Origin of the sequence: Allomuricauda sp. CAU 1633 (assembly GCF_017313225.1) — a bacterium.
In the GTDB taxonomy this organism is placed as follows: Bacteria; Bacteroidota; Bacteroidia; order Flavobacteriales; family Flavobacteriaceae; genus Flagellimonas.
This window is the reverse complement of record NZ_JAFLNE010000001.1, coordinates 115,344-173,014: the sequence shown is the minus strand read 5'-3', so window position 1 is coordinate 173,014 and position 57,671 is coordinate 115,344. Positions and strand designations below refer to the sequence as shown.

General features: G+C 42.1%; 53 protein-coding genes (2 of these 53 cut by a window edge). 18 read left to right on the top strand and 35 right to left on the bottom strand.

What is annotated here, in order from left to right; all coding sequences use genetic code 11:
- Window positions 1-1,040, top strand: partial view of an MFS transporter gene (locus J0X14_RS00745; protein WP_207095855.1) — the 3' portion only. It extends 199 nt beyond the left edge of the window; 1,040 of the gene's 1,239 nt are visible here — the last part of the coding sequence; its start codon lies beyond the left edge, outside the window; the stop codon is at window positions 1,038-1,040.
- Between the two features lie 34 nt (window positions 1,041-1,074).
- Window positions 1,075-2,211: a Gfo/Idh/MocA family protein gene (locus tag J0X14_RS00740; RefSeq protein ID WP_207095854.1), complete on the top strand. Its 1,137-nt coding sequence runs from the start codon at window positions 1,075-1,077 to the stop codon at window positions 2,209-2,211.
- Between the two features lie 45 nt (window positions 2,212-2,256).
- Here the strand turns inward: J0X14_RS00740 and J0X14_RS00735 are convergent, their stop codons facing one another.
- The gene (locus tag J0X14_RS00735) at window positions 2,257-2,721 is read right to left on the bottom strand and encodes an ASCH domain-containing protein (protein WP_207095853.1); all 465 of its coding nucleotides are present in this window, start codon (window positions 2,719-2,721) and stop codon (window positions 2,257-2,259) included.
- 157 nt (window positions 2,722-2,878) lie between these two features.
- Between J0X14_RS00735 and J0X14_RS00730 the strand changes: the two genes are divergently transcribed.
- The 6 genes from J0X14_RS00730 (at window position 2,879) to nadD (ending at window position 7,558) form a co-directional block, all read left to right on the top strand.
- The gene (locus tag J0X14_RS00730; protein WP_207095852.1) at window positions 2,879-3,931 is read left to right on the top strand and encodes a sugar phosphate isomerase/epimerase family protein; all 1,053 of its coding nucleotides are present in this window, start codon (window positions 2,879-2,881) and stop codon (window positions 3,929-3,931) included.
- Window positions 3,928-4,677, top strand: a complete 750-nt coding sequence (locus tag J0X14_RS00725) for a DUF1080 domain-containing protein (RefSeq protein WP_207095851.1) — start codon at window positions 3,928-3,930, stop codon at window positions 4,675-4,677. Before J0X14_RS00730 ends, J0X14_RS00725 begins: the two co-directional genes overlap by 4 nt.
- Window position 4,678: 1 nt before the next feature.
- Window positions 4,679-5,437, top strand: a complete 759-nt coding sequence (locus J0X14_RS00720; RefSeq protein ID WP_207095850.1) for a DUF1080 domain-containing protein — start codon at window positions 4,679-4,681, stop codon at window positions 5,435-5,437.
- An 84-nt stretch (window positions 5,438-5,521) separates the two neighbouring features.
- Entirely contained in the window at window positions 5,522-6,379 is an 858-nt protein-coding gene (locus J0X14_RS00715) for a YicC/YloC family endoribonuclease (protein ID WP_207095849.1), read from the top strand.
- On the top strand, window positions 6,376-6,969 hold the full coding sequence (gene gmk, locus J0X14_RS00710) for a guanylate kinase (RefSeq protein ID WP_207095848.1): 594 nt from the start codon (window positions 6,376-6,378) through the stop codon (window positions 6,967-6,969). Before J0X14_RS00715 ends, gmk begins: the two co-directional genes overlap by 4 nt.
- Window positions 6,970-6,973: 4 nt before the next feature.
- The gene (gene nadD, locus J0X14_RS00705) at window positions 6,974-7,558 is read left to right on the top strand and encodes a nicotinate (nicotinamide) nucleotide adenylyltransferase (protein ID WP_207095847.1); all 585 of its coding nucleotides are present in this window, start codon (window positions 6,974-6,976) and stop codon (window positions 7,556-7,558) included.
- 14 nt (window positions 7,559-7,572) lie between these two features.
- Here the strand turns inward: nadD and J0X14_RS00700 are convergent, their stop codons facing one another.
- The 3 genes from J0X14_RS00700 to J0X14_RS00690 form a co-directional block, all read right to left on the bottom strand.
- Entirely contained in the window at window positions 7,573-8,280 is a 708-nt protein-coding gene (locus tag J0X14_RS00700) for a DUF6503 family protein (protein WP_207095846.1), read from the bottom strand.
- A gap of 30 nt (window positions 8,281-8,310) precedes the next feature.
- On the bottom strand, window positions 8,311-10,581 hold the full coding sequence (locus J0X14_RS00695) for an inorganic phosphate transporter (protein ID WP_207095845.1): 2,271 nt from the start codon (window positions 10,579-10,581) through the stop codon (window positions 8,311-8,313).
- A 73-nt stretch (window positions 10,582-10,654) separates the two neighbouring features.
- On the bottom strand, window positions 10,655-11,866 hold the full coding sequence (locus J0X14_RS00690) for a porin (protein ID WP_207095844.1): 1,212 nt from the start codon (window positions 11,864-11,866) through the stop codon (window positions 10,655-10,657).
- Window positions 11,867-12,192: 326 nt separating this feature from the next.
- Between J0X14_RS00690 and dgt the strand changes: the two genes are divergently transcribed.
- On the top strand, window positions 12,193-13,551 hold the full coding sequence (dgt, locus tag J0X14_RS00685) for a dGTP triphosphohydrolase (RefSeq protein ID WP_207095843.1): 1,359 nt from the start codon (window positions 12,193-12,195) through the stop codon (window positions 13,549-13,551).
- Here dgt and J0X14_RS00680 read toward each other — a convergent pair.
- Window positions 13,548-14,612 (bottom strand): DUF3078 domain-containing protein, encoded by a 1,065-nt coding sequence (locus J0X14_RS00680; RefSeq protein ID WP_207095842.1) that lies wholly within the window; start codon window positions 14,610-14,612, stop codon window positions 13,548-13,550. The two genes, dgt and J0X14_RS00680, sit on opposite strands and share 4 nt — an antisense overlap.
- Complete coding sequence (locus J0X14_RS00675; protein WP_207095841.1) at window positions 14,603-16,381, bottom strand: 1-deoxy-D-xylulose-5-phosphate synthase; 1,779 nt, start codon at window positions 16,379-16,381, stop codon at window positions 14,603-14,605. The genes J0X14_RS00680 and J0X14_RS00675 overlap by 10 nt, the downstream gene beginning before the upstream one ends.
- Before the next feature lie 83 nt (window positions 16,382-16,464).
- Here J0X14_RS00675 and J0X14_RS00670 point away from each other — a divergent pair, with 83 nt between their 5' ends.
- Window positions 16,465-16,914 (top strand): nucleoside deaminase, encoded by a 450-nt coding sequence (locus J0X14_RS00670; protein ID WP_207095840.1) that lies wholly within the window; start codon window positions 16,465-16,467, stop codon window positions 16,912-16,914.
- 55 nt (window positions 16,915-16,969) lie between these two features.
- On the opposite strand, the gene J0X14_RS00665 is transcribed toward J0X14_RS00670, so the two are convergent.
- The 4 genes from J0X14_RS00665 to aspS form a co-directional block, all read right to left on the bottom strand.
- Window positions 16,970-17,164: a cold-shock protein gene (locus J0X14_RS00665; protein ID WP_036381438.1), complete on the bottom strand. Its 195-nt coding sequence runs from the start codon at window positions 17,162-17,164 to the stop codon at window positions 16,970-16,972.
- Between the two features lie 79 nt (window positions 17,165-17,243).
- On the bottom strand, window positions 17,244-17,507 hold the full coding sequence (locus J0X14_RS00660) for a hypothetical protein (RefSeq protein WP_207095839.1): 264 nt from the start codon (window positions 17,505-17,507) through the stop codon (window positions 17,244-17,246).
- A complete protein-coding gene (locus J0X14_RS00655; RefSeq protein ID WP_207096632.1) occupies window positions 17,504-19,288 on the bottom strand; it encodes a chloride channel protein in 1,785 nt (594 codons plus the stop codon). The genes J0X14_RS00660 and J0X14_RS00655 overlap by 4 nt, the downstream gene beginning before the upstream one ends.
- A gap of 61 nt (window positions 19,289-19,349) precedes the next feature.
- Complete coding sequence (aspS, locus tag J0X14_RS00650; RefSeq protein ID WP_207095838.1) at window positions 19,350-21,098, bottom strand: aspartate--tRNA ligase; 1,749 nt, start codon at window positions 21,096-21,098, stop codon at window positions 19,350-19,352.
- 377 nt (window positions 21,099-21,475) lie between these two features.
- On the opposite strand from aspS, the gene J0X14_RS00645 reads away from it, so the two are divergent.
- On the top strand, window positions 21,476-21,826 hold the full coding sequence (locus J0X14_RS00645) for a toxin-antitoxin system YwqK family antitoxin (RefSeq protein ID WP_207095837.1): 351 nt from the start codon (window positions 21,476-21,478) through the stop codon (window positions 21,824-21,826).
- Window positions 21,827-21,894: 68 nt separating this feature from the next.
- Here J0X14_RS00645 and J0X14_RS00640 read toward each other — a convergent pair whose 3' ends face one another.
- From J0X14_RS00640 to J0X14_RS00610, 7 genes are all read right to left on the bottom strand, one after another.
- On the bottom strand, window positions 21,895-25,389 hold the full coding sequence (locus J0X14_RS00640) for an efflux RND transporter permease subunit (protein WP_207095836.1): 3,495 nt from the start codon (window positions 25,387-25,389) through the stop codon (window positions 21,895-21,897).
- Window positions 25,390-25,398: 9 nt separating this feature from the next.
- Window positions 25,399-26,583, bottom strand: coding sequence for an efflux RND transporter periplasmic adaptor subunit (locus tag J0X14_RS00635; RefSeq protein ID WP_207095835.1), 1,185 nt, complete (start codon window positions 26,581-26,583; stop codon window positions 25,399-25,401).
- Between the two features lie 36 nt (window positions 26,584-26,619).
- Entirely contained in the window at window positions 26,620-26,982 is a 363-nt protein-coding gene (locus tag J0X14_RS00630; protein ID WP_207095834.1) for a four helix bundle protein, read from the bottom strand.
- Between the two features lie 35 nt (window positions 26,983-27,017).
- Window positions 27,018-28,349, bottom strand: coding sequence for a TolC family protein (locus J0X14_RS00625; RefSeq protein ID WP_207095833.1), 1,332 nt, complete (start codon window positions 28,347-28,349; stop codon window positions 27,018-27,020).
- Window positions 28,350-28,955: a TetR/AcrR family transcriptional regulator gene (locus J0X14_RS00620; RefSeq protein WP_207095832.1), complete on the bottom strand. Its 606-nt coding sequence runs from the start codon at window positions 28,953-28,955 to the stop codon at window positions 28,350-28,352.
- 221 nt (window positions 28,956-29,176) lie between these two features.
- Window positions 29,177-29,602 (bottom strand): hypothetical protein, encoded by a 426-nt coding sequence (locus J0X14_RS00615; RefSeq protein ID WP_207095831.1) that lies wholly within the window; start codon window positions 29,600-29,602, stop codon window positions 29,177-29,179.
- Window positions 29,603-29,604: 2 nt separating this feature from the next.
- Entirely contained in the window at window positions 29,605-30,150 is a 546-nt protein-coding gene (locus J0X14_RS00610; RefSeq protein ID WP_207095830.1) for an RNA polymerase sigma factor, read from the bottom strand.
- Window positions 30,151-30,322: 172 nt separating this feature from the next.
- Here J0X14_RS00610 and J0X14_RS00605 point away from each other — a divergent pair, with 172 nt between their 5' ends.
- The gene (locus J0X14_RS00605) at window positions 30,323-31,306 is read left to right on the top strand and encodes a polyprenyl synthetase family protein (protein ID WP_207095829.1); all 984 of its coding nucleotides are present in this window, start codon (window positions 30,323-30,325) and stop codon (window positions 31,304-31,306) included.
- Here J0X14_RS00605 and J0X14_RS00600 read toward each other — a convergent pair.
- The 6 genes from J0X14_RS00600 to J0X14_RS00575 form a co-directional block, all read right to left on the bottom strand.
- Complete coding sequence (locus J0X14_RS00600; protein ID WP_207095828.1) at window positions 31,303-32,445, bottom strand: lycopene cyclase family protein; 1,143 nt, start codon at window positions 32,443-32,445, stop codon at window positions 31,303-31,305. The genes J0X14_RS00605 and J0X14_RS00600 overlap by 4 nt on opposite strands.
- 33 nt (window positions 32,446-32,478) lie before the next feature.
- A complete protein-coding gene (locus J0X14_RS00595; RefSeq protein WP_207095827.1) occupies window positions 32,479-32,784 on the bottom strand; it encodes an antibiotic biosynthesis monooxygenase family protein in 306 nt (101 codons plus the stop codon).
- A 54-nt stretch (window positions 32,785-32,838) separates the two neighbouring features.
- Window positions 32,839-34,443, bottom strand: a complete 1,605-nt coding sequence (locus J0X14_RS00590) for a solute:sodium symporter family transporter (protein WP_207095826.1) — start codon at window positions 34,441-34,443, stop codon at window positions 32,839-32,841.
- A gap of 3 nt (window positions 34,444-34,446) precedes the next feature.
- Window positions 34,447-35,313: an inositol oxygenase family protein gene (locus J0X14_RS00585; RefSeq protein WP_207095825.1), complete on the bottom strand. Its 867-nt coding sequence runs from the start codon at window positions 35,311-35,313 to the stop codon at window positions 34,447-34,449.
- A gap of 95 nt (window positions 35,314-35,408) precedes the next feature.
- A complete protein-coding gene (locus tag J0X14_RS00580; protein WP_207095824.1) occupies window positions 35,409-36,353 on the bottom strand; it encodes an alpha/beta hydrolase in 945 nt (314 codons plus the stop codon).
- An 85-nt stretch (window positions 36,354-36,438) separates the two neighbouring features.
- Window positions 36,439-38,709, bottom strand: coding sequence for a TonB-dependent receptor (locus J0X14_RS00575; protein WP_207095823.1), 2,271 nt, complete (start codon window positions 38,707-38,709; stop codon window positions 36,439-36,441).
- Window positions 38,710-38,788: 79 nt separating this feature from the next.
- Here J0X14_RS00575 and J0X14_RS00570 point away from each other — a divergent pair, with 79 nt between their 5' ends.
- Complete coding sequence (locus J0X14_RS00570; protein ID WP_207095822.1) at window positions 38,789-39,445, top strand: metal-dependent transcriptional regulator; 657 nt, start codon at window positions 38,789-38,791, stop codon at window positions 39,443-39,445.
- Window positions 39,445-40,266, top strand: a complete 822-nt coding sequence (locus J0X14_RS00565; protein WP_207095821.1) for a ZIP family metal transporter — start codon at window positions 39,445-39,447, stop codon at window positions 40,264-40,266. Before J0X14_RS00570 ends, J0X14_RS00565 begins: the two co-directional genes overlap by 1 nt.
- Window positions 40,267-40,270: 4 nt before the next feature.
- Here the strand turns inward: J0X14_RS00565 and J0X14_RS00560 are convergent, their stop codons facing one another.
- From J0X14_RS00560 to J0X14_RS00535, 6 genes are all read right to left on the bottom strand, one after another.
- The gene (locus J0X14_RS00560) at window positions 40,271-41,395 is read right to left on the bottom strand and encodes an efflux RND transporter periplasmic adaptor subunit (protein WP_207095820.1); all 1,125 of its coding nucleotides are present in this window, start codon (window positions 41,393-41,395) and stop codon (window positions 40,271-40,273) included.
- A gap of 2 nt (window positions 41,396-41,397) precedes the next feature.
- On the bottom strand, window positions 41,398-45,747 hold the full coding sequence (locus tag J0X14_RS00555) for a CusA/CzcA family heavy metal efflux RND transporter (RefSeq protein ID WP_207095819.1): 4,350 nt from the start codon (window positions 45,745-45,747) through the stop codon (window positions 41,398-41,400).
- 79 nt (window positions 45,748-45,826) lie between these two features.
- Complete coding sequence (locus tag J0X14_RS00550) at window positions 45,827-46,234, bottom strand: hypothetical protein (protein ID WP_207095818.1); 408 nt, start codon at window positions 46,232-46,234, stop codon at window positions 45,827-45,829.
- A gap of 81 nt (window positions 46,235-46,315) precedes the next feature.
- Entirely contained in the window at window positions 46,316-49,414 is a 3,099-nt protein-coding gene (locus tag J0X14_RS00545; protein WP_242527876.1) for a VPS10 domain-containing protein, read from the bottom strand.
- Between the two features lie 114 nt (window positions 49,415-49,528).
- Entirely contained in the window at window positions 49,529-49,999 is a 471-nt protein-coding gene (locus tag J0X14_RS00540; protein ID WP_207095817.1) for a hypothetical protein, read from the bottom strand.
- Between the two features lie 3 nt (window positions 50,000-50,002).
- On the bottom strand, window positions 50,003-50,761 hold the full coding sequence (locus tag J0X14_RS00535; RefSeq protein WP_207095816.1) for an SDR family NAD(P)-dependent oxidoreductase: 759 nt from the start codon (window positions 50,759-50,761) through the stop codon (window positions 50,003-50,005).
- Between the two features lie 94 nt (window positions 50,762-50,855).
- Between J0X14_RS00535 and J0X14_RS00530 the strand changes: the two genes are divergently transcribed.
- From J0X14_RS00530 to J0X14_RS00515, 4 genes are read left to right on the top strand one after another with little or no spacing between them, the layout of a single operon-like run.
- Window positions 50,856-52,895 carry a S9 family peptidase gene (locus J0X14_RS00530; RefSeq protein ID WP_207095815.1) on the top strand — a complete coding sequence of 680 codons (2,040 nt, stop codon included), beginning with the start codon at window positions 50,856-50,858 and terminating at the stop codon, window positions 52,893-52,895.
- Entirely contained in the window at window positions 52,888-53,319 is a 432-nt protein-coding gene (locus tag J0X14_RS00525) for a hypothetical protein (protein WP_207095814.1), read from the top strand. The genes J0X14_RS00530 and J0X14_RS00525 overlap by 8 nt, the downstream gene beginning before the upstream one ends.
- A gap of 25 nt (window positions 53,320-53,344) precedes the next feature.
- Entirely contained in the window at window positions 53,345-53,752 is a 408-nt protein-coding gene (locus tag J0X14_RS00520) for a DUF2141 domain-containing protein (protein WP_207095813.1), read from the top strand.
- Window positions 53,753-53,767: 15 nt separating this feature from the next.
- Window positions 53,768-54,160, top strand: coding sequence for a DUF423 domain-containing protein (locus J0X14_RS00515; protein WP_207095812.1), 393 nt, complete (start codon window positions 53,768-53,770; stop codon window positions 54,158-54,160).
- Window positions 54,161-54,163: 3 nt separating this feature from the next.
- Here J0X14_RS00515 and J0X14_RS00510 read toward each other — a convergent pair whose 3' ends face one another.
- The 6 genes from J0X14_RS00510 to J0X14_RS00485 form a co-directional block, all read right to left on the bottom strand.
- A complete protein-coding gene (locus J0X14_RS00510; protein ID WP_207095811.1) occupies window positions 54,164-54,688 on the bottom strand; it encodes a nuclear transport factor 2 family protein in 525 nt (174 codons plus the stop codon).
- A 4-nt stretch (window positions 54,689-54,692) separates the two neighbouring features.
- The gene (locus J0X14_RS00505; RefSeq protein WP_207095810.1) at window positions 54,693-55,406 is read right to left on the bottom strand and encodes a hypothetical protein; all 714 of its coding nucleotides are present in this window, start codon (window positions 55,404-55,406) and stop codon (window positions 54,693-54,695) included.
- A 25-nt stretch (window positions 55,407-55,431) separates the two neighbouring features.
- Complete coding sequence (locus J0X14_RS00500) at window positions 55,432-56,184, bottom strand: DUF4097 family beta strand repeat-containing protein (protein WP_207095809.1); 753 nt, start codon at window positions 56,182-56,184, stop codon at window positions 55,432-55,434.
- Between the two features lie 19 nt (window positions 56,185-56,203).
- Window positions 56,204-56,992, bottom strand: coding sequence for a HEAT repeat domain-containing protein (locus tag J0X14_RS00495; RefSeq protein WP_207095808.1), 789 nt, complete (start codon window positions 56,990-56,992; stop codon window positions 56,204-56,206).
- A gap of 2 nt (window positions 56,993-56,994) precedes the next feature.
- Window positions 56,995-57,519 (bottom strand): RNA polymerase sigma factor, encoded by a 525-nt coding sequence (locus tag J0X14_RS00490; protein WP_207095807.1) that lies wholly within the window; start codon window positions 57,517-57,519, stop codon window positions 56,995-56,997.
- Between the two features lie 103 nt (window positions 57,520-57,622).
- Window positions 57,623-57,671, bottom strand: the 3' portion of a protein-coding gene (locus J0X14_RS00485; RefSeq protein ID WP_207095806.1) for a TonB-dependent receptor plug domain-containing protein. It continues 353 nt past the right edge of the window; only the last 49 of its 402 coding nucleotides appear in the window; its start codon lies off the right edge, out of view; the stop codon is at window positions 57,623-57,625.

The following is a 57,671-nucleotide window of genomic DNA, read 5'->3' as shown; positions in this document are numbered from 1 at the left end:
ATAACAAATTGGGCCCCAAAAAAATTATGGTGGCCGCTTTCTTTTCGCACCTTTTGGGGTTACTATTGACCATTTTCGCAGGAGGCTTTTGGACCCTTATCATTTCCACGTTCTTTATAGGGTTTGCCAACGGTGCCGTTGAGGCCGCTTGTAATCCATTGATTGCGGATATGTATACCAAAAACCGTACAGCTATGCTGAATAAGTTTCATGTGTGGTTTCCCGGAGGGATTGTGATCGGTTCCTTGATTTCCAAGTTTATGACCGATTTTGGTATGGGATGGCAATTGCAGATTGGTGTTATGCTTATCCCAACACTTATCTATGGATACATGTTCTTTAAACAAGAACTTCCTGAAAGTGAACATATCGAAAAAGACACTGCTACAAACATCAAGTCATTGGTAGATCCCCTTTTCATTTTCATATTGATATGTATGACCTTGACTGCAATTTCTGAATTTGGTCCGCAACAATGGGTAGAAACTATTTTGGGTAATTCAGGGGCTAGTCCTATGTTGGTGTTGGCTATGGTAACTGGTATTATGGCCCTAGGTCGATATTTTGCTGGGCCTATTGTACACCGATTGAACCCGATAGGTGTGCTACTCATGTCAGCCATTATTACCACGGCAGCAGTATATAGCATGAGTATTGCAGAAGGATCCATGATTTATTTGGCTGCAGTTCTTTTTGCACTGGGAGTTTGTTATTTTTGGCCTACCATGATTGGGTTTACCTCAGAGTATTTGCCCAAAACAGGGGCCTTGGGAATGTCCTTGGTAGGAGGTGCTGGAATGTTTTCCACATCCATATGGCAACCTGTGATCGGTACTTGGTTGGATGATGCCAAAGAGGCTGCAATTTCCACAGGTTTAGCAGAAGAGATTGCAGAGCTTACCGCAGGTAAGGCAACCCTGGGAAAAATGATGTTCTTCCCCCTAACTGTTGGTGTGTTGTTCCTTATCCTATTTATGTTCCGGAAAAAACTGGAAGAAAGACGGGTGCCCCAGGGCCATGCATCAGAAGAGATTGTATAACAAATTGAATTGATAAGAATAAAATAAGATAAAAATGCCAAAAAAAATCAGACTTGGAATTCTTGGAGGAGGTGGAGACTCCCTTATTGGAGTATTGCACAGAGTAGCCTCTTTCATCAATGACAACTATGAAATTGTAGGGGCGGTCTTCAACCCAAATTTTGAGGACAATGTAAACTTTGCAAAGGAAATTGATGTCCCAACCAACCGTATCTATAAGGATTTTGATACGTTGGTAGAGGAGGAGTTGAAGCTTCCAGAAGACGAACGAATTCAAGTGTGTTCCATTTTAACGCCCAACTTTCTGCACTTTCCCATGGCCAAAAAGCTTTTGGAAAATGGATTTCATGTCATTTGTGAAAAACCGATGACCACCACATATGAGGAAGCCAAAATTCTTCAGGATACCTTGGCCAAAGCAGGAACTGTTTTTGCGGTGACCCATACCTATACTGGATACCCTATGGTACGCCAAATGCGCGAAATGATCAAAGCTGGGGAATTGGGTAAAATCCACAAAGTGGACGCCCGATACTACCAAGGTTGGATCAATCCTATCATCCATGATAAGGAAAAACGCTCATCCGTATGGCGATTGGATCCCAAAAAGGCGGGAATCAGTTCTTGTATGGGAGATATCGGAGTGCATGCGTTTAATATGGTTGAGTTTACCACGGGATTGCAAGTGAAGTCCCTATTGTGCGATTTCAATTATATGTACGATGACAACCAAATGGACGTAGACGGTACGGTGCTTATACGAATTGGCAAGAATGTAAAAGGAGTGATAAGGGCCAGTCAGGTGGCAACCGGAGAGGAAAACGGATTGGCCATTGCCATTTATGGAGAAAAGGGTGCTTTCAGGTGGGAACAGGAAAAGCCAAATTTCTTGTATAGACTAAGTGACACAGAACCGGTACAAATTTATAAGCCGGGGCATGCCTATAACTCTGAACTTTCCTTGGATGGCACCAAGTTGCCTCCCGGACACCCGGAAGGTATTTTTGATGCCATGGCCAATATCTACCTTGGCGTCGCAAGGGCCATCAGGGGAGAAAAATACAATGACGGTGAGTTCCCAACCATGCTGGATGGTGTTCGGGGATTAAACTTCATTGAAAGTACCGTTGCCTCGCATAAACAAGGTAACATCTGGGTGGATATGGACTAAACCATCCCTTGAATAAAGTAAATGGCCGCAACTTGCGGCCATTTTTTATCGTTTAAAAAGCAGTTCAATTCCTTGAAAGACCACAATCATGCTTTCGCGGGGAATCTTGCCAAAGATGGCAAGTTCACGGGAAAAATAGGACCAATGGGTCTTTTTCCAGTGTTCCAGACTTTTGTCGCCCTCACCCTCCAATCTTGCTTGGTCTTCACGGACAGCAAAAAAAGGAACCAGTTTCACCGTGGTGGTACGAATGATGCATTTTGCATTTCCTTCCCAATCCGTGACCACCGAAAACTCTCCGATTTTAGGCAATGGTTCGTTTCGCTGTTGTAAACCCGCAAGTGAATGTGAAACCGCTCTTTTGGTTTCTTTACAGATTAAATCGACACAAGCATTTGTGTCTTGTTCATTATCATAATAACGAATGACTTTGGGAGCATCTTTGGAAGCAAACTCCAAATGGGCGTCCAAAAAATCACCCCATAGATTTCGGGCAGATGCATTTTCCATAAGCAGGGATTTAAAAAACTTTATGTTGCTTTTATTGTTGGCGAATTCCTATATTTATGTTTTCTACATGGGGAATAAAAATATCATAGAAATTTTTTAAATATAGAGGATAAATCGCAAAATTTTGCGGATTTGTCGATTCATAAAACCAAATTAAATGAAAACTATTAAAGGACCGGCTGTATTCTTAGCACAATTTGTGGACAGTCAACCACCATTCAATTCGCTGGATGGATTATGCAAATGGGCCTCTGGCCTTGGCTATAAAGGAATTCAAATTCCAACATGGGAATCATTTCTTATCGATTTGGATAGAGCTGCCGAAAGTCAGGATTACTGTGATGAACTCAAGGGAAAAATAAACTCCTATGGCCTTGAGATTACGGAATTGTCTACCCACTTGCAGGGACAATTGGTAGCGGTTCACCCGGCCTACGATATCATGTTCGACAACTTTGCGCCGGCAGAACTTCATGGAAAACCTAAAGAACGCACAAAATGGGCTGTGGAAACCGTAAAAAAAGCAGCCACAGCCAGCCGTAGATTGGGGATTACCGCGCATGCTACATTTTCTGGAGCCTTGCTTTGGCATACCATGCACCCTTGGCCACAACGGCCACCTGGATTGGTGGAGATGGGTTTTGAGGAATTGGCCAAAAGATGGATGCCCATCCTTAACCATTTTGATGAAGAAGGTGTGGATGTGTGTTATGAAATTCACCCTGGGGAAGATCTTCATGATGGAGATACCTTTGAACGCTTTCTAAAAGCTACCGGAAACCACAAAAGGGTAAACATTTTGTACGACCCAAGTCACTTCGTTCTTCAACAATTGGATTACATTGAGTACATCGACTTTTACCATGAGTTTATCAAGTCGTTCCACGTAAAAGATTCTGAGTTCAATCCCACGGGAAAAAAAGGAGCCTTTGGCGGTTACAATGATTGGGGAGATAGAGCGGGGCGTTACCGTTCGTTGGGTGATGGCCAAATCGATTTTAAGACCATTTTCTCTAAATTGACCCAATACGGATGCGATGTTTGGGCCGTAATGGAATGGGAATGTTGCATCAAAAGTCCAGAACAAGGTGCCCGTGAAGGTGCCAAATTCATTCAGGACCACATTATTGAAGCCACCCAAAAAACCTTTGATGATTTTGCTGGAGCTGATGTGGATACTGAAAAACTTAAAAACATACTGGGATTATGAAAAAACCAATTCTATTAGCAGTGTTAGCCATGGTCTTTGCCTGCAAAGAAAAACCCAAGGAAAACGCTTCGCAAGAAGCTGAACAAGAAGAAATGGAAGCTGTGCAAGAACTGGAATGGACCGTTTTGTTTGATGGTTCATCGTTTGATGGGTGGCATATTTATAACGGAGAAGCGGTAGGAGCGCCATGGAAAATAGAAGACGGCGCCATGATTTTTGACCCTACTTTGAATGAATCTGAAGGGAAGCACTTTAACTTGGTCACTGATAATGAATACACCAATTTTGAGCTTTCTTTGGAGTGGATGGTGAGCGAAGGTGCCAACAGTGGTGTCATGTGGGGTGTTGTAGAAGATGAAAAGTACGGTGAGCCTTATAATACAGGGCCAGAAATCCAAGTATTGGACAATATTGGTCACCCAGATGGAAAAAATGGCCCAACTCGCCAAGCAGGCGCTTTGTACGATATGATTCCTACGGATTCCACTGCGGTAAAATCGGTTGGAGAGTGGAATCATTTTGTGATTACCATTAACCATAAAACGAATGAGGGTAGTGTGGTTCTGAACGACAATACGGTTGCTGAGTTTCCAGTAAATGGAGATGCCTGGAATGAGATGGTTTCCAAATCCAAGTTTGCCGACTGGGAAGCTTTTGGCAAGTTCAGAACAGGAAAAATCGCATTGCAACACCACGGTGAACCCATTGTAATTGGTTATAGAAATATTAAGATTAAAGAATTATAAGATGCAGAAGTTAAGAAGTATTCTATTGGTTTTATTGGTATTGATTGCCACTAGCGGTTTCGCCCAACTGGAAGAAGAACCCACCAAACCGGAACAAACCGAATTTTATGAACCCGTTGTGCCCGTTGTAACTCCGGGAAAGGAAGGTGCACCACCCAGCGATGCCATTGTTCTTTTTGATGGGAGTAATTTGGATAAATGGATAAGTACGGTGGACAGTACCGCCGCCAAATGGACGGTGAACAAGGATGGCAGTATGACCGTGGCAAACAGAACTGGAGATATCCAGACGAAACAAAACTTTGGAAGCATACAGCTGCATATTGAATGGAGATCCCCCGCCGAAATACAGGGTGGAAATCAAAGTAGGGGCAATAGCGGTGTTTTCCTTGCTGGATTGTACGAAGTACAAGTTTTGGACAACAACAATAACGACACCTATGTGAACGGGCAAGTTGGGTCTATCTACAAACAACATACTCCGTTGGCCATGGCCTCGGTCCCATCTGGGGATTGGAATACTTATGACATCATTTATCATGAGCCGGTATTCGAGAAAGGCCAAAAAGTCAAATCAGGAACGCTTACGGTGATTCACAACGGTGTTCTTATCCAGGATAATGTAGAAATCAAAGGAACCACACCCTATATCGGTTGGCCTAAAAACCCAGTGCATGGCAAAGGGCCACTTCGGCTTCAAGACCATGGTGATAACAGTAGGGTAAGTTACCGAAACATTTGGGTAAGGGAGTTGGAATAATTTTCTCTTCTTAAATCCCACATTCATGAAGGTCAAGGGGCCAAAAGCTATTTTGGTTACCTTTGGCGAAATATACATTTCTATATGATTCAATCCATGACCGGTTTTGGGAAGCATGTGGCGCAGCTTCCATCCAAGAAAATTACTGTGGAACTCAAATCGCTTAACAGTAAGAGTTTGGACATCAATGCCAGAATTCCGCAATCCTATCGAGAAAAGGAATTGGAACTTCGGAAAATGATAGCTGATGAGCTTGTTCGCGGAAAGGTGGATTTGGGGCTCTATGTTGAAATCACCGGGGAAGAAACCACGGCTGAAATCAATAAAGGGGTGGTTAAAAATTATATGGAACAATTGGCCCAAATAGCCAAGGGAGATGATATAAAACTGTTGGAATTGGCATTGCGCATGCCCGACACGCTTAAAACCGACAAGAACGATATTGACGAAGCTGAATATGAGGCCATAAAAGAAGCCATGAAACAAGCACTTTCCGAAATTAATACGTTCAGGAGTGAAGAGGGAAAAGTGTTGGAGCAGGATTTTGTGGAACGTCTTAAAAATTTGACCTCTTTGCTGGATCAAGTCAACACCATGGATCCCGAACGTTTGGCAACAGTGCGGGAACGTTTGGAAAAGGCTGTGTCCGATCTTAAGGTTGAATTGGATGCCAATCGATTTGAACAGGAATTGATCTACTATTTGGAGAAGTACGATGTTACCGAGGAGAAAGTACGCTTGGCCAATCACTTGAATTATTTTGAAACTACTTTGAAATCCGACGACTCCAACGGGAAAAAGTTGGGATTCATCGCTCAGGAAATAGGCAGGGAAATCAATACCATTGGTTCCAAGGCCAATTATGCTCCCATGCAGCAATTGGTGGTGCAAATGAAGGATGAATTGGAAAAGATCAAAGAACAAATGCTCAATGTACTATGACAGAAGGGGGGAAACTTATTATTTTTTCAGCACCTTCCGGGAGTGGAAAAACTACCATTGTCAAGTATTTACTGGACCAACCCGAACTGAATCTTGCCTTTTCCATTTCTGCCACCTCCCGACCTAGAAGAGGAAAGGAGAAACACGGGGAGAATTATTATTTCATGTCCATTTCCGAGTTTAAAAAGCATATTAAACAAGGGGATTTTTTGGAGTGGGAGGAAGTCTATCGCGATAATTTTTATGGCACCTTAAAAAGTGAGGTGGAACGTCTTTGGGCCGAAGGAAAAAATGTCATTTTTGATATTGATGTTTCTGGGGGACTTCGAATCAAAAAGAAATTTCCAGAAGAGACCTTAGCCGTTTTTGTGAAGCCACCCAGTGTGGATGAGCTCAAAATCCGATTAAAGAAGCGTAGCACCGAAAGCGATGACAAAATCAATATGCGGATAGCAAAGGCATCCGTGGAACTTGCCACGGCCCCCCAATTTGATAAAATCATCAAAAACTACGATTTGGATGTGGCCTTAAAAGAAGCCCATGCCTTGGTAGCTGATTTTGTTGGCGCTAAGAATCGAAAAGAAGATTAGCACAATGAAAAAGGTAGGGCTCTTCTTTGGAACATTCAACCCTATTCATATTGGTCATTTGGTGATAGCCAACCATTTGGTGGAGTTTTCAGATTTGGATGAGGTTTGGTTTGTGATTACCCCACAAAGTCCCTTTAAGACCAAACAATCCTTGTTGGATGACCATCATCGGTATCAAATGGTGTATGAAGCCGTGCAGGAGTATCCCAAATTAAAACCCAGCAAGATCGAGTTTGATCTACCACAACCCAATTATACCATAAATACGCTGGTTCATTTGGATGAAAGCTATGGGAAAGACCATCAATTTTCGTTGATTATGGGAGAGGATAACCTAAAAAGCTTCCACAAGTGGAAAAATTATGAAACCATCTTGGAGCATTATTCCCTTTATGTGTATCCTAGAATTTCAGAAGGAAAAATGGACCATCAGTTTAAGGATCACCCCAAAATTACCAAGGTCAATGCACCCATTATGGAGATTTCCTCCACCTTTATTCGCAGGGAGCATAAAAAAGGCAAGAACATAAGGCCTTTGCTTCCTTATGCGGTTTGGAAATATATGGATGAGATGAATTTTTATAGGTAGGTAGTTACTTTTGACTAAGATTTGGTCAAAATATCCGTGCCCAGATACTTGTCGTCCTTGTTCATGTACCAAGCCCGGGTTTTTGGCATTTGTATACCATTGATTTCCTCCAGGCCTTCTAAAAGAATATACTCCCCATCGTTTTTGCTTTCATCATGGTAAAATTGGTACACTTCCATAGCATAGGTCTTAGGGTCAAAATAGAAATACCAAACGTCACTGCCTACCTTTTCGTCATAAGTAACCTTCAACACCAAGTATTCCTTTCCTTTAAAGGTCTTCTTTTGCACTTTATCATGTAAAAGAGTGCCAGGATCCTTCAGTTTCATCGGAAGCCCATAGAGATACGTGTAGTAATTTTTCATCATTTCCCCACGGTCACAAGTAAGCCTGTAGGTCTTTCTATCCTCATCACTTATATCAGTGGAACCGTTAAGTGTGGTGATACAGTTTCCTTTGTCAAAAGCATAGCTATAGGAAACCCCATCCTTTTCTACCAAGAGTTGAAAGTATTGCTTTGGAATATTGAGCGTTATCGTGCTCAACCTGTCGCTGGAGTTGGGAGTTTCCATGAGCACTTTGAACTCACCATCAAAGGTTTTCCAAATGCCATTGGGGTCGTGAAACGCAATGGTTTTGTCCAAAAGTTGTTGGGCCGTGATATCCTGTGCCTGGGAAATGGTACTATGGCAGACCGCCAAGAATAAAATAAAGTAACGCATAGCTCAAAAATACATAAACTATGCGGTTTTTTACTTTTCTATTCGAGCAGGCTCCACGGTACTATCATGCTCAGAATAGTAGAGCTCCAATAATTTAATGGTGGCTTTAACCATATCCTTGCTTTCAGTGAGCAGTGAAAAGTACAATGTGGTATTCTTTGGGCTGGTCTCCTCGGTTCTTGTACGGGCCACCTGCTTTTCCATTTTCTCCGAAATCAAATCAAAATACTGGTCTTTATTATCTAAAATTCGGGCAATATTATCAAAGGATTTTTGACTGAAAGTTTCATCGGTCTTGTGGAACAAATCTTCCAACAGATGATCTAAATCCTTAAGTTCCTTGATTTGGTTGTACTTCAACTTTTTGTGATTGTTGCGTACATGGGTGTAGCTTACTTTGGAAATATATTCCAATGATTGTGTAAAATCTTGGAGTACACCCAGCAAGGTAATATAAAAGTTACTGGCTCCTCCCACACTGGATTCATCCAAATTTTTGATGAAATAGTATACGTTGTTTTTGAGACCATCCACTTCCTTGGATAACTTTTTAACTCCCTTATTGTTCTTTTTTAAGGCCTCAAGGTCGTGTTTGGCCAAACCGTTTATGGCACCTGTATATATCTTGTTGCTTCTTTTAATAACACTGGCAATATTGGTTGCACTTTCTTCAATAACCCCTTGTATGGAACTGCTCTCGGCCTTTCTTAAGATATCATCTACTTTGTTTTCTACTTTTTTACGGGTATGGCTCAAATAATTTCTGACCAAAAGCACTCCGGCAAAAACCAATAGTAAAATAAGAGCAACAAAGCCTCCTATGTGAAGTAAATACGCAATGGTAGCTGCCGCCACAAAAGCACAAATGGCCGTAAAGAACCAACCTCCAATAACATTGAGTACACCGGCTACCCTATACACCGCACTTTCGGAGCCCCATGCCCGATCAGCCAACGAACTTCCCATGGCCACCATAAAGGTTACATAGGTAGTTGACAACGGTAGTTTCATGGAAGTGGCCACAGAAATAAGTACACTGGCCACCATGAGGTTTACAGAGGCCCTTACCATATCAAAGGCAGGCATATCTTGCACTTTGCCTTTAGGAATGTATTGGTTGGGTTTGGTAAGTCTTCCCGAAACCCGACTACGAAATCCATTAGGGACGGTATTGGACAAACTGTCGAATGCTGTCATTGAGAATTTCACAATTTGCCTTGAAAGAAAATTGGGTTGAAAGCGTTCTTCCCCTTCCCCTTCGCGCGCAAGATTGATTTCGGTCTCTGTTACATAACGTGCCTTGGTGGATAGCCAAAGGGTAATGATCATCACCAATCCGGAAATCAACAATAAATATGTTGGGGTTTGTACTGCCGCGGCCAATCCACCCATGGAATATTCAGAAGCTGCAATTCCAGAAGCCTGCCAATCCTGAAAGGATTGCCAAGCTGCAATGGGTACACCAATAAAATTTACCAAATCGTTCCCTGCAAAGGCCATGGCCAATGCAAATGTTCCCAAAGTAATAATGATTTTATAGATGTTAAGTTTAAAAGTAGAGGTAAGCACCAAAGAAACAATCATCCAAAAGATAAAATTACCCAGTAAAAAAAGCTCAGGTTGTGTGTTGGCAACCTCGGTAAGTGCTCCATCAAACAGGTTGGCACTTTTTAATCCTTTTACCAAGATAAAATGTATGATAGCGGTAATGGCCAACCCGCCAAAAACGGAGCCAATCCATTTGGGTTGCTCATTGAACCGGAAAGAAATCAATAATCTGGAAAAAAATTGAACAATGGCCCCAATACTAAAAGCTATGACCACAGAGAGCAAAATACCTAAAATAATTTCTGTGGCTTTATCTGTATTGATGTAGCTTCCCAAGGCTTCGAAGCCGCCACCCGTTCCTGAAACTTTAATCAATGCCATGGCTACAGCCGCACCCAATAATTCAAAAACAATGGAAACCGTAGTGGAGGTGGGCATGCCCAGTGTATTGAAAAAATCCAACAACAGCACGTCCGTAATCATTACTGCCATGAAAATTATCATGATCTCTGCGAAAACAAATTCTGAAGGGTTAAAAATACCTTTTCGGGCCACTTCCATCATCCCGCTCGATGACATGGCACCCAAGGCAATACCAATACTTGCCACTACCATTATGGTCTTAAAGGAAATAGCTTTTGATCCCAGTGCAGAGTTTAGGAAATTTACAGCATCATTACTGACACCGACGACCAAATCTGTGATGGCCAAAACTGCCAGGGCAACCATTATTACGAGGTAGATATTATCCATAGTTAATACTTCAGAAAAAATTGTTCAAATATCTTGATAAAGACCAATGCTTAAGTTATGTTAAGGTTATCTTTTAGAGATGTACCTCCATTTGTAAACGCCACATTAGTTCATCAATGCCATTGCTTAAAGTTAAGTAACTTAAATCGGTTTGTACCTTTAATTTATGCCCAACAATATATTTTGAAACTCCCAAGGTATATTGTTTTTCACGTTCCTTCCCAGTTATTGTCTCATTTAAGTGAATATTGGTAAACCGTCCTGAAACTTCCCAATTATTTTCAAAAAGATATCCTGTTTGTAGGTTTAGCCCATTACCAACCTGCACCGTATCTCCCGTTTCGGAGCCATCAGAGTTTAGGGCAATGGGACTGTCCGAATCACGATTGGCATATTCACCCATAAATGAGAATCCATTGTATTTCAACATAAAGTCTAAAAACACAGTGGATATGTCGGTTTGGTAAAGCCCCACATCATTGAACATATAGTTGCCCATGTTGCTTCGGGTTTTCACAGCATCCTTATTGATATCATATGTAGCACCGAGCATTAATTTTACGGTTTCCTCCCGTTGCAGATCGGCTCCCAAGTAGTCACCTTTGGCAGTAAATTTGCCAAAAGGCAATAATTCCAGCCGGGAGGTATATTGGTGGCCGCCAAGATTGCCTTCGGTGACATTTCTGCCCTCTCCTTGGGAAAAAGCAAATTTTTCTCGGACCAACATCTTTTTGCCCAATGTAAAATGGTGCCTTAACTGAAACCCCATGTCCCGATCAATATTAAACCTGCTGTTGAGCAAGGAACGATCCACCTGTTGTAAATTTCCTGATGAAATTACCCTCTCTATGTTTCCTGGCAGCTTGGTTTGCCCAAACCACAGCACAAAATTTTGGTAAAAATTCCATTTTACCACAGCGTCCAAAATATATCTGGGAGTGTTTCCAGTGAACTGTGACCCTCCTGAAATATCACGGTTTGACAACCCCAATTCTATCTTGTAAACAAGCTTTGGAGAGTGAACAAAACCATCAAATTTTAGTCGTGCTCTACGGACCAAGAAGTTTTGCTCTGGATTTCCATAGCCTTCATCATTCTTACTCCAACTTGAAACAGATAAAAGTTGCATTCTTGCCCCTACCTTTGCAGACCAAGTGCTGTCTTTGCCCATAAAGTTTAATAAACCGTTGCCAAAAGTTGAAGGTTGAAATTCCTGTGAATAAGAAAAAGGCACACATAGAAAAAGAAAGAATAACCCATAAAGGGCTAACTTTTTGAAATTCATTACGGTACTAGTTTTTGTCGCTGCAAAGAACAATACCTAATGTTAAGATAACGTTTCTTTTATGTTATTTTAAAGAAGTATTATCGACAAAAAAGGGCTGCCTGAAAAGGCAACCCCTAGGATTTCGAAGAATAGTCGACAAAAACTAATATCCGTAAAGAAATCCTTAAATAAACTTCAAAAGTCCTCGCTGGATATTTCTTAACCGTAATGTTAAGTTTAAGTAATCATTAAAACTTCTAGTATTGCGAAAGTTACCAGTGATGCCTTGCTTTCTTTTGAGTTGATAAAGGTTGATCGTATATTGCGCTTCAAATTAACTACGAATGGAATGGGAACAGCTACTTTCCTTAAAACGACAGGGAGATACTCATAAGCGACTTCGCAAAGAGCAGGAAGAGACCCGTTTGGGCTTTGAGGTGGATTATGACCGGATTATTTTCTCGTCCGCATTTAGAAGCCTGCAAGACAAGACACAAGTGGTGCCCATGCCCATGAGTGTGGGTTCCAACAAAGATTTTGTGCACACCCGTCTTACCCATAGCTTGGAAGTTTCGGTGGTGGGACGTAGCTTGGGACGCACTGCGGGACAACAAATCTTAGCCAAATATCCCTATTTATCCGAGGTGCATGGCTATCACTTCAACGATTTTGGTGCCATAGTAGCTGCTGCTGCTTTGGCCCATGATATTGGCAATCCTCCTTTTGGCCATAGCGGGGAAAAGGCCATCGGCAATTATTTTAAGCAAGGAAATGGCAAAAAATATCAAGTCGCACTTTCCGAAGAGGAATATCAGGATTTGGTAGATTTTGAAGGAAATGCCAACGGATTCAAATTGTTGACAGAGGCTAGGGAAGGGGTTCCCGGAGGGCTTCGGTTGAGTTATGCCACCTTAGGTGCCTTTATGAAATATCCCAAAGCCTCATTGCCCAAAAAGCCATCCAAGCACATAGCAGACAAAAAGTTTGGCTTTTTCCAATCCGAAAAGGAATTCTTCAAAGAAGTTGTGGAGGAAATAGGTCTGGTTCCCAACCCCGCCAATCCAGAAATTGGGTTTTACAGGCATCCCTTGACCTATTTGGTGGAGGCCGCGGATGATATTTGCTATACCATCATAGATTTTGAGGACGGGATTAATCTGGGGCTTATTCCAGAGGAGTATGCGTTGGAATACTTGATTAATTTGGTGAAGGAAAACATCAACACCAAAAAGTACAACACCATGACCCATTCCAGTGACCGATTGAGTTATTTGCGCGCTCTGGCCATCAATACCTTGATCAGGGATGCGGTTGATGTTTTTGTTGAGAATGAAACGGAAATTCTTAAAGGGGAGTTTGATTCGGCGTTATTGGACAGAGGAAAGTATCAAACACAGGTGGAAGACATCATAAAGTTGAGCGTTGAAAAAATTTACCAATCCACCGAGGTGGTGGATAAGGAACTGGCAGGGTATCGAATAATTTCAGATTTGCTGGACATCTATACAACGGCCTTAATCAATACTAAAGAAGGGAATGCCAGTAATTATGACCGATTACTGATTAAAAGTCTGCCTGAAAATTACAGAAATTCGGATACCTCAATCTACAAAATCCTGTTGGACACCAGTTGTTTTGTTGCGAGTTTATCGGACAGCGCCGCGGTACACATCCATGATAAACTTACTGGGCGGAAAATCTAGAGATTGAAGAGCAGCCCTACCCCCAATAATTGTTTAAATTGGATTCTTGGTATTCCCGGGTCTACGATGGTACCATCCTCCGCGACCACTTCATCAAACTTAATGTCGTCGTCATAAATTAGATGTGTACCAATGTTGGCATTGATATGGTCGTTAACCTTTAGATTAAAATTCATCTCCCAGTCCACATCAATATTCCCAAAACTTCTAATGTAATCCGTGTACAGGTTTATCCTGTGGTTCATTAAAACATTACGTAAAATTTCTTTTTCCCAGGTGTTGGTGATGAGAAAACCGACCTCTAAAAACACTTGCTCCCCTTCTTCCACACCAAAGGAGCCTTGATTTGAAAGGGTTTCATCCAAAACAAAGGTAGATTTCATGGTAGCAGGAGAAATATACAGGTTGAACTTGTCTTGCGGAGGAATGTATGATGTACCAATACCTACAAAAAGATATCCTGGAGCCATGAACCTTGAAATGGGGTTGTCCCTATCTGGATATTTAAAACCATTGGAAAACTGTGTGTTAAAATTGGTCTTGACCGAATAATACCAATTGGTGATAGTATCTTTTCTAAAACTTATGGTAGATGACAGTCTGATTTGGTCATCCGTTTTACGAAGTTTTCGACCTTCTTGCGCATTGAGTCCATATCTAAAGATGGCTTCGTTGTTCCAGTTCAGGTATCTAAACTTATAGTTGCGCTTAAATCGCATACTTGCCAGGGCAGTAACGGAGTTGTCACCCCCTGCATTCCAGTTTACAAAAGAAACCTCGTTGATATTCATGCCAAACTCATTGGTTTTCTCCCAAAATGAAGTTGGCTCAAAACGCCGGTACCACTTTCGTACGGGCCTTACGCGGTTCAAAACAGTTCTGGGGTCGGTGAGCTTTGCTCCCCTGGTCACATATTTAAGTTTCACATCTTTAATGCGTATCACCTTAAATACATAATCTGTGCTATCAGATTTAAGTTCAAACACCTTGTATGGGGCAACTTGTGCATGGGCTGATAGCAAAACGGCAAAGAACAGAATTAGAAAAAAGTTTAATCGCATTGGTTTAAGGTTGATTTTATATAGGAATGTAGGGTATCAAAATCTATACCAGCCAGTTGGTGTGTCTCGGGGATTGTTCCCTGTGCAACAAACTGATCTTGAATGCCAAAAATTGTAACGGATTTTGTCCAGTGCTCTTCATTGGCAAATTCGAGCACTGCAGAACCAAACCCACCCATTTCGCACCCATCTTCTATAGTGATGATATGGTCATATTTTTTAAAAATGGTGCGGAGGGTTTCTTTATCCAAAGGTTTTACAAAACGCATGTCGTAATGGCCCAGGGTTGTTGGATTGTTCAACGCTTCCAATAGCCGTACAACCTCGTTACCTATGTGCCCGATGGAAAGGATGGCTATTTTGGAACCTTCCTGTAAACAACGTGCAGTACCTATTTCAATGGGCTCAAATTTGTTTTTCCAATCCAAAGTCACGCCACGCCCCCTTGGATACCGAATGGCAATGGGGCCTTTTAATCCCATTTGAGCCGTATACATGATATTTCTAAGTTCCATTTCATTCATGGGAGCAAATACGGTAAGGTTGGGGATGCACCGTAAATACGCCATATCAAAAACCCCGTGGTGCGTTGGTCCATCCTGACCTACCAGTCCGGCACGATCCAAACAAAAAATAACCGGAAGATTTTGTAGGGCCACATCGTGGATTACCTGATCATAGGCCCGTTGCAAAAAGGTGGAATAGATGTTGCAAAAGGGGATAAGCCCCTGTGTTGCCATTCCGGCGGCTAGCGTTACGGCATGTTGCTCTGCAATGCCCACATCAAATGCCCGATTCGGCATTTTGTCCATCATGTATTTTAAGGAACTTCCTGTGGGCATTGCCGGAGTGATGCCCACTATTTTTTTGTTCTTTTCTGCGAGTTCTACCAGTGTCAACCCAAAAACATCTTGATACTTTGGTGGTTCAGCTTCTTGGGATTTTTTGAGGCGTTCCCCGGTAATCTTGTCAAATTTGCCTGGAGCATGGTAGACTACCTGATCTTCTTCGGCCTTTTTCAGTCCTTTTCCCTTAGTGGTAATAATATGGAGCAGTTTCGGCCCTTCAACACTTTTTAGTCGCTGCAATTCGTGCACCAAAGCTTTTACATCATGCCCGTCCAAAGGACCCGAATACTTCAAGTTTAAGCATTCAAAAATATTCTCGTCTTTGGCAGTGCCTTTTTTTACATTGGTAAGGTATTTTTTTAGGGCACCTACACTGGGGTCAATACCAATCGCATTATCGTTAAGGACAATAAGGGCATTTACATCGGTGACCCCAAGATGGTTGAGTCCTTCAAAAGCCATTCCACTGGCTATGGAAGCATCACCAACAACGGCGATATGTTGCTTTGTAAAGTCCTCATTTAATTTTGAAGCCATGGCCATTCCCAAAATGGCGGATATGGCTGTTGAGCTATGTCCGGTGCCAAAATCATCGTACTCACTTTCACTTCGTTTAGGAAAACCACTGATACCTCCCAGTTGTCGGTTGGTGTCAAAAATTTCTTTTCGGCCTGTCAAGATTTTATGGCCGTAGGCTTGGTGGCCCACATCCCAAATGAGCTTATCCGTAGGCGTATCAAAAACATAATGTAGGGCTATGGTAAGTTCCACCACCCCTAAACTGGCTCCCAAATGCCCCTCTTTGGTAGCTACAATATCAATAATGAATTCCCGAAGCTCTTGGGCAAGTTTAGGCAACTCATCCAAAGACAGTTTTTTGAGGTCTTTCGGGGAACCGATATGTGTTAAAAGCTTTTCCAATGATTAAAAAACAAAAGTACCTATAATCGGTAAAATTATTTTATGTGTAGCTTAGCCATCGCATAAAATCCGTAAAAATAGTTGTGGAAAATCCGTTTGACGATACTTATTTTATGAAAAAGGCCCTCCAAGAGGCAGAAATTGCCTTTGATAATGGAGAAGTACCTGTTGGGGCAGTCATTGTGGTGAATAACCGAATCATTGGCAGGGCGCATAACCTTACCGAGCGATTGAAGGATGTTACGGCACATGCCGAAATGCAAGCCATTACGGCAGCATCCAATTTTTTGGGCGGAAAGTATCTTCAGGGATGCACGCTTTATGTAACCCTGGAACCCTGTCAGATGTGTGCCGGGGCCTTATACTGGAGCCAGATTTCCAAAGTGGTTTACGGGGCCGCCGATTTGGAGCGTGGTTTTGGTGTGATGGGAGGGCATTTACATCCAAAAACAGAAGTTGTTGGGGGAGTTTTGGAGAATGAGTCAGCAGAATTGCTGAAACGGTTTTTTATTCAGCGAAGAAACCTGAACTAAATAAAAAAACCCCCGGTTAAAGCCGAGGGTTGGTTAAAATCAAAATAAAATATTGTTATCCGATTACCTGCACTTGTGCAGCAACTCTTCCTTTTCTTCCTTCTTCTTCTACGTATTCTACTTTGTCGCCTTCGTTCAATTCCACTCCGTTCAGTGCGGTTACATGAACAAAGATGTCTTTTCCTGTTTCGTCGTTGGTAATGAACCCATAACCTTTGGATCCATTAAAAAATTTTACTGTACCGGTCATTAAAAAAATAATTTGTTAAAATACTAAAGTATAATTTTTTATGACGCTTTGGATGAATATAGTATTAAATCTTAGAAAATTATTGATTCTCAGTATTTTTGACCTCTTTATCCCTCATTTTCTTAATATTATCTTTTGTAAGCATGTAATCTTTCATGTCTTTGCGCTTACTTTCTTTGTACAAGAAAAGGGGCATGGCCACCAAAAAAAGGCCCACAGTTCCCAAACCAATATATTTTTGGGCAGAACTGGCTTGATCCTCATCAAGGGAAAAGCCATATACAATCAAAGAAAATGAGAGTAGGGTTATGAGAACAATTATATGTTTAAACTTAATCTTCATTGGGTATAATTAATCAATTTCCTTCGATAGGCCGTCAATAATTTGGATTTTGAGATGAATCCCTCATATTTTCCATCTTTGATGACGGGTAGGTTCCAAGCACCACTATCCTGAAATTTTTTCATCACCTGCTTCATGGTATCCTTGCCATAAAAGATGTGCTCAGGAGGGGCGTGCATCAAATTTTTTACATAAACGGTCTCGTAGAGGTCCGTATCAAACATAAATTGGCGGATGTCATCCAAAACAATAATGCCCATCAATTTTTTTTCATCGTTCAAAACGGGAAAAATATTTCGTTTGGATTTGGATACGGATTGGTGGAGCATTTCACCTAGGGACATATTTGGGTGAACGGGTTTAAAGTTTTTTTCGATCACATCATCCATTTGCATAAGGCCCAGCACCATTTGGTCCTTATTGTGTGAAAGCAGCGCTCCTATCTTGGCCAACTCCTTGGTGTAAATGGTATAATCCAATGCATTTTTAGTAATAAGATACGAAATGGATGCCGTAATCATCAAGGGAACAAAGAGTTGGTATCCTCCGGTGATTTCGGCTATCAAGAATATGGCTGTCAGTGGTGCATGGATTACACCTGCAATCAAACCGGCCATCCCAATGAGGGTAAAATTGCTTTCCGATACCGAAAAACCGAAACCCAAATTGTTGATGACCTTGGCCACTACATTGCCCAAAGCACTTCCCATCACCATGGTGGGAATGAATATACCGCCAGCGCCGCCGGCAGCAAAGGTGGTGGTCATGGCAATGGCCTTGAAAATGGTGATTCCAAACAAGAGGGCTATCACTACCCAGATATTGCTGGTAAAATCATCAAAAGGGGTCTTACCCAAAGCCTTGAGGTGGTCACCCTCCAATAAATTGTTGATAAAACCAAAACCCTCACCGTATAATGGAGGAATGGCATAGAGCATAATTCCAATGGCGATACCACCAACTAAGAGTTTGTACTTTGGACTCTTGAAACGTTTAAAAAAATTGAAAATGGCAAAATACATTTTGGTGAAATAGATGGAGGCAAATGCGGTGCCCACACCCAGCAAGATGTAGAAAGCAGTATCCTTTAATTCAAATCCCTCGGACAGCGAAAAACTAAAAAGTACTTCGTTCCCCAAAAAGAAATAGGAGGTGAGGACCCCGGAAATGGATGCCAACAATAAAGGGAGCATAGACATCATGGTAAAGTCCAAGGTAAAAACCTCCACGGCAAAAATGATGGCTGCAATGGGGGATTGAAAAATGGATGAAATGGCCCCCGCCGAAGCACAGGCCACCAATAGGGAACGCGTTTTGGTATCAATATGAAACAATCGGCTTAAGTTGGAGCTAATGGCTGAACCTGATTTAACCGCAGGGCCCAATAACCCTACGGAACCTCCAAACCCTACGGTGAGAGGAGCTGTTATCAAGGGGGTGTAAATGTCCTTGACCCCCAGTAGCCCTCCTTTTTTGGAAAGTGAAAAGATGATGGACGATACCGCATGTTGAAGCGGTTTTTTCTGTACAAACTTTACGTAGAGGTAGACAAAAGTGAGTCCAATGGTGGGTAAAATAAAATAAAGCTGGTTCTCCGAAAAAATGATGCCCATTTTTAAGAGCGACTCAATGAAATAGGTGATATTTTTTAAAGTGACGGCCACCAATCCCGCCAAAAACCCTACCACCAAGCTCATGATATGAACAAAGGTCTTGTTGGAGATATTCTTATATCGCCATTTCAAAAAACGGGTCAGTAATCTTTTCCTATTATTGGGCATAGGGTCAATGATACACTTAAATGTATTAAAAAATCCCGCTCTTGGCGGGATTGACATGCTTTTAAAGATCTAATTTTAGATGAAGTTCCTTTAATTGCTCATCATCAACGGGAGCAGGGGCATCGATCATCACATCCCGGCCACTGTTGTTTTTCGGGAAGGCGATAAAATCGCGAATCGTCTCCTGACCACCCAAAATGGCTACCAAGCGATCCAGTCCAAAAGCAATTCCACCGTGAGGGGGAGCACCATATTGAAAAGCATCCATTAAAAATCCGAACTGGGCTTTGGCTTCCTCAGGGGTAAAGCCTAAATGTTTAAACATAGTGGCTTGTACCTGTTTGTCGTGAATACGGATGGAACCTCCACCAATTTCGTTTCCGTTGAGCACCAAATCGTAGGCATTGGCCTTTACAGCACCGGGGTCGGTTTCCAAAAGCTCCAACTGACCGGGCTTTGGAGATGTGAACGGATGGTGCATGGCATGGTAGGTACCGGTTTCCTCATCCAGTTCCAACAACGGAAAATCCACTACCCAAAGCGGGGCAAACTCATCCGATTTTCTAAGACCAAGTCGGGTTGCCAATTCCATACGAAGTGCGCTAAGCTGTGCTCTAGTTTCGTTGGTTTTACCGGAAAGCACACAAATAAGGTCACCCGCTTTGGCTCCAGTCACCTCAGCCCATTTTGTCAAATCTTCTTGATCATAGAACTTATCCACTGAGGATTTGTAGCTCCCATCCTCGTTACATTTTACATAGACCATGCCCTTGGCGCCCACTTGAGGACGTTTTACCCAATCCACCAGCGCATCAATTTCTTTTCGGGTGTACTCGGCAGCTCCAGGAACAGCTATTCCCACAACCAATTCGGCAGAGTTGAAGACATTGAAGTCCTTTTGTTGCGCTACCGCATTCAATTCTCCGAATTGCATTCCAAAACGGATGTCAGGCTTATCGTTGCCATAGAGTCGCATGGCATCATCAAAGGTTATTCTAGGGAACTCTTCAATTTCCACTCCTTTGATTTCTTTCAACAGATGTTTGGTAAGACCTTCAAAGGTATTAAGGATGTCCTCCTGCTCAACAAAAGCCATTTCGCAGTCAATCTGGGTAAACTCAGGCTGGCGATCGGCACGAAGGTCTTCATCCCGAAAACATTTTACAATTTGAAAATATTTGTCCATTCCGCCCACCATCAACAATTGCTTAAAAGTCTGTGGAGATTGGGGCAGTGCATAAAATTGACCCTCATTCATTCGGCTTGGCACCACAAAGTCACGGGCACCTTCTGGGGTGGATTTGATGAGATATGGCGTTTCCACATCAATAAACCCTTGGTCGGAAAGGTATTTACGTACTTCCATGGTCACCTTGGACCTGAAGATGAGGTTGTTCTTTACCGGATTTCTTCGGATATCCAAATAGCGATATTTCATGCGGATGTCCTCGCCGCCATCCGTTTCATCTTCAATGGTGAACGGAGGTAGTAGGGATTTGTTGAGAATGGTGAGCTCACTGACCAGTACCTCAATTTCCCCTGTTGGAATATTGGGGTTTTTAGAGGTTCGTTCAATAACGTGACCTTTGGCTTGGATAACGGTCTCCCGCCCAAGTTCCCGAGCTTTGTCCAAGAGGTCTTTTGAGGTTCTTTCCTCATCAAAAACCAACTGGGTAATGCCGTAGCGATCGCGTAGATCTACCCATGCCACAAAACCTTTGTCCCGTACTTTATGAACCCAACCGCTCAATACAACTTCTGACCCGATATGTGAAGCGCGTAAGGCCCCACAAGTAGTGCTTCTATACATCTTATTTGTTCTGGAGGGCAAATTTAATAGGAATACCGAAATCTATGGTTAGATCTAGTGATTTTCTGCTGGGACACCATTATTTTACCTAGTCGCCCCTAAACTTTATGATTTTGTTGGATGATGTTTACCTAACTTTTTATTAACTTTAAGTTTACATTGAGACGACTATCTACTAGAAATTGTACGAATTTGTCGATAAAATGTATTTCAAACTTCAATATTGAATTATTATAAAATGTTCATAAACAGTGTTTTATGTAATTAATGTTAAGTTAATGTAAATTAAATGTTACATAAATATTTATTTAATGTAAAATTTAAATACATTTGTATCGTTATTGATTGAGAAAGAATGTTTTAAAAACCCATAAACTATGAAGAAAGCAATATTTTTTTTGGCAGTGATGTTTTCGGTTTGTATGTATCCGCAAGGTACAGAACCGACTTTGGAAAAAGTGGGGAAAATGGTAAAAGCTACATATTTTCACGAAAACGGTGAAATAGCACAAACAGGCTATTTAATGAAAGGTAAACTACACGGCGAATGGCTGATGTACGATGTAAATGGAAAAAAACTTGCCTCAGGTACGTATGAAAATGGAACAAGAGTTGGCAAGTGGTTCTTTTGGGAAGGTGATATTTTAAGAGAAGTGGATTTTACGGACAATCGTATTGTCAATGTAAAAAATTGGAACCAGTCTGAAGTTGTTTCTGTTGACAACTAAAGTAAAACAGTGTTTAAAAAAAAAGCCCCGGCCATTGGCCGGGGCTTTTTTTTTACTAGAAAGTTCTGTTATTCTGTTACCACTTCTGGTGTCGTATTTCTTGACTTCCAGTTCTGAATTCTTATTTTAAGCCTGTAACTGATATTGAACAATACCGGCACAATGATCAAGGTTAAGAAGGTGGCCACAATAAGACCAAAAATAACCGTCCAAGCCAATGGTCCCCAAAAGATAACATTGTCACCACCCATATAAACTTGTGGGTCAAAATCGGAGAATAGTTTCACAAAATTGATGTTCAAACCTATGGCCAAAGGAATTAAGCCCAAAACTGTGGTAATGGCCGTTAAGATTACCGGACGCAAACGTGCTTTACCAGCTTTGATGATAACACTGGTAACATCTTCCCGATTCAACAAATCATCATCAGAAATGCCGAGTTCCACTTTTTTACGGTCAATAAGGATTTGGGCATAATCCAGCAATACCACACCATTGTTTACCACAATTCCGGCCAAGGAAATGATACCCATCATGGTCATCATGATCACAAAAGACCATCCGGTTATGATCAGTCCTCCAAACACCCCAATAAAACTTAGGAATATAGCCATCATAATTATGGCTGGTTTGGAAACACCTCCAAACTGGAAAATCAAAATAAGCATAATCAAACCTAACCCAGAGAAGAACGCACCCATTAAAAAGGACATTTGCTTGTTCTGTTCCTCTATCTGACCCGTGTAATCAATTTTAACCCCTTGGGGGAGCTCTTTGAACTCCTGCATTTCATCCTGAATCTCAGTAACAATAGCCGCCGCATCCGTAAAACCGGGTTTTAAGGCAGAATATACCGTGACCACACGCTTGGTGTCCACATGTTTAATGGCACTAAAGGATGAGGTATTCTTTTGATTAGCCACTGCAGAAACCGGAATCTCTTTGATTTGGCCGTTGGAAGCATCCCTAAAAATAATGTTCTGGTTGAACAAGGCACTGGTGTTGTAGCGCAGGTCTTCATTAAAACGGACATTGATGTCATAATCCTCACCGTCTTTTTTGTAGATACCCGCCTTATCACCAAAAATGGATCTACGCAATTGTTGGCCCACTTGTGCCACGGAAACGCCAAGTTCTCCCGCTTTGGCCCTGTCAACTTCAACCTGCATACCAGGTTTACTTTTATTCACATCAATTTTCAACTCCTCAATCCCAGCAATATTTTTAGCATTGATAAAGTTTCGCATTCGCTCAGCAGTACTGATCAAGGTATCGTAGTTCAACCCTTCAATCTCTATGTTGATTGGATAACCTGCTGGTGGACCAACGGCATCTTTTTCAACAGAAATCGTAACACCGGGGTATACTCCAGACAGTGTATCCTGAATCTGCTGGCGCAGCTCCTCGGTGTCCAATCCATCCCTATACTTAAATTCTCGCATGGAGAGGGTTATCTTACCACGATGTGGCATTTCTGCAGCAGAACCTCCTTCGGTGAAAGGGTTTTCAGCACCTTTACCAACTTGAGACACACTGGATTGTACCAAATAATTGAAATCAGCTTTATTGTACTTGCTCCTTCCAGTGACCCCATAGACCCTCTCCTCGATGTCTTTGGTGATGGTATTGGTCTTGTCTATATCGGTTCCTTGCGGGTATTCTATGTAGACATAGATTTCATTGGGGGTGTTGTCTGGAAAGAACTCCACTTTTGTACGTTGCGTTCCCAATGACATTCCAAAAAACACAAATGACAAAATCAAAAGGAGAGAGGTAAATCCAAAATACCAATAGACGTTTTTGCCCCTAAGTGCCCTTTTTAATTGGCGTTCGTAAAAGTTTTCCAAACGGACCAAACTATTGGTCTGGAAACGTCGTGCCCAAGGTTTCAAGAAATACTTGTACACCCAGAACATGATTCCAATAACAATCATTAGAGTACCCAATCCACGAACGGGACCTCCCACAAGGAAAATAAATAGACCAAAACCGCCAAGAATTATGCTCAATCGAATTAACTGCTTTCTCGTCAATTCTTTTTCTCCAATCTGCATAAACTGTGAAACCAACATGGAGTTCATGAATATGGCCACGAACAAAGAGGAGCCCAGTACCACTGACAAGGTAATGGGAAAGAAAATCATAAACTCACCCATAATACCTGGCCATGTACCTAAAGGTACAAAGGCGGCCACGGTGGTTGCCGTAGATATGATAATGGGTATGGCGATTTCACCGATACCTTTTTTAGCTGCTTCTCTGCGCGACATGCCCTCTTGCTCCATCAGTCGGTATACGTTTTCAACTACAACGACCCCGTTGTCCACCAACATTCCCAGCCCCATGATCAATCCAAAAAGAATCATGGTGTTGAGTGTATAGCCCAGTGCGGTAAGAATCATAAATGACATGAACATGGACATTGGTATGGCAAAACCAACGAACAAGGCATTTCGGAATCCCAAGAAGAACATCAATACGGTAACCACCAAAATGATTCCGAAAATGATGTTGTTCACGAGGTCATCCACTTGGTTCAAGGTTCTGCTTGAGGAATCGTTGGCAATGGTGACCGTAAGGTCCTTTGGAAAGTAATTTTCCTTGGCTTCATCCACCAATGCACGAATCTGGTCTGAAGCCTCAATGGTATTTTTACCCGATCTTTTTTTGATGTCCAACATCACCACTGGAGAACCGTGTTCCCTTGCGTAAGTGGTCTTGTCTTCCTCAGTGAATGTAACAGTTGCAATATCCCGTAGATATATGGCCCCGTTTTCTGATTTGACCACAAAATTTTCCAACTCTGATGGTTCATCAACTTCACCTAAAATACGAATGGTCCTACGTTGGCCACTGGTAATCAAGTTACCGGCAGACATGGTCATATTTCCATTGGAGATGGCAGAGATTACATCGTCAAAATTAACTCGGGAAGCCATCATTTTATAGACGTCCACTGCAACCTCAACTTCCTTTTCTTGGGCCCCACGGATATCTACTTCCTTGATCTGTGGCAGATCCTCAATTTCGTCTTCCAAATATTCGGCAAACTCCTTCAACCGTTCAACAGGGTAATCTCCTGTCAGGTTCACGTTCATTATGGGGAAAGATTCCGCCAAATTAAGATCAAAGACATTGGGCTCTACTTTGGCACCATTGAAAATGGGCCAGTCCTCACTGGCTTTTTCCGTATCAACCTCATCTTTTACCTTTTGTTTGGCGTACTGTACCGTGATATCCTCATCGAACTCCACAATGATCATAGAGTAATCCTCTTGGGAGGTAGAGGTGATTTCCACCACATTGCTCACGTTTTTGAGCACATCTTCCAGTGGGTCGGTGATCAAACGTTCCATATCCTCGGCAGTGTTACCGGGATAGACGGTGCTCACATAGATTTTGGTCTCTTCCACTTCAGGGAAATCTTCCCGAGGCATGGAAAAATAGGAAGATAGACCTATTAAAAAGAACAACCCGATCATTACGTAGATCACAGAAGGATTATCTATGGCCCACGATGAAAGGCGGAATTCTTTATTTGCGTTCTTTTTGGCTTTTTCCATTTTGGTCAATTAGTTTTTTGCAGTTGTTGTTGTATCCAACACTTTAACAGTTTGTCCATCTCTTACATTTCTGGCTCCTTCAACGATAACTTGGCTTCCAGCTGAAATTCCGTCAAGAACTTCCAGAAAGTCACCTTGGGTCTTACCGGGTGTTATAACAGATTTTTTGGCAATCACTTCTCCATTCTCCTCAGCAAGAATATAAACATATTGCTCGCCCTCGGCATTTTCCGAAACAACACTTTGAGGGATAAGAATGGCATTTTCATTTGTATAATCGTTGATTTTTACCTGTGCTGTCAAATTCGGTTTTATATGTCCATTGGTGTTGGGTACCGGAATTTCTGCAATAAAAGAGCGGTTGCTTGGGTTGATAAAGTTTCCGGTTTGCCGTACTTTGGTAGAGACAGTCTCTCCCAATACTGGGAAGTAGGCATCCACCATTTTGCCTGGGGTAACGTTGGGAAGATGCGTTTCGGGCACCTCCACATCGATGTACATGTCCGAGAGGTTTACAATCCTGAAAATCTCAGAACCAGGCCCCGGGGTTACTACAGTACCTTGATCTTTGATTACGTCGTCAACGATTCCGGAAAATGGTGCCCGTATGGTAGATTTACCCACTTGGCTTTCCAATTGTTTTACGGCACTTTGTTGGGCCTCATAATTGGTTTTGGCCTGTAAGAACTGGATTTCGGAACCAATGTTTTGCTCCCAAAGTCTCTTTTGACGCTCAAAAGTAGTCTTGCTCAATTCAGCTTGGGTTCTCATTTGTGCCAATTGACTGGAAAGTCCACCATCATCAATGGAAGCAAGTACTTGTCCTTTGCTCACTTTCTGACCTTCTTTTACATACACACGGTAAAGTGTTCCCGCCATTTCAGGATAAATCAACACGTTTTGGTCGGTCATGACATCGCCTTGCAATTCTAAAAAGTGATGGAATTCCTCTGGTTGTACGGTTAGGGCAGAGACCAATGGCAATTTGGAATTGTCATCCAATTCTGCAATGGCTTCGTCCAATTGCTTAACCTGTCCTTCCAAGGCCTTTAATTCTTCGGTAAGGGAATTGCGTTTGGCTCGAATGGCATCTAAATCTTTGGTTTCCAAAATGCCCTCAACTGTGCTGTTGCCTCCACCGCCACATGCGGCGATGAGTATTCCCAATATTGATAGTTGAATTATTTTTTTCATTAGTAACTATGTTTATAAGTTGATGAATTTAATTGTTTAAGAGTTTAATTGAGATTTATAGAGTCCGTCAAGCATCGCTAATATTTCCGTTAATTCTGCCCTAAGGGAATCATGTTGTTCTTGGGTAATCATACCTAAATCAAAAGAAAGGATACATTGGTTTAAAAGTTCAAGACCAGAACCGTAGGCTATCTCGGTAAAACGGGCTTTGTCTTTGTTGGTGTGGCGCCCCGTTCCCTCGGCAATATTAGAGCCTAAAGAAATTGCACATCTTCTCATCTGACTGGATAGACCAAAGCACTCTTCTTCAGGAAATTGCTTTGTGATGCTATAGATAGCAACAGTTAGCTCCCTGCTTTTTTGCCAGACATTTAATTTTTCAAATGAAAATGTTCTCACCACTTTTAAACTTTTAAACACTTCAACTTTATCTATTACTGATTTAAAATAGTTTCCAATTCGGTCTTTCTGTTGATGACATCGACCATGGATTGCAAATATTCTTGTTGAGTAGTATATAATTGGGTCTGGGCTTGCCTTAGTTCAAAACTGGTGGCCAAACCTTCGGTATATTTAATTTCATTTTTTCGCTCTATCCGCTCTGCCAGTTCCAAATTGTCTTTGGATGTGCCATAATCTTCAATGGCGAGGATATAATCGCTCTTGGCACGTTCCAACTGAAGACGAATCTGTTCTTGAGCCTCGGTCAATTGGGTCTTGGCCTTTTCTAGGGCAATTTTGGCCCGTTGGGTACTGGCACTTCTTCCCAATGAACTGAAAATAGGAATGTTAAGATCAACTCCTAAAATGGAGGAACCAAACCATTGTTGTCCACTACTCAAGAAATTAAAACTGTCACTAAAGGAGTTTCCCCCATAATTGACAAATGCATTGAGAGTAGGCAAAGCCCGACTTTTGGCGAGTTTTAATTCAAGAAATCGCTGTTCGTTGAGGTTCAGAGCCATTTTATAATCCACATTGTTCTCAATATTTAATTCTTCGTCCAGTAAGCCCAAGTCAATCTTCTTTTGGGTTAGATCATCCAAATTTTCGGTCAATACGGTTTCTGCTTCAATGGGGAGGCCTAAAACCAAATTCAACATTTGCAGGGTTATCTCTTCCATCCTACGGGCATTTTTAAGATAATTGTCCACCGTGGATAGGGTAATCTGCAACTGATCTACGCTTTCTTCATCTCCCAACCCGTTTTCATAAATACGTTTGGTCTCAAAAAGGTTCTTCTCCAAAGTTTCTTTATTTCTTTCCGAGATTAGAACACTTTCCTTGGCCAAGAGCACATTTCCGTAGGCTTCAACCACGGATTTTCTAACATCGAGGTCTGTTTTTTCCTTGCTATTTTGACTGTAGTCCAAGAAAGTTTTAGTGGCTTGGACGCCTACAATGTATGATCCGTCAAAAATTTGTTGGGTCAAGGTAGCGGAAGCTGACATGGATTGTGCCTGCCCAAAGACCACTTCTTGATAGGTTCCCGGTTCGCCACCAAAAAATTCTGCCGGAATCTGCGATACAGGCTGTTTTAATTGATTTTGATAACTGACTGCTCCAGAAATTTGAGGAAGCCCGGTGGCAATGGTTTCCCATTTCTGTTTTTGGGCATCTACTAAATCCCTGGAAGCATTTATGGAGCTATAATTATGCTCCAAAGCATACTGAATGGCTTCATCAAGACTGAAACTGGTGATGGTGTCCTGTGCTGATGAGAACCACGGTAATAATACTAATAGACTGATTAAGGTTGTTCGCATTTATTCTTGATTTGAATTGATGATTGAGTTTAGTATTTTTCTTCCCTTTGGAGTTACAATGCCCCGAAGGTGGTATTCTAGATAGTAATCCATAAGCTGAGGCATGGAGAACATTTGCATGGGGAAAAGCTCATTGTCCTTGATACAGGTCGCACCGGAAAAATAGATTCTGGATATAAATTCCACATTAAGGTTGTCCCGATAAATCTCCATTTCCATACCGCGGTTTACGTTGTCCATGACACATCCCAACATTACTTCATATTGCCGTTGTTTTAAAGTGCGGCTCAGTTTGGGATAATACTTTTGCAATTGGTATTGGGGCGATGATTTTTCATCTTTTAAATGTACCATCACAAATTTCTTGATCTCATAGAGTTCCTCAATAGGGTTCTTTTTTTGTGCAATGATTTCATTTATACCTTCAGAAATCACACAGAACAGATTGGAAGTACTTTCTTCCACCAATTCTGTCTTGTTCTGAAAATGGGAATAAATTGTTTTCTTGGAAATCCCCATCTCATTGGCCAAATCGTCCATGGTAACACTCTTAAAACCTAGGTTTAAGAACAGTTCCGTTGCTTTTTGTATAATCTTCTCCCTCATAATGAGCGGCAAAAGTAATTCAGGAAACTTTAAAAACAAAAAAAGTTTCCAAGGTTTTACAATTTTTTAACGGAGGCGTAAACCTGTATTTTTAATGGGGCCAACCAACAATGAAATGACGATAATGGAAATCTTTTTTGGACTGGATCGTAGTTTTAGATCGTAAACTCCAAAAAAAGGATTTGTACTGACGCTTGTAGCGTTCTTGAATAATGTTCTTTTTACTCGGTATCATGATTGTCGTTTTTGATTCGTTGCACGTAATTCTTATAAGCCTCGGCACCTTCTTCTTTCCAAAATTGCTCGTAATGTTTCCATTCATCAAAGTCTCTTCGCATGGTGCTACATCGATGTGTCGCTTTAAACTTCTTTTTGTGACTGGATTGGCCCTTATTTTTTCCACCACCGCCACCAAAGCCAAACAAAAGCTTGGCTATGACAAAGATGCCCAGGGCTTGCCAGTAGGTTATGGTCGTGAGGCCAAATAGGTCGGGCATAAGCCAGTTCCATAGCCACATTAGTAGGTAATTGGCCAGTAAAAACAGAATAGCCCCTAAAATGATCATGGCAATTACCTTGACCACTTTTTTTACATAGTGCTCCACTTTTCGCTCCATTTTTTTCTCAAAGTCTTTTGAATGTTCCATAACTACATACTTTTTAATTCTTTTATTTTTTCTAGATTTTGTAATAATACTGACATGGCACGGTGCCTTCGGGACATTAAAGTGCCCGTTGGAATACCCGTTCTTGCGGCTATTTCTTTATAGGTGTATCCCTCAAAATCAATAGCGATGATAATGTCCCTATAAACAGGTTTCAATTCTGTTACAGCATCTTTCAAAGCTTTCTCCAGTTCAGGGGAATAAGAATTGTCCGCATCACCGTAAAATACCTCTGCAAAATCTTGCCATTGACGGTCAATGTCCTCGCTGGGGTATTTGCGTTCCTTTCTTCCGCGCATAATATCAATGATCCTATTTCTAATGGCACTATACACAAACCCTCCAATATTGTTGATGGGTAAAATGTCATCGGCCTTAGAGAACACCCGCAACGCCACATCCTGTACAATGTCCTCAGCATCACGTTCCGAAGTGTCACGGATCCTGGACTGCACATACGCCCTCAATGAATAATATTCTTCATTGAAAAATGTGGTCAGGTTAGTTCTATTCTCTGTTTTGACGGCCATTCAAAAAAGACTGGTTACTTGCTTCATCTGTAAAGACGAAGCTTTTCAAATCTATTGCATTTTTAGAGCAATTTTTTTTCAAGATGGGCTTTTATTGGGTTGGATGCTTTTGTTTTCCAGGGAATTATATCATTTTGATATTTTTTGGTTTTTTGAATGTATTTTTGGCGCTATGGCAGATATCGATATCATTGATCAGTACCGGAGCTCATTTGTTTCATATCTTGAGGAGAAAATCAAGTTTGCCGAGCCCAAACATCTCTACGAGCCCATTCAATATATATTAGGACTGGGTGGAAAGCGAATGCGCCCTATACTTACCTTGATGACGGCCGAACTGTTTGGAGAAGACCCAAAGAATGCCCTGGATACTGCATTGGCTGTGGAAATGTTTCACAATTTTTCTCTGGTACACGATGATATTATGGACGATGCCCCTCTGCGAAGGGGAAAAACAACAGTGCATGAAAAATGGGATGTAAACACGGGAATCCTGTCTGGCGATGCCATGTTGATTTTGTCCTATCAATTTTTAGAAAGCTACCCTGCAGAAACATATAAAGAGCTCACAAAACTGTTCAGCAAAACAGCACTTGAGGTCTGTGAAGGACAACAGTACGATGTGGATTTTGAAACCCGTGATGACGTTACCATTCCCGAGTATTTAAAAATGATCGAGTACAAGACCTCGGTTTTGGTGGCAGCAGCTATGAAGATGGGAGCCTTAGTGGCCAATGCACCTAAAAAGGATGCCGAAGCCATATATGAGTTTGGCCGAAATTTGGGTATTGCCTTCCAATTGCAGGATGATTATCTGGATGCTTTTGGCGATCCCAAAACCTTTGGAAAGCAGGTAGGGGGTGATATTATGGTGAACAAAAAGACCTATTTGTACTTAAAGTCATTGGAAAAAGCCTCCAAAGACAATCAAGATGGATTGTTGCACCTGTATTCTATTAAGCCTAAAGATTCCGCCGACAAGGTAGAAGCGGTAAAAACCATTTTTAAAGAAAGTGGCGCAGTGGAAGAAACCAAAAAAGCTATCCAAGACTTCACTCAAAAAGCATTTGACGCTTTAGCGGAAATAGAACTTCCCGAAAAAAGCAAAGCGCTGCTCGAACAATTTGCCAAAAATTTGATGGAGCGAACCGTTTAAAAAATCCGCCTTAAAAGTGCTTTGATAAATGGCATGGGTTTGGGAGCCATTACAATTTTGACCTCTTCCCATAAACTGGTTTTGTTTTCAAGGAATTTTAAAATAAGGGAAGCTTTTCTTTTTTTGAAGAGCGATTCGAAAATAGAGCTTCCCAAGTGGTTGTGTTTGTGTAAAATATCCAACAAAAGCATATCGTAGAATTGAAACCTACTTTTTTGATGGAACTTGGACAATGGTTTCCCCACTTTTAAATATTCCACCAGTTTGGGCACTTGCCGACTGGTATTGTAAAATGTATAGCCTGTACTCGGTTTGGCCCATCCACCCGCAATACCGATGTGGAAAATGGAATCTGTATTGTGATGGTGAAAGGGGTAACAGGTCATGGGAATGCTGCCAAATTCAGTCTCCAAAATGGAGTAGGGAGTGTTGTTGTATTTTTCTTTGATATATGCTTTGATGGCCTTCTCATATTCTGTTTTTTCCAAAAGTTCTTCCGAAAACAGGGTGTATTCCACTAACGCTTCCGTTTCGGAAAAAGGAAGTACATACATAAATCGGGTGTTGCCTTGTTGCGGAACAGAAAAGTCCATAAAAGTGGCCTGATTTGGATTAAATACGGGCTGCTCCGTTTTTATAAACCATCCCAAAAAATGCTGTTGCAAAATGGGAAATTTCTTCTGTTTTAAAGGGATGGAAGGCTCAAATAAGCTTGAAAATACCGCTTGTCCTGTAAATTTTTGGGATGCAGAACTTACCAAGACCTCATTTTTCCTTTCTTCAATATGGGTAACCTCTTCTTGAACCCAAGTGATGTTTTTATATGCTTTTACCTTTGGTAAATAGTGATTGTAAAAGTCAATCCCCTTAAGCATTTTGTAGGTGTAGGGTTCAATGGAAGTGGATTTGTCCAATTTTTGTCCGGCCACGTAAATTTTATCCCAAGTTTTATGGATCAAAGGGTCAAAAATCCCTTTGCCTTTTTCCCAAAAACACCAAGTTCGGTCGTTTTTGACTTTGTCATTCTTGTCCAGCACCAAAATGGATTTGGAGGCAAAGAATTCATCCTTGCCCAAGGCATCGGCTAATAAAAGACCAGCGGCTCCGGCACCCACAATAATGTAATCGTACTTAGACATGCCCCAAAAATAGACAAAGGAAAGCTGAAGGCATTAGGTTTTGGGCAAATCAATATGGTTATAATGTGAAACAGAGCAGGATGTGATGTATTTTTCCATTCCCTGGGGAATGTGCGCCTGATTCCATTCCACTCCGGCAAAGGCAATTAGTGATTCCTCGTTTTCCCATCTTGAAACCATTACAAACTCTTCAGGGTTCCATTGTGAGGGTCCGGCTATTTCCAAAGAGACAAAACCTTTATAGTTTTTTACTACAGGTACTGAAATTTCCTTGAACTTGGCTTCAAACTCCTTATGAAGCGCATTGGGAATTGTGGCGGTAAAAATTCGTAAAATCATTTTTTTTGAATTTAGACGAGCGAAAGCTTCAAAACTAAATAGAAAATGAAACGCTTATCCTACGTTGCCCAATAAAATGTAGACGGCCAATGTGGTCAAAACTAAAAATAGACTGAACCCTTTTGCATATTTCCATTGGGTCACATCTACGGCACCAACATCTGTGATACTAAAATTATTGACTCTTGGAGACCAACGAGATACCAGTAGCATCACCCCTATGTTCAAGACAAACTCAATCCCCCACAGATGCACGTAGTGCAAATTAACCTGCAGGATAAAATTGGTGACAATGTAGAATACCAATCCAAATAACAATCCCACTTTGGCTCCTTTGGCGGATACCTTCGGGAGAAAAAATCCAGCGAGAATCACTGTGGCCATAGGAATAAAAAAGATGCCGTTGAGTTGTTGTAATAATTGATATAGTCCTCTTGGGGCATGGGCAATAAATGGGGCAATCCCAATCGCAAATAGGGCCAATAATGCTGATGTTGTCTTTCCCATTTGCACCAATCGTTTTTCGCTGGCGTTTTTGTTGACATATCTTTTGTAGATGCCCAAACTAAAGATGGTGGCGGCACTGTTCAAGGCACTATTAAAGGTACTCAAAATGGCACCCATCAAAACGGCCACAAAAAAGCCTGTCATCCAGAAGGGGAGTACTTTTTTAACCAAGCTGGGATAAACAAGTTCTTTTTGGTCATAAAATGTATCGTTAAAATAATAATAAGCGATAATGCCGGGGAGTACAATGATGAGGGGAACCAAGATTTTCAACAGTCCTGTGTAGAGCAATCCTTTTTGGGCCTCTTTTAAGTTAACGGCTCCCAATGCTCGTTGAATAATGGATTGGTGCATGGTCCAAAAGTAGAGCTGGTTTATAATCAATCCGGTGAACAAGACTCCAAAGGGCATTATGGCATCCCGCGAGCCAGAACCTACAGAAACTTCATCACTGATGACGTTGAATTTTTCGGGAGCTTTTTCAAAAACCATTCGCAATCCTTCAAAAATGTGCCCATCCCCAATGCTCCAAAGTGCCAAAACAGGAATGGAGATGCCTGCGACCAACAAACCAAAACCATTAATGGTATCTGTATACGCGACCATTTTTAACCCACCGAAAATGGCATAGACCGCTCCAATGCAGCCCACGGTCACCACGGTTAACCAAAGCCCTTCATTTTGGGTGATGCCCAACAGCCCTGAAATATCAAAAATCTGTTCAATGCTGATCGCTCCCGAATACAGAACAATGGGCAAAAGAGTAGAAACAAAGGAAATAATCAACAAAAATGCAATGATGGTTCGGGTGAGGCCATCAAAACGTTTCTCCAAAAATTCGGGAATGGTGGTGAGTCCCATTTTTAGATAACGAGGGGCAAAGTATAAGGCAGCGGCTACCAAAGCCAAGGCCGAGGTAACCTCCCAAGCAATGATAATGGCACCATGCTTATAGGCATCACCATTCATGCCCACCAAATGTTCGGTGGAGATATTGGTCAAAAGCAATGAACCTGCAATGACCACACCGGTCAAACTTCTTCCGCCCAAAAAATAACCATCTTGAGTGGAAAGCTTGTCTTTTCTTAGTTTCCAGCTGGAATAGGCAGCCACGAAGGCCGTAAAAACAAAAAAACTAATGAATTGTACCATCTGCTAAAACCGAATCGTATCGGGCAGATATTTAGCGGCCAAATCCTCATAATAGGGTCGAAGTTCCTTCACGTTGGGTTTTACGGGTGCCTTGGTGTACAGGTCATACGGATTGAATTTATCCACCCACTTGAACATTTCATGGTCGTGTTTGTCCATTAAATGATCATAAGCACGTTCTCGATGTTGGGCATAAAAACTGTGGTACCGAATCATGTAAAGCCCTTCTTCGGGTAGATAGTCCTTCATTACATGGTAGAGGTATTCATCATGCCCCCAAGACAAGTGCACATTGCGCAAACCACAGTTTTCTTGGTATACCCCCAACTTGGTATTGTATTGTTCGTTGTTGATATCGGGATTGGCGGTAAAGAATTCTGGATACACAATTTTGTCCGAAAACTGGCAGCCCACCGGGAAGGTATCGCCCACCACGGCCCATTGCGGCTCACCGAATAAGCATAGAACTTTTCCCAAATCGTGCAAAAAGCCAGTCAACACAAACCAATCGGGTTGCCCATCAGCGCGAATGGCCTCTGAAGTCTGTAAAAGATGCTGGGTTTGGTCCAAATCAATGTCGGGGTCGGAATCGTCCACTAAGGTATTCAAGTATTCAACCGCATCCCACAGTCCCATTTCTTTACGATTGAGGGAGAGGAATTCTTTTTCCTTTTCCATCACAAAATCATAGGTCTGGTAGGTATGGTTCATTCGATAGAATTCCTTTACGGTGTCCCGGGCGGGGTCGTCGTAGTTTCGGAATTCTTCTTTGGATTTATTGGGTTTTTCGGGGTAACGTTCCAACAAATCGTCTTCCCAAAGCTCCATCATATCATGGGCTTCTTTCTTTTGTTCTGGGTTTAGTTTCATTATGTGCAAATTAAGGGTGTGCGCCCTAATACCTAAAAATAGGCTTTTTTTGGCATATTTAAATTGATATGGAGTGATTTCACACCTCGTAAATTCTATTTTTCGATGGAATCAAGAAATTCAAATATTTTCTGGTAGGCCATACTCAATTCTGTTGGGGAGAAATCATGGTGCTTACCGTCTTGAATTGGGACCAGTTCATTTTTGATTCCCATTTTTCCCAAATGCTTGTGCAGATTTTCAGATTGGCTATACGGCACAATCGGATCACTTGTTCCATGAATGGAAATAATGGGTGGGTCGCTCTCATCAATGAAATTCTTAGGCGATGTTATATTTAAAATGTGTTGGGCGTTATTTGGACTACCGATTAAGGTGTGCAAAAAATCTTCATTCTCCCAATCCAAGACGGTTCCATCCCATTTATCGACTCTGCCCATATCGTACATGCCATACCAATTGATAATGGCCATGACTTTAAGGTCATATGGGAAAGACACATTCAGAACCTCACTATCATCTTTCGCATTCATTAGTCCGGTCATTAAGGCGTAGTGTCCCCCTGAAGATGCTCCCGAGACAATAATCTTATCCGTGTTGAATCCATATTTATCAGCATTTTGGTAAATCCAATTCAGGGCTCTCCTACAGTCTAAAATAGGCATGGGTAGCGGAGCTACGTTGGAATACCGATAATTTATGTTGACCACAGCCCAACCCCGGTCCATGTAATGCATCATATCAAAAGTGTCGTCGACTTTGTCCCCATAAATCCATTTACCCCCATGAATATTAAGGATTACAGGGGTGGTTTTACCCTTATTTCCCAACCATGGAGGCTCTCCTAGTCTTTTTATAGGACGCCATACATCCAGTTTCAGTTCAAGAGAATCTGATTTATAATATACAATGTTGGATTCGATGATACTTTCTGAGAAAATCCGGGAAAGTATAGGGTCTTCATTTCTTTTACAGCCAAAGGCAATTACCGTGAGAACAAGTAAAGCCAACATCAAATGGGATTGTTTCGGAAAGAGCATTTTCAAGAAAGGTTTGGTCGCCTCTAAATTATCAAATTCAGAGGATACGATAAAGTTCATTTTAAGGTAGCCAACCTATTGGTTCTTAAAAAACCGTATACCGCAATCCAAAAAAACCACGAATACCTTGGTTGGGACCATACACATAGGCAGGGTCAAACGTAAGGGCGTAGGGATTATTGGGCGTGGCAACGGCATTGCCATTGTTGTCGAAAGTAACTTCCCTATCAAACGGGTCATTGGCACGGGCAATGATAAAGGGGTTACCTCGGTTTGGAGTCCAATCCAAGAGGTTTTTAATCCCGCCATAGATTTCAAAATTGCTTAGCCCTTTGTACGTAAATTGAATATTTTGAATACTCCATGTAGGCGAATATTCCCGTCTTGGGTCCAGTTCTCCCAATAGCGGCAAGCGCATTGGGCCATACAAGTTCCCCGTGTAATCGATGGTTAAATTGAGCGGGCGAAAGCTATAGGTGAGCCCCCACGTAGCGGTAATGCTTTCGGTAAGGATTTGCTGCTGGCTGACTCCATTTTCAGTGCTGCTCACATCTTGCCAAGTAGCACCAGCCATAATCTTGAATCCGCTGGGAAAAGCGATATCCAAATTGGCGCTGACACCCTGTGAAACTGACTTTCCATCCAAATTATCATAAATGATTTGGTTGGTGTTTGTCTCATAATCGGGCAAGATTACATTTGAGAATCGTGTATAGAATGCAGATGCATCGATTCCAATAAAGGTGCCATTGTCGCTGTAGATTTTCTTTAAATAATTAAGGTTGACGTTTACGGAGCGTTCGGGTTTTAGTTCTTCAGCAATTACAACATCACGTGAACCTGTCAGCGCTGCATGTTCTTCAGTAAATAGATTGACCACTCGGAATCCGGTTCCAGCATTTACCCGAAAGATATCATTATCGGAAATTTTCCATTTGTAAGCTGCTCTTGGCGTAAAAATATTACCGTGCCGTTGGTCATAATCATAGCGCAGACCCCCCAAAAAGGAATGCTTGGGCGCAAACGAATACTCGTCCTGAGCAAATAAGCTCGGAATCCAAATATTGTCAGCTTCGATAGTGGCAGGGGTGTTGTCATCATAATAGTTGTAGCGGATGGCACTTCCGAACAATAAGTCGTGATTGCCTGCGGTTTTGTCCCACGTCAATTGTGCAAAGCCGATACGTTGGTCAGCTAGATACTCCGTATCGCCATATACAGAGTTTTGGTTATGGTCGTTATAGGAGAATGAAAGGAGGAACTTTTCTTCCAATGGTAGCTGGTATTTTCCGAGCACTTCCCATCTTCGGGTATAAATACTTTCTCCATAGATTTCATCCCCACCTCGATATTCGGGAGTCCATTGCATTTCACCACCCCAGCGATCCTCATAGAAAAACCGGCCAGCGAGAGAGAAAAGGCGATTGTTATTCCGCTCAAAATCCCACTTTTGAAAAATTGAAATACGGTCTTGGAGGGTGAGATCGGTAAAATTATCGCCATTGTTGTCCACAGGGGTATCGTAATTGAAATAATTCACGCCCAAAAGCAAATCAGTTTTATCTCCAACTGATATTTTACTGCCCACATCCAAATTGTACTCACCCCAACCCGTGGCAAAGCCATCGGCAAAAAATTCGGGAGCGCTCAATGCATTTTTGGTAATGATGTTGATGAGACCACCCACCGCTTCACTACCGTAAAGTGAAGAAGCGGGACCTTTTACGATTTCAATCTGCTCAATCAATGAATTGGGAATGCCCGTGAGGCCGTATACCGTTCCCAAACCGCTCACAATGGGCATACCATCTATAAGAACGAGGGTATATGGTCCCTCCAATCCGTTGATATGGATATCACCAGTATTGCACACATTACAATTGATTTGCGGACGAACCCCGTTTACATTTTGAAGTGCATCAAAAACGCTGGCAGTGGGATTTTTTTTCAAAAAAGTGGGGGAGTAGACCTCTACAGGCACGGGACTTTCCAATCGACTAACAGGTTTTAAGGTGCCCGTCACCACCGTTTCGTCCAAACTTTGGGCCGAAGGCTCCAACTGAATGTTTATAGTTTTGACTTCACTTTCACCCAAACTGATTTTTGTCTGATAGGGAAGATATCCCAAAGAGGTCACCAACAGGGTATAATCACCAGGTTGGATATCGGTCAACTCAAATAAGCCATCAATATTGGTGGCAGCTCCAATTTCGGTTGTTTTGAGCAGCACATTAGCCAAGGGTAAGGGTTCTCCGTTGTCGGTAACCTTTCCGTTCAATGATGCTGTTTGGCCAAAACACCAACCACTTAAAAGAGCCACCGTAAAAATTATGATATGTCTATAAATTGATTTCAATCAACAAAAAATTAAATTTAGACAAATCTAAAAATAGATTTTGTCAAATAAAAATGTATTTTTGAAAAAATATTTTTTGATGACCCGATCAGAGGAGAATTATTTAAAGACCATTTTTCATTTGGGAGGTGGCGACTCCAACTCCATTACCACCAATGCCATTGCGGAACAGATGGAGACAAAGCCATCTTCGGTAACTGATATGGCCAAGAAATTATCTGAAAAAGGCTTGGTTGATTACGTGAGGTACCAAGGAGTTTCGTTGACCGATGCCGGGGTAAAAACAGCTTTGTCCATTATTAGAAAGCATCGTTTGTGGGAGGTTTTCTTAGTACAAAAATTAGATTTTACTTGGGATGAGGTGCACGAGGTGGCGGAGCAGTTGGAACACATTAAAAGTGAAAAACTGATTGACAAGATTGATGAGCTCCTCGATTTTCCCAAATACGACCCTCATGGTGACCCCATTCCCACCAAGGATGGAAAGTTTCAGGAGCGTGATAAAAAATTGCTCAGTGAAATGCCTATCAATTCACAAGGTGTATGTGTTGGGGTAAAAGATTCATCGGTACCTTTTCTTAAGTTTTTGGACAAGAACAATATTGCTTTGGGCAACAGCATAAAAGTGGTGGACAAGGAAGATTTTGACCATTCCCTACATATTTTAATGAATGGAAAGGAACTACGGATATCACATCAAATAGCATCTAACCTTTATGTAAAAAAGAACGACTGATGGAACAAGTTATACACTATTTTCAGGAGATAGATCCCATTTTGGCAGCCTTATATGCCACATTGTTCACTTGGGGATTGACCGCAGCCGGAGCAGGTCTGGTTTTTTTGTTCAAGAGTCCAAATAGGGCTTGGTTGGATGGGATGTTGGGCTTTACCGGAGGTGTAATGGTAGCAGCCAGTTTTTGGAGCCTTTTGGCACCAGGTATTGAAATGAGTCCCGGTGATGGCTTTGTTAAGGTGATTCCAGCGGCTGTTGGCTTTTTAATGGGTGCTGCCTTTATTTTTGGGCTGGATAAAATATTGCCCCATGTCCACATTAATTTTAAGATGGACGAGGCAGAAGGGGTGAAGACCCCCTGGCACCGTACTACGCTATTGGTCTTGGCCATTACGTTGCACAATATTCCCGAAGGATTGGCGGTTGGAGTCCTGTTTGGAGGTGTGGCTTCAGGTTTTGAAGGTGCTACCATTGGTGGAGCCGTTGCATTGGCCTTGGGTATTGGCTTGCAAAACTTTCCAGAAGGGTTTGCTGTTGCGGTACCGATGCGTAGGCATGGTCTTAGCCGAAGAAAAAGTTGGATGTATGGCCAGGCCTCTGCTATTGTAGAACCTATAGCCGGCGTATTGGGGGCTTGGGCGGTATTGACCTTTGAGCCTATATTGCCTTATGCACTTGCATTTGCTGCAGGGGCTATGATATTTGTGGTTGTAGAAGAGGTTATCCCAGAAACGCAACAAGACAAATACACCGATATTGCCACGATGGGCTTTATCGGTGGATTTATAATTATGATGACTTTGGATGTAGGCTTGGGTTAAAAACCTATCCACCGATCAAGTCAAAAACCCCTTTGGTCAAAAATTGATCGGTTTCGTTCAATCCGGTTGATATGATTTCGGTATAACCCTCAAAGGTGCCGCCTTGTTTCACGGCTACCCTTTCAAAGGTGTAGCCTCCATCCTTTTCTTCAATCAACTTGAGCACATAATAATTGCCTTCGGATTCAATTACGGCTTCCTCAGGTAAAGACCAAGTTTTGGTAGTATCCGTCATGATCATGGCATCCACGAACATTCCGGGCAGAAAATTTGCATCTTCCTCATCTTCCAAATGTCCGTGTACTTTTATGGTTCGTTTGGCATCGTCAATGGAAGTTCCTACCAAATAGACTTCACCGTCAAATGCTTTGGCGGAAGCTTCCGGAATTTTGAACTGGATTTTTTGCCCTTTCTTGACTTTCAAAATGTCTTTTTCAAAAACGGTCAGTTCCAGATGCACGTGTTCATTATCCAAGATTTCCAAAATTTCTGTAGCCGGAGAAACATAGCTCCCCTTGGCCACATTCATTTTGGTGACACTCCCCGATATAGGGGCATAAATAGCAGCTTGTGATGAAATAGTACCCTGCTCCACTTTGTTGGGCGAAATATTCAGCATTTGCAGTTGCTCCCTCAAACCTTGGTAGCGGGCCTTGGCCATTTCGTAATTGCTCCTGGCCTGGAGAAAGCTCTTTTGTGAAGCGATTTTCTCATCAAAAAGGGTCTGGTTCCTTTCAAACTCTGCTTTTAAGTAATCCAGCTGATTAAAAACCTCCAAGTATTCTTGCTGCATCTTCAAGAATTCCTGGTTTTCCAAAACCACTAAAAGTTGTCCTTTTTTTACCTGATCACCAACAAGCAAAGATGTTTGTTTTACAAAGCCACCCATAAAAGCGGTAACGCTTGCACGGTTTTCTGGTGGCACGTCGATCATTCCGGAGGTCTCCACCATTTTTGGGAAAGTTCTTCTTTCCATGGCATTGATCATAAGGTCATTGGTGTCGAATTGATCTTGGGTTACCACGATTCCTTTTTCTTCCTGTTCTACGGATGATGGTTCGTTATTGTTTTTGTTGCCACAGCCTAGCAATAGCAGGAAAACAGTGGCGAATTGAAGTATATGTTTCATTTTTATAATGTTATTGTCAAGTAATTAATGGCGATTACGGTTTGATTGTATTGGTTGAGCACATCCAAATAATTGAGTTGGATGTCGTAGGCGTTTTCCAAACTTTGGATGTATTGAAAAAAGTCGATTTCCCCATTTTGAAAGTTTCCAGAGGCCGCTTTCAAAATTTGATCGGAAAGTAGACCCCCTTCGTCCTCGTAGTAAGAGAGTTCTTTGGCCTGCTGCTCCAGTTGTCCCAATAATGTTTTATACCGTTGGTTCATGGCAACGGTGATTTCCGTGTTCTCCATCTCCGTAATCTTGGTCTGTATTTTGGACGACTTCACTTTACTGCTATGACCAAAGAAGAAAACTGGAATACGAACACCCAATCGAATGCCATACAACGATGTTCCCAGACCACTGTTGGTCCCTTGAAAATATTCTAAGTTAAGGTCCGGGAGCAATTTGTTTTCTTCCAAACTCTTTTGGGCATTGCTCAACTCTTGCCTATTGTCCAAAAAAGAGGTTTCCGTATTCAACATTCCCTGGGCATTCAGTACCGTTAGCTTTTCGGGTTTTTCATGAATGAGGGCCAACGAGTCTTCACTTTGCACTAAACTCACGATTTGGCCGTAAGTGATCAAAATCTGTTGTTTTAGTTTGGAGTAGGTGTTTACAATCTGGCGTTGCTTGGCCGTTGCGGTCACCTTTTCCAGATAATTGGTCTCCCCAAGTTCAAAACGTCTGTTGGCGGCATGGGCGAATTTGCTGTAAATACTATCGAGTGTACCATAAAGCTTTGCTTTTTGGTTCAAGGTCTGGTATTGATAGTATGCATTGCTCAACGCTTGGTACAGTTGCTTCTTTTGAATCTCAAATGATGATTTTTGAAACTCATAATTTGATTTTTGAAGCCTGTTCTTGGCACCATACACGGTGGGAAATTCAAACTGTTGGTGAGCACCAAAAACCTTTAGGGGCTCTCCGTTGAATGCCAGGTTGTTTTCATCATATTGGTAGTAAACGTCGGTTTTGTCGAATTCAAAAGCGATGCCCTTAAGGGTTTCCGCTTGATCTACCAGTAACGAACCTGCTTGGATGCCCTTATTGTTTTCCAAAGAAAGGGCCATTAAATCTTCAAGGTTCAATTTGGTTTGAGAGAATCCCGAAGCACTCATCAAAAGCAAGAGTATGGTCAATGCATTCTTTTTTCTCATTCTTCGTTCTTTTCTTCTTTTTCGCATGCCACGGAATTTTATGTTGTGGGTATAGGCATATAAAACAGGCAATACCACCAAAGTAAGTAGGGTTGCTGTTACCAATCCACCTATTACAACGGTGGCAAGAGGTCGTTGTACTTCGGCACCTGCATTGGTGGACACGGCCATTGGCAAGAAACCTAAAGCGGCTGCGGAAGCCGTTAACAATACGGCACGGAGCCTGTCTTTGGTTCCCTGTTTGATCAGGTCCTCCATGGAATCAAAATCTTTTCCCTTGAGCTCCTTAAAATGCTCAATAAGTACGATTCCATTAAGTACTGCAATGCCAAAAAGGGCGATAAACCCAACACCCGCCGAGATACTAAAAGGCATATCCCTTACCCACAATAGAAGAACACCTCCAACTGCAGAAAGTGGAATAGCGGAAAAAATGAGCAAAGCTTCTTTGACCGAGCCAAATGCGAAGTAGAGCATGATAAAGATGAGCAGCAGGGCAATGGGTACGGCAATTAGCAATCTGGCTTTGGCATTTTGAAGATTTTCAAACTGGCCACCATAGGTAATTATATACCCAGGAGGCAAGTTGATATTTTCATCAACCAATAGTTGTATGTCATCCACTACCGATTGAAGATCTCGGTTTCTTACATTGATACCCACTACGATACGCCTTTGAGTGTCGTCGCGGGAGATTTTAGCGGCACCTTTTTGATACGTAATCTCTGCAAGTTCGCTCATTGGGATTTTTCCACCGTTGGGAATATCTACATAGAGGTTTCTAAGGTTGGAAATATCCTTACGGTTCTCGGAATCCAATCGGACCGCAAGATCAAATTGTCTTTCACCTTCGAATACACTTCCCACAACCTTACCTGCAAAGCCCATGGAAATCATTTCATTGAGGTCCGCAATGTTGAGTCCATGACGTGCAATTTTGGCGCGATCAAAAGAAACATTCATTTGAGGAAGCCCTTCTACCTTTTCCACAACGATATCGGATGCCCCTTCCACATTTTGAATAAGCTCCTTAATTTCGTTGGCCTTTCGATTCAATATTTCCAAATTCTCCCCAAAAATCTTGATGGCAATATCGGCTCGGACCCCGGTAATCAATTCATTGAAACGCATTTCAATGGGTTGGGTAAATTCCACCTCCATCCCTGGAATCACTGCTAGAGCTTCCTTGAACTTATCCGCCAGTTGGTCTTTGGTTTCAGCCGAGACCCATTCGTCTTTGGATTTAAGCGAGATAATAACGTCACTTTCTTCCATAGACATGGGGTCCGTAGGTACTTCCGCAGCACCAATACGACTCACTACCTGTTTCACCTCCGGGAATTGGTCCAACAATATTTGTTCAATTTTGGTGGTGGTTTCCACGGTTTTGGCGAGAGAAGTACCCGTTTTTAGAATCGGTTGAATCACAAAATCCCCCTCGTCCAAAGTCGGTATAAACTCACCTCCCATTGAGGAGAACAATAAAATAGCCCCGACCAATAAACCGGCAGCAATGGAGAGCACCAGTTTTTTACTTTTCATGGCCCAATCAATGACCGGTTCATATTGTTTGTTGATCCAGTTGACCAATCGAGTAGAAATGCTTTTTGCTGACTCTTTGGAGGGTTTTAAAAACAAGGCAGACGCTACGGGGACATAAGTGAAACAGAGCAAAATGGCTCCCAGTAGTGCGAAACTGAAGGTCAATGCCATAGGTTTGAACATTTTACCTTCAACCCCGCTCAAAGATAGAATTGGGATAAAAACAATCAAGATGATCAACTGTCCGAAAACAGCGGAGTTCATCATTTTTGTAGCACCCTTTAAGGTGATATCATCTTTGATGGACTGCACATCACTTTTCCCCAAATTGGCAATTTCAGACTTCTTTTGGGTGATTTGGAACGCAATGTATTCCACTATGATTACCGCTCCATCGATAATGATACCAAAATCAATGGCACCCAAACTCAACAGGTTCGCATCCACGCCAAAAATATTCATTAGGGTGAGGGCAAACAATAAACATAATGGAATAACGGATGCAACCACAAGACCCGAACGCCAATTGCCCAGAAGCAATACAACCACAAAGACTACGATCAAACAACCTAAAATCAAATTTTCGGTTACGGTAAAAGTGGTACGTCCTATAAGTTCACTTCGGTCCAAAAAGGGATTAATGTACACCCCCTCAGGCAGTGATTTTGAGATGGCAGCAACTCGTTCCTTGACCGCATCGATAACGCGTTTGGAGTCGGCATCTTTTAGCATCATAATTTGACCGAGTACTTTTTCGCCTTCCCCGTTGCCTGTGATGGCTCCAAACCTTGGAGCACTACCGAAACCAACTTTGGCTACATCCTTTATATATATAGGGATACCATTTCTTGTGGTGACGACGATGCTTTCGATGTCCTTAAGGCTGCCAACCAAACCTTCACCGCGAATAAAGTAAGCTTGGCTTGCCTTTTCGATATAGCCACCGCCAGTTACACTGTTGTTTTTTTCCAAAGCAGTGAAAACTTCTTTGGCGGTAATGTTGAATGCATTTAGTTTTTGGGTCTGGATGGCCACCTCATATTGTTTTAGGCGACCTCCCCAGGTGTTGACCTCTACTACACCGGGAATTCCGGAGAGTTGTCGTTTCACAATCCAATCCTGGATGGTTCGGAGTTCCGTGGCGTCGTACTGGTCTTTGTACTCAGGTTCCACATCCAAAACGTATTGATAGATTTCACCTAACCCCGTGGTTATGGGTCCCATTTCCGGGCTTCCGAAGCCTTCTGGTATTCGGCTGGAAGCCGATTTTATTTTTTCGGCAATAAGTTGTCGGGGCAAATAGGTACCCATATCATCTTCAAAGACAATGGTGACCACCGATAGTCCAAACTTGGACACCGAACGGATTTCCTTTACACCTGGAAGATTTGCCATCTCCAATTCCACAGGATAGGTGACAAACTTTTCCATGTCCTGGGTGGACAGGCTGTTCGATGTGGTCAATACCTGTACTTGGTTGTTGGTGATATCGGGGACAGCACCGATGGGTATTTGTGATAGGGAATATAACCCAACCAAGGCTATAGCCGCTGTGAAGAGAAGAACAATGAACTTGTTCCGTATACTAAAATTGATAACTTTTGAAAACATGATTCATAGAGAATAATAGCATTATTAATAAGAATAAGGCTTGGTAAAGAAGGATTCAGCAAAGCTGAAAGACTATGAACTATGCTTGTTTGGGCGGCTGGAACAGACCATCTTCCCATATTTGGGAATAGGACATGTCATAATGGAAATTACCCGATTTTGAAGCGGGTATTTCGGTACGAGTTTCCAAAATAGGTTTAGGACTTACCATAAAAACAACAAGATGGGAACAATGGGATTGGTGCTGAAAGGGCAAACCTTCGTGTTCCTCTTGTTCTTCCTGATGTTTCTGACTATGCTCCGTTTTTTCTTCTCCGTAATGCTTGGATACAAAAGACAGAAAATTATCACTGTACGTTTCTTGGTGAAATTGATAGTGTTCCACAAGTGCACCCAACTCTACCAAATCTTTGAAATGGATGTTGATGCTCTGCAAAAAGATGAGCATGGATAGCGATATGGAAAACAATCGTAGCATTGGAGGCATAAAATTACAAATTATGCCATGTACATGAATGGAAGTTAACTAATTTAGAATCAGTCTGATTCTTTAAAAACCATCAAGGCCCTAATGGGCCTCAATGATTGAAATTCCGTTGTCTTTTAAAATTTGATTAATTTTTGGAAGCTCTTTTTCCAAAGTGTTGTTTAGTTTGGTCATGTGGCCAGCTAATTCGGCGGTAAGCTCATCATAGACCTCATAAGCCGCATCCGTGGGTTTTGCATCGCCGTTTTCAATGCTTCGTTGCAAAGCGTTGAACCTATTGTTCAGTTTTATGGGGAAGTTCAAGGGGTCTTGTCCCGATTGGTTTTTGGTTTGATAGAAGTCTTCCTCGATTTCGGTCAATGTTTCCATAAATCCATCGGCTACCTTTGTAAATTTTCTGCTGGACACACCTTTGCCTAAACTATCCATTTGTTTACGGATACTTCTTATTTTGATGACGGCTTCGTTGGTCATGGTAGCTTTCTCGGTGATTTTGGAAGCCAGTTCAAACTGCTTTTGAAGGTCTTCTGCAGTGATTCCCTTCAAGTTCGGGTCCATTTCAATTTTAAACGGATAACTCTTGATGACTTCGGGACCCACTTTCATTTGCACGGTATAGGTACCAAGTGGGGCTTTTGGACCAATTTCGGCCGAAGCCCCCCATATGATGATACCATCAAAAGTGGTTGGACCAGGATATCTTAAGTTCCAAGTAAACGTATTGATGCCCTTGGCGGTAGTAGGTTTGGTACTGGCACCTCCACCCCACCACGAGGCTTCACCCTTTTCTTCATATTTAGGCTTGTTGCCGCCAAAGGACTCAATCAAATTATTGTTGGCATCAAAAATTGAAAACGTAACCGTGTCCACTTGTTCCTCCAAATAGTATTGGAAGTTGGCGTTATAAATACCTCTTATGGCATCCGTAGGCTTAAAAAGAACGTTTTTTTGATTTTTTAAATCTTCTGAGTATTCACGTAATGGCTGAATGTCGTCCAAAATCCAGAACCCTCTGCCGTGTGAGCCCAAAACCACATCATTGTCCTTGATGACCAAATCCCGAATGGGTGTATCGGGCAAGTTCAATTGAAGGGATTGCCAGTTGTTTCCATCGTTGATGGAAAAATAGACCCCATGTTCAGTGGCCAGAAACAACAATCCTTCCCGCTCATGATCTTCGCGAATGGCACGGGCAAAATGCCCCGGGGCTATTCCATTGATGATTTTGGTCCATGTTTTTCCGTAATCGTGGGTTTTAAAAACATAAGGCTCGCGGTCGTCCACCTGATATCGGTTGGTGGCCACGTACAAAGTGCCCGGGTTGTGAACCGATTCCTCAATAATGCTCACCCTTGAATATTTTGGGAGGTCCGTTGGGGTTATATCCGTCCAGTTTTTTCCGCCATCACGGGTGATATGGATTTTGCCATCATCCGATCCTGCCCAAATGGTATTGATATCGTGGTTGGATGGAGCCAAAGCAAATACCGTGGCGTAGATTTCAGGACCATTCATGTCGTTGGTGATGACACCTCCTGTTTTTCCTAAAGTTTCGGGGTCGGCATAGGTAAGGTCCGGACTGATTTTCTCCCACGTCTGTCCATCATTGGTGGTTTTCCAAACGTGTTGCGAACAGGTGTACATTACACTGGGGTCCTTTGGAGCGAACATGATAGGAAAGGTCCATTGCCAACGTTCTGGTAGGGCACTGGCGGGCTCCCCAGAAAAGAATCTCGGGTACACTTGAATATCCCTGATTTGTCCATTGCTCCGGTCATATCGTGTAAGCAAGGCCCCTTGGCTTCCTGCATAGAAGATGTCTGGATTGGTGGGGCTTTGGGTAATCCATCCACTTTCACCACCGCCAACAGCATAATACCAACCGTGGTTGGGGCCTCTGGCCTGCATAAAATCCCAACCTTCGCTGGGCATGGCCAAAGTGGAATTATCTTGCTGTGCACCCACCACATGATAGGGAACATCGCTTGTGGCCATTACATGATAAAACTGCGAGGTAGGATAGTCTTCCTCGGTCCAGGTTTTTCCTCCATTGATGCTCACTGTTCCACCCCCATCGTTGGAGCTGACCATTCTGTCTGGGTTGTTTGGGTCAATCCACAAATCGTGGTTGTCGCCATGGGGCACTTCAATTTCAATATCAAAGGTTTTGCCGCCATCGGTTGATTTATAGAAATCCACATTCAGTCCATAAACGATATCCTTATCCTTTGGGTCGGCATAAATACGGGAATAGTAAAAGGCCCGTTGTCTCAGTTTACGCTCGTTGTTGGTGAGTTCCCATGTTTTTCCAGCATCATCTGAACGGAAAACGCCGCCTTCATTGGCTTCCACTACGGCCCAAACCCTGTTGGAATCCACCGGGGATACGGTTACGCCTATTTTTCCGATAGGCCCTTTTGGCATCCCGGGATTTTGGGTAAGGTCGGTCCAAGTTTCACCGCCATCAGTGGATTTCCATAATTTGCATTCCGGTCCGCCACCCCACATTTTCCATGCTTTTCGGTATACCTGCCACGTGCTGGCATACAACACATTGGGATTATTTCGGTCAATGATTAAATCGGCGGCACCTGCTTTAGGACTGACGTACAATACTTTTTTCCATGTTTTTCCACCATCAGTACTTTTGAAAACCCCGCGTTCCGGGTTGTCTCCATACGGATGCCCAAGGGCGGCCACGTATACGATATTTTCATTGGTTGGGTCCACACGAACCCTTGAAATGGCCTGAGTTTCTTCAAGTCCTAAATGAGTCCAGGTTTTTCCACCATCGGTGGTTTTGTAAACTCCATCGCCTTGGGTGATACTTCCCCGTAATTGGGTCTCACCCATGCCAATGTAGACCACATCGGGATTGGTTTCGGCTACGGCCACGGCACCTACTGAGGAACTTGTGATCTGACCATCGGTCACGCACTTCCATGTGTTTCCGCCATCAATAGTTTTCCAAAGTCCACCTCCTGTGGCCCCAAAATAATATTCGTTGGGTCTGGAAGGGCTTCCGGCACAACCTAAAGATCGCCCCCCTCGATTGGGCCCGATGTTTCGCCATTCAAAACCACTGTAAAAGCTGGTATCGACAGCTACGGTATTTTGGGCATTTTGTATTTGGAGAAATAAGATTGAGAGAACACAGGTGAATAATACCTGAATCCTCATTGAGGTTGGTTGAAATTTCATCATGTAAAATTGAGTCGTTAGTCGAACCCCAATTTACTGAATCTTTTTGAATCGATTCAACGTTGAACAATAGTTAAAGCTGATTAGTATCTATTATAGTTCTTCTAAGATAAGATTAAAATCATGCTGAAGGTCTTCATGCAGCGCAGGTATTTTCTTTTCAATAAAATCCAGCTGCCGGTGGTATAGATTTTTGAGCGTGGTATTTCGTTGTATGGATGGGTGGAACGACTTCAATTTTTCACAGAAGTAGAGTAACAGTTCCACTTCGGTGACCTTATTACCCGAATAACGAATATATTTTTTTATGGTGCGAAGGATTTTCCGAACACTCTTTTTAATGTAGAAATAGCTATTGATGTTGATTTCCGCGAACATTTCATCCATCTCTTCTTTTACGGTTTCAATGTAGCCTTCCTCGCTATCCGATTCAAAAAGCAAATACGTGAGGAGTTCCTTGTTTTCTTTTTTGAATCGCGCCAAGCGTAGACAGAGCTGCATCACTTCTTCCTGCGACTTGAATTGGAGTTCTTTTTTTAACTGTGCAACCGTGGCTACTTTCATAGATTAACTTCTTAAATATGAGGCACCGTTCACATCGATTATGGTCCCAGAAGAGTAGACCGCTCCATCCGATGCTAAAAATAAAATAGCGTGTGCCACCTCTTCGGGTTGGGCCATCCGTTTAAAAGGAGATTCACGAAGCAGGTTTTCACGTTCTTCAGGGGTGAGGGTCTTTGCTGCCATTTCAGTTTCTGTGAATCCGGGTGCCACAACCCCAACATAAATGTTGTGCGGCGCCAGTTTTTTGGCTAAAGACTGACTCATGGAATTCAAGGCAGCTTTGCTGGCCCCATAAGCCGGTTTTGTGGGTTCTCCTCGGAAAGCACCTCTCGAGGAAACATTCACAATATGTCCTCCACCGGTTTTCATCATTGCTTGGGCTGCCCAATAACAAAGATTGGCCGCAGCAAAAAGATTGGTTTCAAACGTCTTTTCCCAAGCATGGGTCCAATGCTCAAAATCCACTGAATCAATTTCATGAAAAATGGAAATGCCTGCATTGTTCACCAGCACGTCCAAATGTCCGTACGCTTTCACAAAGTCATTGATCAAGGCTTGGGTCTCTTCTTTTTGGGAAATGTCCCTTTTAAAAAGTTGATGTCCTTCCCCGGGCAATTCTTTTAAAGTGAGTTTGGCCGCTTCATCATTGCTTCTGTAATTAAGGCCTACTTTGGCCCCTTTTTTAGCAAAAGCTAGGGCGGTTGCCTTTCCAATGCCGCGCGAGGCCCCAGTAATCAAAACGGTTTTGTTGGTAAAGTCCATAATTCTAAAATTGATTTTCAAAGATAATAGGAAAGTATCGTCTTGAATCCTAAATGGAATTGCATTACTTTTAAAAACTTCAAAAACTAACACAATGCGTAAACTATTTCTTTTCCTTTTTCTCGGAGCAGCAGTCCAACTTTCTTCAGCACAGAAAAAGGACTTTTCCTATCTTGATATTTTTGACCTTCAATATGTTTCAGACCCTCAAATTTCTCCCGGTGGTGACTGGATAGTTTACCAAAGAATGGGTTTTGATATTATGAAGGATGGTTCCGCAGGCAACCTTTGGTTGATTAACGTTGATGGTAGTCAAAACCAAAAGCTCACTTCAAGAGAAGTTAATGAAAGTAACCCTCGATGGTCTCCAAACGGTGATCGGATTGCATTTACGAGTAGCACGGACGAAGGTTCTGAAATTTATATGTACTGGGTGGCCACGGGCAAGGTGGCGAAACTGACGCAACTTCCGTTCAGTCCCAGTTCGTTGACTTGGTCACCGGACGGAAAGCAACTGGCATTTTCCATGAATGTGCCACAAGCTCCACCCGTAATTGCCAAAATTCCAGCTAAGCCCAAAGGCGCAAAATGGGAAGAAGCCCCTAGAATTACGGACCGTTTATACCACGAAGCAGATGGCAGGGGGTATATCGCTCCGGGTTTCAATCACATTTTTGTGGTTCCTGCCAATGGAGGGGCACCTCGCCAAATTACATCGGGTGACTGGCATCACCGAGGGACCCTGTCTTGGGCCAAGGATGGGTCAAAGATTTATTTTTCTGCCAATAGGGTGGAGGATTGGGAATATCGCTTCCGAAATAGCGAAATCTATTCGGTGGAATTGGAAACAGGAAATATTGAGGCCTTGACGGATCGCAATGGTCCCAATCAGGAACCACAGGTTTCACCAAATGGAAAACATATTGCTTATGTAAGTTTTGAAGATAAAGTACAGGCATTTCAAACCCGAAAGTTGCACATCATGAATAGTGATGGAAGTAACCAACGTGTTATTTCAGGCAATTTGGACCGTTCCGTTTCCGATATCCAATGGAATGCCAAAGGCGATGGAATTTATGTCTATTATGATGATAAAGGGAATGGGAAAGTAGGATTGGTTTCCCTTGATGGTAAAATCACTAAGCTTGTGGATAATGTGGGAGGCACCACTTTGGGCAGACCGTATTCTGGAGGTTCATACAGTGTTTCAAGCGATGGTACCATTGCCTATACTCAAACGCGACCTGAATATCCGGCGGATTTAGCCATCCTAAAATCAAAAGCTAAAAATCCAAACAGAATCACCAGTTTGAACAATGCACTGCTCAATTACCGGGATTTGGGCAAAGTGGAAGAGATTTGGTACAAATCTTCTGTGGACGGACGTGACATTCAAGGATGGGTTGTTTATCCTCCAAATTATGATGCGAATAAAAAGTATCCCTTTATGGTGGAGAACCATGGTGGCCCCATTGCCAATTATGGAGATCGGTTTTCCATTGAAATGCAGCTTTATGCATCGGCTGGATATATTGTCTTTTACCCCAATCCGAGAGGAAGTACCAGTTATGGTGAGGAGTTTGCCAACTTACTGTACAATAATTACCCTGGAGAGGATTACAATGATGTAATGGATGGAGTCGATTTCTGCATACAAAAAGGCATTGCCCATGAAGACCAGCTTTTTGTTACCGGAGGTAGTGCTGGCGGGATTATGTCCGCTTGGATCATTGGCAAGAACAACCGTTTTGAAGCTGCGGTTGTTGCCAAACCCGTCATGAACTGGATCAGCAAGACCCTAACGGCGGATAATTATTTTTACTACTTCGATCATAGATATCCTGGCCAACCTTGGGAAAATTTTGAGGGCTATTGGAAATTTTCACCCATTTCCCTCGTTGGTAATGTACAGACCCCTACCATGGTGATGGTGGGCATGAATGACTTGCGTACACCTCCCAGTGAGGCCAAACAGTTGTATCATGCCTTAAAGCTTCGGAAAATTGAGACCGTTTTGGTTGAAATTCCCGGAGCAGGCCATGGAATCGCCAACAAACCCAGCAATTTAATGACCAAAGTGGCCCATACCATTGCTTGGTTCGATAAGTTTAGAACAGATAAAGAAAATGAATAAGAAAAAAAGACATTGGTTGTGGAACATTCTCATAGTTCTAACACTGATTGTCTGCTTGCTTGCTTTTGTGGCCCACTACAAAAACTGGCACAAAATTGAAGAGGGGGAATTCCAAGTTTTCTCTGGGATTTATCGGCAGAACATTCCCATTGCAGATATGGACAGCATCCTATTTGTGGAGAAACTGCCGGAAATGGAGCGATCTTCCGGATTTTCATGGATGGCCAAGGAGAAAGGGGTGTTCAAAGATTCCATTCACCATACCAAAGTCTATGTTTTTGTGGACGATTTGAGACAGGAAAAGATCAAATTGGTCCACCACGATACGTTGCAGCTATATTTTAATATGCAGGATAGTCTGGAGACCCAAGAAATATATACTATTTTGCAAGCCAGAATGGACAGCCTCAAAACGTCTAATTGAAATCTTTACCAAATAGTAGCAGGCTATGAAAATGATTTTTCTTGGGATTTTGTGGCTCCCCTTATCCCTTTTTTCACAAAACACCATTTCGGTACACGTTAAAAATGTGGACTCTTCCAAAGGTCATATTAAAGTGGCTTTGTATGATTCGGATGAGACCTTTTTGTCTTTTGACCGGGTTTTGAAAGCAGGAAGCGCCCCGGCACATAACGGAATTGTTATCCTACAAATAACCGATGTACCTATTGGAGAATATGCTTTGGCGGTGTTTCATGATGAGAACGGAAACGGTGAACTGGACACCAATTGGTTGGGCATTCCAAAGGAAAAAGTAGCATTTTCCAAAGCCAAAATGAAGATGTTTGGCCCACCCAAATACAAAGAATGTGCTTTTCAGGTGACCTCGGATTATGAGATCAACATTGACCTTTGACATAAACATATAACTATGGAAACTATTTTTTTGACCCAATTTATGGGTGCCGTATATGGTCTATTGGCTGTAATTTTTGGCGCTTTTGGTGCGCATGCTCTTAAAAAGAAATTGTCCCCTGAATTGCTCCATAGTTTTGAAACAGGGGTCAAATATCAAATGTACCATGCTATTGTCTTGTTGGTGTTGGGCTTCAACCTTGGTTTTGATCAACCCTTGGATTCGGCCATGGTCCATTGCTTTATTTTTGGAACGCTTTTGTTCTCTTTCAGCATTTATGCACTCTGTTTAAGTGCAGCTAAAGGAGAAAAGCATCGCTTTTTAGGCCCTATTACTCCAATTGGCGGACTGCTTTTGGTCGTGGGATGGGCTTTACTGCTCTACAAGTTTATTTCGGCCTTAGTATAGGGTTTACTCCGCAACAACAGGATTAATTTCTGGATAGAACCATGGTGTATGCTGATTGGTCACTGCGGTCCATTTCCAAATACCTCCATTCTTCTGAGCGGTCAAGGTCATAAATCCAATTTCCTTATAGGTTGTGTCAGTGGGAATTTCCTTTTTGTACCAGAACATTTTCCATGAATAATAGGCCAAGGCAGACTGACTACTTAATACCCTTATTTTGGGTTTTCCAACTTCATAGTAATAATCCATGGAATCATTATGCATCATCATATTATGGAATTTTTGAAGTTCGTGCTTTCCCTCAAAATAATAACCTTGCGAGTTGATCCAAGTAGCGTCCTCTGTAAATCGGGCCATGGCTAAACCCATATCTTTTTGAACCATGGCTTTTTCCCGATCCAAAATCATTTGGACCAATTGAATGGAGTCTTTCGAGCTCGTGTTTTCACCCTGAATTTTCTTTTGTGGATTCTGACATGAAAATAGCAAAAGGAATACCATAATGAAGGGCACAAAAAGACTTTTCATCTTCCTAAAGTCTTAAGTACATATTTCCGTTTATAGTGTTCAACCGAAGACGATGGGTGGCAGCATCAAACCTTCCTTCTACTTTTTGACCCACGTGTCTGTCAGTTACCTCCAGTTTTAGATTTTCATCAGCATAAATGTTGCCATGAATGGTCTCAGCTACCAATCGTGAATTTTTCATGACCAAGTCAATCTCACCATTTATGGTCTTTAAATCCATGTCGCCATTGTACTTTTTGATTTCTATATTGCCATTGATAAGGTTAGCCGTAAAATCACCTTCTATAATTTCTGCGGCAAGGTCTCCGTTAATGCTGCTCACCTTAAAAGTGGCGTTCTTTGGCACATAAAGCACATAATTAAACCGATAGGTATCTTTAGTGTGGTAATATCTTTTTTCTCCTTCTGGCCGATTTTTATTCCATTCGTCATAAAATGCTTCAAAGAGTTCCTCTGGGTCTGGGGTAATGGTAATGGAACTACTGCTTTCAGCAATATCCAATTTATAGAGGTCCAAATATTTTCCATCTTCAGTGACAATATCGGCCTTAAAATAAACTGTTGGCTTGTCCCAGGTCTTTACTTCAATATCGGAAGCGAATCTGACATCCAATTCAATAAACTGATTGGTATATTTAATGTTCTTTTCGATTATTTTCTGGGCATTCAGTGATAGGCCCATAAGCCCAATGGCTAGAAGGAGTGCAAAATTTTTCATGATTGTTCGTTTTTATGTTGATGAATTATTGTTTTCTTAGATAGATGTTTCCATTGGTTGACTTCAAGGAAATATTTACCCCTCCATTGTTGATAGCGGCATTCACTTTTCGTCCAGATACCGATTTTAGGCCATTCTTTTCCTCACGTTTTAGTTCAAAATTGGTATAAATATCCCCATTGGTTGAACTCAAGGATAGGTCTGCCGGGGTGTTTCCGGGGAGGGTGACATCCACGGCCCCATTTGTAGAATAAATGGAAATGGGAGAGTCCTGTTTTACGGTGCCAAATTCAACGGTAATATCCCCGTTCAAGGTATTTGCGGTCACCGGACCATTTACATCCATAATTTCAATGCTGCCGTTGAGTTGGGCATCTGCTTCAATCTCTCCCGTAAAGCCATCAATCTCAATATCTCCACTCCAAGTGCTCTTTACGGATACATTTTGGGTTTTTGGCAGATAGATTTCGGCTCCTTCTGACTTCCTCAGGTTTTTTACGATCAGGGTGTTGCCATCTTGAACAACATAAAATCCCACATCGGTATTGTCATTACCTCCTTCGCCTACCAAACGCAGACCTTTGGCTTTTTCTGAAGTTTCCACCCTTCGATTCCCTTTAATGAGCAGTTCGTTGGCATCATAGGTACGGAGGTTTATATTTGCCTTTGATTCTATTTTGACCCATTCAATGCCATTTAAAGATTTGGAATAGTCGTTCTGTGCTTTAAGCGTTGCCACGAAGGCAAGTGCTAAGGTTAGAATTGTAAACTTTCTCATGATTTTCGCTTTTTGATGTTTATATAATTTTTGGTAATCCTGTTTTGATCTGTTCCTTTACAAAGGGTTGTGTTTCTTCCTCATCCAACAATTTTTTCATGGGATCAATAGCTTTCTTTTCTTGGATTTTCACCAATTCTTCAATAATCCCTATTTGAATGCTTGGATTTTTTTCCTGCCCTAGGGCATCAATGAATACATTTTTCACAGTTTCTGATGATGTAAACTTTGAGAGGGCCTCAAAAGCGGTCAACCGAACATTGTCGTTTTCATCATTCAAAAGGCGGTTGGCCAAGGCCTTAATGATCGCCTCATCAGGATGTTCAAATTCATCAATGTAATTGACCCCTTGAATCCTCTTGCTGGCAGATTGATTTTCCATGAGCGAAAGCATGGCAGTTTGCTTCATTTGAAGCGTTTCATCCTTTAAAACTGATATGTTCTCATCTACTTTTTGCTGCTGGAAAAGACTTCCCATCTGAAAAGCGGCCACCAAAAGAGCAATACTGGCGGCTACCTTAAGCAGATTGCTGGCCCAATTGGACCTTTTCCTTGATGTAAGCGAGACCACTTGGCCCATGTTTTCTTTTTCCGCCTCCAAGGCTTCTTCAAATTTGGCCTTGAGCCTATCCGAAGGCACTGCAACGACTTCGGTATCCAAAGCGTTGAACAATAGCTTCATTTCTTCCATTTCCTTTTGGCACTTTGGACATTTTAGCAAGTGTTCTTCCACTTGTTTTTGGATCTCTACCGGGAGAACTCCGTCCAAATACTCAGGAATCAGTTCTAAAACATGGTTCTTTTCCATGGTTATATATTTTCTAGATAGATTTTCTTTAATTTTTTTAATACCCTGCACACTTTGGTCTTTACAGCACCTGGCGTACTTCCGAGAATCTCTGCCAATTCCTCGTATCGTATGTCCTCAAACCGATTGAGGATAATCAGTTCCCGATCTTCCACATCCAGTTGGTTGAGTGCATGCTGCAGTTGGGAGTGGTCTTCTGCCCCTTCACTTTCATTCTCCACCGATGTATATTCAAGTACTCCAAGATCTTCATGATGCCTTTGGTTTCTGGTGAAATGACTCTTTAAATTGTTCCGGGCTATGGTGAACAGCCATGAAACAAAAGATCCATTCTTGTAGGAACTCCTATACTTGATCAACTTATAAAACACATCCTGTGTTAGATCTTCGCTCAACATGCTATCGCCGGACATCTTGTACAAAAAATGGTATACATGTTTGTGATGTCGGTCAAAAAGTACCTTGAGCAAATCCAAATTGCCCTCAGCAACTTTTTGCATCAGTATTTCATCTGAAAGCGTTTCCAATGGATGTTTTTAGTTGGCTTCTGTTTTATATAGTCAGGAAATTGAAAAAGGTTACATCAAGGGGGGATTTTTTTTGGAAAGTTAGTGTGGGGAGCATTTTCGGTTATTGGTAGGTTGTTATTTTTATGACCCCACTGCCACCACGAACACCA

Bases quoted from the DNA above. Each gene is read 5' to 3' on its own strand.
- J0X14_RS00740 (WP_207095854.1), top strand. From the start codon at position 1,075: ATGCCAAAAAAAATCAGACTTGGAATTCTTGGAGGAGGTGGAGACTCC.
- J0X14_RS00735 (WP_207095853.1), bottom strand. From the start codon at position 2,721: ATGGAAAATGCATCTGCCCGAAATCTATGGGGTGATTTTTTGGACGCC.
- J0X14_RS00730 (WP_207095852.1), top strand. From the start codon at position 2,879: ATGAAAACTATTAAAGGACCGGCTGTATTCTTAGCACAATTTGTGGAC.
- J0X14_RS00725 (WP_207095851.1), top strand. From the start codon at position 3,928: ATGAAAAAACCAATTCTATTAGCAGTGTTAGCCATGGTCTTTGCCTGC.
- J0X14_RS00720 (WP_207095850.1), top strand. From the start codon at position 4,679: ATGCAGAAGTTAAGAAGTATTCTATTGGTTTTATTGGTATTGATTGCC.
- J0X14_RS00715 (WP_207095849.1), top strand. From the start codon at position 5,522: ATGATTCAATCCATGACCGGTTTTGGGAAGCATGTGGCGCAGCTTCCA.
- gmk (WP_207095848.1), top strand. From the start codon at position 6,376: ATGACAGAAGGGGGGAAACTTATTATTTTTTCAGCACCTTCCGGGAGT.
- nadD (WP_207095847.1), top strand. From the start codon at position 6,974: ATGAAAAAGGTAGGGCTCTTCTTTGGAACATTCAACCCTATTCATATT.
- J0X14_RS00700 (WP_207095846.1), bottom strand. From the start codon at position 8,280: ATGCGTTACTTTATTTTATTCTTGGCGGTCTGCCATAGTACCATTTCC.
- J0X14_RS00695 (WP_207095845.1), bottom strand. From the start codon at position 10,581: ATGGATAATATCTACCTCGTAATAATGGTTGCCCTGGCAGTTTTGGCC.
- J0X14_RS00690 (WP_207095844.1), bottom strand. From the start codon at position 11,866: ATGAATTTCAAAAAGTTAGCCCTTTATGGGTTATTCTTTCTTTTTCTA.
- dgt (WP_207095843.1), top strand. From the start codon at position 12,193: ATGGAATGGGAACAGCTACTTTCCTTAAAACGACAGGGAGATACTCAT.
- J0X14_RS00680 (WP_207095842.1), bottom strand. From the start codon at position 14,612: ATGCGATTAAACTTTTTTCTAATTCTGTTCTTTGCCGTTTTGCTATCA.
- J0X14_RS00665 (WP_036381438.1), bottom strand. From the start codon at position 17,164: ATGACCGGTACAGTAAAATTTTTTAATGGATCCAAAGGTTATGGGTTC.
- J0X14_RS00660 (WP_207095839.1), bottom strand. From the start codon at position 17,507: ATGAAGATTAAGTTTAAACATATAATTGTTCTCATAACCCTACTCTCA.
- J0X14_RS00655 (WP_207096632.1), bottom strand. From the start codon at position 19,288: ATGCCCAATAATAGGAAAAGATTACTGACCCGTTTTTTGAAATGGCGA.
- aspS (WP_207095838.1), bottom strand. From the start codon at position 21,098: ATGTATAGAAGCACTACTTGTGGGGCCTTACGCGCTTCACATATCGGG.
- J0X14_RS00645 (WP_207095837.1), top strand. From the start codon at position 21,476: ATGAAGAAAGCAATATTTTTTTTGGCAGTGATGTTTTCGGTTTGTATG.
- J0X14_RS00640 (WP_207095836.1), bottom strand. From the start codon at position 25,389: ATGGAAAAAGCCAAAAAGAACGCAAATAAAGAATTCCGCCTTTCATCG.
- J0X14_RS00635 (WP_207095835.1), bottom strand. From the start codon at position 26,583: ATGAAAAAAATAATTCAACTATCAATATTGGGAATACTCATCGCCGCA.
- J0X14_RS00625 (WP_207095833.1), bottom strand. From the start codon at position 28,349: ATGCGAACAACCTTAATCAGTCTATTAGTATTATTACCGTGGTTCTCA.
- J0X14_RS00620 (WP_207095832.1), bottom strand. From the start codon at position 28,955: ATGAGGGAGAAGATTATACAAAAAGCAACGGAACTGTTCTTAAACCTA.
- J0X14_RS00615 (WP_207095831.1), bottom strand. From the start codon at position 29,602: ATGGAACATTCAAAAGACTTTGAGAAAAAAATGGAGCGAAAAGTGGAG.
- J0X14_RS00610 (WP_207095830.1), bottom strand. From the start codon at position 30,150: ATGGCCGTCAAAACAGAGAATAGAACTAACCTGACCACATTTTTCAAT.
- J0X14_RS00605 (WP_207095829.1), top strand. From the start codon at position 30,323: ATGGCAGATATCGATATCATTGATCAGTACCGGAGCTCATTTGTTTCA.
- J0X14_RS00600 (WP_207095828.1), bottom strand. From the start codon at position 32,445: ATGTCTAAGTACGATTACATTATTGTGGGTGCCGGAGCCGCTGGTCTT.
- J0X14_RS00595 (WP_207095827.1), bottom strand. From the start codon at position 32,784: ATGATTTTACGAATTTTTACCGCCACAATTCCCAATGCGCTTCATAAG.
- J0X14_RS00590 (WP_207095826.1), bottom strand. From the start codon at position 34,443: ATGGTACAATTCATTAGTTTTTTTGTTTTTACGGCCTTCGTGGCTGCC.
- J0X14_RS00585 (WP_207095825.1), bottom strand. From the start codon at position 35,313: ATGAAACTAAACCCAGAACAAAAGAAAGAAGCCCATGATATGATGGAG.
- J0X14_RS00580 (WP_207095824.1), bottom strand. From the start codon at position 36,353: ATGCTCTTTCCGAAACAATCCCATTTGATGTTGGCTTTACTTGTTCTC.
- J0X14_RS00570 (WP_207095822.1), top strand. From the start codon at position 38,789: ATGACCCGATCAGAGGAGAATTATTTAAAGACCATTTTTCATTTGGGA.
- J0X14_RS00565 (WP_207095821.1), top strand. From the start codon at position 39,445: ATGGAACAAGTTATACACTATTTTCAGGAGATAGATCCCATTTTGGCA.
- J0X14_RS00560 (WP_207095820.1), bottom strand. From the start codon at position 41,395: ATGAAACATATACTTCAATTCGCCACTGTTTTCCTGCTATTGCTAGGC.
- J0X14_RS00555 (WP_207095819.1), bottom strand. From the start codon at position 45,747: ATGTTTTCAAAAGTTATCAATTTTAGTATACGGAACAAGTTCATTGTT.
- J0X14_RS00550 (WP_207095818.1), bottom strand. From the start codon at position 46,234: ATGCCTCCAATGCTACGATTGTTTTCCATATCGCTATCCATGCTCATC.
- J0X14_RS00545 (WP_242527876.1), bottom strand. From the start codon at position 49,414: ATGAGGATTCAGGTATTATTCACCTGTGTTCTCTCAATCTTATTTCTC.
- J0X14_RS00540 (WP_207095817.1), bottom strand. From the start codon at position 49,999: ATGAAAGTAGCCACGGTTGCACAGTTAAAAAAAGAACTCCAATTCAAG.
- J0X14_RS00535 (WP_207095816.1), bottom strand. From the start codon at position 50,761: ATGGACTTTACCAACAAAACCGTTTTGATTACTGGGGCCTCGCGCGGC.
- J0X14_RS00530 (WP_207095815.1), top strand. From the start codon at position 50,856: ATGCGTAAACTATTTCTTTTCCTTTTTCTCGGAGCAGCAGTCCAACTT.
- J0X14_RS00525 (WP_207095814.1), top strand. From the start codon at position 52,888: ATGAATAAGAAAAAAAGACATTGGTTGTGGAACATTCTCATAGTTCTA.
- J0X14_RS00520 (WP_207095813.1), top strand. From the start codon at position 53,345: ATGAAAATGATTTTTCTTGGGATTTTGTGGCTCCCCTTATCCCTTTTT.
- J0X14_RS00515 (WP_207095812.1), top strand. From the start codon at position 53,768: ATGGAAACTATTTTTTTGACCCAATTTATGGGTGCCGTATATGGTCTA.
- J0X14_RS00510 (WP_207095811.1), bottom strand. From the start codon at position 54,688: ATGAAAAGTCTTTTTGTGCCCTTCATTATGGTATTCCTTTTGCTATTT.
- J0X14_RS00505 (WP_207095810.1), bottom strand. From the start codon at position 55,406: ATGAAAAATTTTGCACTCCTTCTAGCCATTGGGCTTATGGGCCTATCA.
- J0X14_RS00500 (WP_207095809.1), bottom strand. From the start codon at position 56,184: ATGAGAAAGTTTACAATTCTAACCTTAGCACTTGCCTTCGTGGCAACG.
- J0X14_RS00495 (WP_207095808.1), bottom strand. From the start codon at position 56,992: ATGGAAAAGAACCATGTTTTAGAACTGATTCCTGAGTATTTGGACGGA.